Annotated in this window: 45 protein-coding genes, 1 other RNA gene and 1 pseudogene; 18 read left to right on the plus strand and 29 right to left on the minus strand. The window is 68.5% G+C overall.

What is annotated here, in order from left to right; all coding sequences use genetic code 11:
• Positions 1–124: 124 nt before the first annotated feature.
• Entirely contained in the window at positions 125–5,392 is a 5,268-nt protein-coding gene (locus VK92_RS33080; RefSeq protein WP_048024132.1) for an autotransporter outer membrane beta-barrel domain-containing protein, read from the minus strand.
• Positions 5,393–5,973: 581 nt separating this feature from the next.
• Positions 5,974–6,885 carry a class II glutamine amidotransferase gene (locus VK92_RS33085; RefSeq protein ID WP_048024133.1) on the minus strand — a complete coding sequence of 304 codons (912 nt, stop codon included), beginning with the start codon at positions 6,883–6,885 and terminating at the stop codon, positions 5,974–5,976.
• Between the two features lie 205 nt (positions 6,886–7,090).
• Between VK92_RS33085 and pyrC the strand changes: the two genes are divergently transcribed.
• The 3 genes from pyrC to rnpB all read left to right on the plus strand — a co-directional run bounded on the left by pyrC (position 7,091) and on the right by rnpB (position 9,466).
• Positions 7,091–8,155: a dihydroorotase gene (pyrC, locus tag VK92_RS33090; RefSeq protein WP_027788369.1), complete on the plus strand. Its 1,065-nt coding sequence runs from the start codon at positions 7,091–7,093 to the stop codon at positions 8,153–8,155.
• Positions 8,152–9,042, plus strand: coding sequence for a DUF3025 domain-containing protein (locus VK92_RS33095; protein WP_048024135.1), 891 nt, complete (start codon positions 8,152–8,154; stop codon positions 9,040–9,042). Before pyrC ends, VK92_RS33095 begins: the two co-directional genes overlap by 4 nt.
• A 12-nt stretch (positions 9,043–9,054) precedes the next feature.
• Positions 9,055–9,466: RNase P RNA component class A (gene rnpB / locus VK92_RS39130), an RNA gene on the plus strand.
• 70 nt (positions 9,467–9,536) lie between these two features.
• On the opposite strand, the gene VK92_RS33100 is transcribed toward rnpB, so the two are convergent.
• On the minus strand, positions 9,537–10,001 hold the full coding sequence (locus VK92_RS33100) for an OsmC family protein (RefSeq protein WP_027788367.1): 465 nt from the start codon (positions 9,999–10,001) through the stop codon (positions 9,537–9,539).
• A gap of 410 nt (positions 10,002–10,411) precedes the next feature.
• Positions 10,412–10,717 (minus strand): DUF1090 family protein, encoded by a 306-nt coding sequence (locus VK92_RS33105; RefSeq protein WP_048024137.1) that lies wholly within the window; start codon positions 10,715–10,717, stop codon positions 10,412–10,414.
• A gap of 311 nt (positions 10,718–11,028) precedes the next feature.
• On the opposite strand from VK92_RS33105, the gene rplM reads away from it, so the two are divergent.
• The 3 genes from rplM to erpA all read left to right on the plus strand — a co-directional run bounded on the left by rplM (position 11,029) and on the right by erpA (position 12,450).
• Positions 11,029–11,457 (plus strand): 50S ribosomal protein L13, encoded by a 429-nt coding sequence (rplM, locus tag VK92_RS33110; RefSeq protein ID WP_009687896.1) that lies wholly within the window; start codon positions 11,029–11,031, stop codon positions 11,455–11,457.
• A gap of 10 nt (positions 11,458–11,467) precedes the next feature.
• Positions 11,468–11,860, plus strand: a complete 393-nt coding sequence (gene rpsI / locus VK92_RS33115; RefSeq protein WP_011883283.1) for a 30S ribosomal protein S9 — start codon at positions 11,468–11,470, stop codon at positions 11,858–11,860.
• 218 nt (positions 11,861–12,078) lie between these two features.
• Positions 12,079–12,450: an iron-sulfur cluster insertion protein ErpA gene (gene erpA / locus VK92_RS33120; protein WP_006751888.1), complete on the plus strand. Its 372-nt coding sequence runs from the start codon at positions 12,079–12,081 to the stop codon at positions 12,448–12,450.
• A 122-nt stretch (positions 12,451–12,572) separates the two neighbouring features.
• Here erpA and VK92_RS33125 read toward each other — a convergent pair whose 3' ends face one another.
• Positions 12,573–13,721 (minus strand): anhydro-N-acetylmuramic acid kinase, encoded by a 1,149-nt coding sequence (locus VK92_RS33125; protein ID WP_048024141.1) that lies wholly within the window; start codon positions 13,719–13,721, stop codon positions 12,573–12,575.
• Between the two features lie 142 nt (positions 13,722–13,863).
• Here VK92_RS33125 and tyrS point away from each other — a divergent pair, with 142 nt between their 5' ends.
• From tyrS to VK92_RS33140, 3 genes are read left to right on the plus strand one after another with little or no spacing between them, the layout of a single operon-like run.
• Positions 13,864–15,105: a tyrosine--tRNA ligase gene (gene tyrS, locus VK92_RS33130; RefSeq protein WP_021163702.1), complete on the plus strand. Its 1,242-nt coding sequence runs from the start codon at positions 13,864–13,866 to the stop codon at positions 15,103–15,105.
• A complete protein-coding gene (dtd, locus tag VK92_RS33135) occupies positions 15,102–15,560 on the plus strand; it encodes a D-aminoacyl-tRNA deacylase (protein ID WP_048024143.1) in 459 nt (152 codons plus the stop codon). Before tyrS ends, dtd begins: the two co-directional genes overlap by 4 nt.
• A 23-nt stretch (positions 15,561–15,583) precedes the next feature.
• Positions 15,584–16,246: a histidine phosphatase family protein gene (locus VK92_RS33140; RefSeq protein WP_048024145.1), complete on the plus strand. Its 663-nt coding sequence runs from the start codon at positions 15,584–15,586 to the stop codon at positions 16,244–16,246.
• A 60-nt stretch (positions 16,247–16,306) separates the two neighbouring features.
• Here VK92_RS33140 and VK92_RS33145 read toward each other — a convergent pair whose 3' ends face one another.
• The 10 genes from VK92_RS33145 to VK92_RS33190 form a co-directional block, all read right to left on the minus strand.
• Entirely contained in the window at positions 16,307–17,434 is a 1,128-nt protein-coding gene (locus VK92_RS33145; protein ID WP_048024171.1) for a ParB/Srx family N-terminal domain-containing protein, read from the minus strand.
• 152 nt (positions 17,435–17,586) lie between these two features.
• On the minus strand, positions 17,587–18,540 hold the full coding sequence (locus VK92_RS33150) for an oxygenase MpaB family protein (protein WP_048024147.1): 954 nt from the start codon (positions 18,538–18,540) through the stop codon (positions 17,587–17,589).
• A gap of 24 nt (positions 18,541–18,564) precedes the next feature.
• Entirely contained in the window at positions 18,565–19,635 is a 1,071-nt protein-coding gene (ruvB, locus tag VK92_RS33155; protein WP_021162489.1) for a Holliday junction branch migration DNA helicase RuvB, read from the minus strand.
• A gap of 108 nt (positions 19,636–19,743) precedes the next feature.
• Positions 19,744–20,325 carry a Holliday junction branch migration protein RuvA gene (ruvA, locus tag VK92_RS33160; protein ID WP_031402135.1) on the minus strand — a complete coding sequence of 194 codons (582 nt, stop codon included), beginning with the start codon at positions 20,323–20,325 and terminating at the stop codon, positions 19,744–19,746.
• Positions 20,326–20,516: 191 nt separating this feature from the next.
• Complete coding sequence (ruvC, locus tag VK92_RS33165) at positions 20,517–21,059, minus strand: crossover junction endodeoxyribonuclease RuvC (protein WP_021162491.1); 543 nt, start codon at positions 21,057–21,059, stop codon at positions 20,517–20,519.
• A 154-nt stretch (positions 21,060–21,213) separates the two neighbouring features.
• Positions 21,214–22,779, minus strand: coding sequence for a bifunctional phosphoribosylaminoimidazolecarboxamide formyltransferase/IMP cyclohydrolase (gene purH / locus VK92_RS33170; RefSeq protein WP_021162493.1), 1,566 nt, complete (start codon positions 22,777–22,779; stop codon positions 21,214–21,216).
• Positions 22,780–22,823: 44 nt separating this feature from the next.
• Entirely contained in the window at positions 22,824–23,057 is a 234-nt protein-coding gene (locus VK92_RS33175) for a Fis family transcriptional regulator (protein WP_006476892.1), read from the minus strand.
• Entirely contained in the window at positions 23,054–24,121 is a 1,068-nt protein-coding gene (dusB, locus tag VK92_RS33180) for a tRNA dihydrouridine synthase DusB (protein WP_042977079.1), read from the minus strand. The genes VK92_RS33175 and dusB overlap by 4 nt, the downstream gene beginning before the upstream one ends.
• 124 nt (positions 24,122–24,245) lie before the next feature.
• Positions 24,246–25,433 (minus strand): UbiH/UbiF/VisC/COQ6 family ubiquinone biosynthesis hydroxylase, encoded by a 1,188-nt coding sequence (locus tag VK92_RS33185; RefSeq protein WP_048024153.1) that lies wholly within the window; start codon positions 25,431–25,433, stop codon positions 24,246–24,248.
• A 40-nt stretch (positions 25,434–25,473) separates the two neighbouring features.
• Positions 25,474–26,859: an aminopeptidase P N-terminal domain-containing protein gene (locus tag VK92_RS33190; RefSeq protein ID WP_048024155.1), complete on the minus strand. Its 1,386-nt coding sequence runs from the start codon at positions 26,857–26,859 to the stop codon at positions 25,474–25,476.
• A gap of 187 nt (positions 26,860–27,046) precedes the next feature.
• Between VK92_RS33190 and VK92_RS33195 the strand changes: the two genes are divergently transcribed.
• Positions 27,047–27,658 carry a glutathione S-transferase family protein gene (locus tag VK92_RS33195; RefSeq protein WP_021162497.1) on the plus strand — a complete coding sequence of 204 codons (612 nt, stop codon included), beginning with the start codon at positions 27,047–27,049 and terminating at the stop codon, positions 27,656–27,658.
• Between the two features lie 119 nt (positions 27,659–27,777).
• Here the strand turns inward: VK92_RS33195 and VK92_RS33200 are convergent, their stop codons facing one another.
• Together VK92_RS33200 and VK92_RS33205 are read right to left on the minus strand one after the other, a co-directional pair.
• Complete coding sequence (locus VK92_RS33200; protein ID WP_021162498.1) at positions 27,778–29,397, minus strand: FMN-binding glutamate synthase family protein; 1,620 nt, start codon at positions 29,395–29,397, stop codon at positions 27,778–27,780.
• 197 nt (positions 29,398–29,594) lie between these two features.
• The gene (locus VK92_RS33205) at positions 29,595–30,359 is read right to left on the minus strand and encodes an NAD(P)H-dependent oxidoreductase (protein ID WP_048024158.1); all 765 of its coding nucleotides are present in this window, start codon (positions 30,357–30,359) and stop codon (positions 29,595–29,597) included.
• A gap of 74 nt (positions 30,360–30,433) precedes the next feature.
• Between VK92_RS33205 and VK92_RS33210 the strand changes: the two genes are divergently transcribed.
• A complete protein-coding gene (locus VK92_RS33210) occupies positions 30,434–30,808 on the plus strand; it encodes a winged helix-turn-helix transcriptional regulator (RefSeq protein WP_027788355.1) in 375 nt (124 codons plus the stop codon).
• Between the two features lie 64 nt (positions 30,809–30,872).
• Here the strand turns inward: VK92_RS33210 and mnmA are convergent, their stop codons facing one another.
• On the minus strand, positions 30,873–32,021 hold the full coding sequence (gene mnmA / locus VK92_RS33215; protein WP_048024161.1) for a tRNA 2-thiouridine(34) synthase MnmA: 1,149 nt from the start codon (positions 32,019–32,021) through the stop codon (positions 30,873–30,875).
• Positions 32,018–32,527 carry an NUDIX hydrolase gene (locus VK92_RS33220; RefSeq protein WP_021164203.1) on the minus strand — a complete coding sequence of 170 codons (510 nt, stop codon included), beginning with the start codon at positions 32,525–32,527 and terminating at the stop codon, positions 32,018–32,020. The genes mnmA and VK92_RS33220 overlap by 4 nt, the downstream gene beginning before the upstream one ends.
• A gap of 78 nt (positions 32,528–32,605) precedes the next feature.
• On the opposite strand from VK92_RS33220, the gene VK92_RS42185 reads away from it, so the two are divergent.
• Positions 32,606–32,743: a hypothetical protein gene (locus VK92_RS42185; RefSeq protein ID WP_155631080.1), complete on the plus strand. Its 138-nt coding sequence runs from the start codon at positions 32,606–32,608 to the stop codon at positions 32,741–32,743.
• A gap of 88 nt (positions 32,744–32,831) precedes the next feature.
• Here VK92_RS42185 and VK92_RS33225 read toward each other — a convergent pair whose 3' ends face one another.
• Positions 32,832–33,752 (minus strand): LysR family transcriptional regulator, encoded by a 921-nt coding sequence (locus tag VK92_RS33225; RefSeq protein WP_048024162.1) that lies wholly within the window; start codon positions 33,750–33,752, stop codon positions 32,832–32,834.
• An 80-nt stretch (positions 33,753–33,832) separates the two neighbouring features.
• Here VK92_RS33225 and VK92_RS33230 point away from each other — a divergent pair, with 80 nt between their 5' ends.
• Complete coding sequence (locus tag VK92_RS33230) at positions 33,833–34,756, plus strand: carbon-nitrogen hydrolase family protein (RefSeq protein ID WP_021164200.1); 924 nt, start codon at positions 33,833–33,835, stop codon at positions 34,754–34,756.
• Positions 34,757–34,836: 80 nt separating this feature from the next.
• Here VK92_RS33230 and VK92_RS33235 read toward each other — a convergent pair whose 3' ends face one another.
• Together VK92_RS33235 and VK92_RS33240 are read right to left on the minus strand one after the other, a co-directional pair.
• Positions 34,837–35,523, minus strand: coding sequence for a helix-turn-helix transcriptional regulator (locus VK92_RS33235; RefSeq protein ID WP_021164199.1), 687 nt, complete (start codon positions 35,521–35,523; stop codon positions 34,837–34,839).
• Between the two features lie 73 nt (positions 35,524–35,596).
• Positions 35,597–36,007 (minus strand): VOC family protein, encoded by a 411-nt coding sequence (locus VK92_RS33240; RefSeq protein WP_021164198.1) that lies wholly within the window; start codon positions 36,005–36,007, stop codon positions 35,597–35,599.
• Between the two features lie 182 nt (positions 36,008–36,189).
• Between VK92_RS33240 and VK92_RS42190 the strand changes: the two genes are divergently transcribed.
• Complete coding sequence (locus VK92_RS42190; protein WP_081082838.1) at positions 36,190–36,384, plus strand: toxin-antitoxin system, toxin component; 195 nt, start codon at positions 36,190–36,192, stop codon at positions 36,382–36,384.
• A 96-nt stretch (positions 36,385–36,480) separates the two neighbouring features.
• On the opposite strand, the gene VK92_RS33250 is transcribed toward VK92_RS42190, so the two are convergent.
• From VK92_RS33250 to VK92_RS33275, 6 genes are all read right to left on the minus strand, one after another.
• Complete coding sequence (locus VK92_RS33250) at positions 36,481–37,782, minus strand: THUMP domain-containing class I SAM-dependent RNA methyltransferase (RefSeq protein WP_021164196.1); 1,302 nt, start codon at positions 37,780–37,782, stop codon at positions 36,481–36,483.
• Positions 37,783–37,944: 162 nt separating this feature from the next.
• Entirely contained in the window at positions 37,945–40,059 is a 2,115-nt protein-coding gene (locus tag VK92_RS33255) for a site-specific recombinase (RefSeq protein ID WP_048024165.1), read from the minus strand.
• A 490-nt stretch (positions 40,060–40,549) separates the two neighbouring features.
• Complete coding sequence (locus VK92_RS33260; RefSeq protein WP_048024167.1) at positions 40,550–41,275, minus strand: PqiC family protein; 726 nt, start codon at positions 41,273–41,275, stop codon at positions 40,550–40,552.
• A complete protein-coding gene (locus tag VK92_RS33265) occupies positions 41,272–42,891 on the minus strand; it encodes a PqiB family protein (RefSeq protein ID WP_027788344.1) in 1,620 nt (539 codons plus the stop codon). The genes VK92_RS33260 and VK92_RS33265 overlap by 4 nt, the downstream gene beginning before the upstream one ends.
• The gene (locus VK92_RS33270) at positions 42,884–43,513 is read right to left on the minus strand and encodes a paraquat-inducible protein A (RefSeq protein ID WP_021156371.1); all 630 of its coding nucleotides are present in this window, start codon (positions 43,511–43,513) and stop codon (positions 42,884–42,886) included. Before VK92_RS33270 ends, VK92_RS33265 begins: the two co-directional genes overlap by 8 nt.
• A complete protein-coding gene (locus tag VK92_RS33275; RefSeq protein ID WP_021156370.1) occupies positions 43,510–44,172 on the minus strand; it encodes a paraquat-inducible protein A in 663 nt (220 codons plus the stop codon). The genes VK92_RS33270 and VK92_RS33275 overlap by 4 nt, the downstream gene beginning before the upstream one ends.
• Positions 44,173–44,430: 258 nt before the next feature.
• On the opposite strand from VK92_RS33275, the gene VK92_RS33280 reads away from it, so the two are divergent.
• From VK92_RS33280 to VK92_RS33295, 4 genes are all read left to right on the plus strand, one after another.
• Positions 44,431–44,991, plus strand: coding sequence for a cytochrome b (locus VK92_RS33280; RefSeq protein ID WP_021156369.1), 561 nt, complete (start codon positions 44,431–44,433; stop codon positions 44,989–44,991).
• An 8-nt stretch (positions 44,992–44,999) separates the two neighbouring features.
• Positions 45,000–45,560 carry a YceI family protein gene (locus tag VK92_RS33285; RefSeq protein WP_042972699.1) on the plus strand — a complete coding sequence of 187 codons (561 nt, stop codon included), beginning with the start codon at positions 45,000–45,002 and terminating at the stop codon, positions 45,558–45,560.
• A gap of 64 nt (positions 45,561–45,624) precedes the next feature.
• On the plus strand, positions 45,625–46,206 hold the full coding sequence (locus VK92_RS33290; RefSeq protein ID WP_021156367.1) for a YceI family protein: 582 nt from the start codon (positions 45,625–45,627) through the stop codon (positions 46,204–46,206).
• A 193-nt stretch (positions 46,207–46,399) separates the two neighbouring features.
• A complete protein-coding gene (locus VK92_RS33295; protein WP_048024169.1) occupies positions 46,400–47,677 on the plus strand; it encodes an MFS transporter in 1,278 nt (425 codons plus the stop codon).
• Between the two features lie 19 nt (positions 47,678–47,696).
• Here the strand turns inward: VK92_RS33295 and VK92_RS33300 are convergent.
• Positions 47,697–49,129: pseudogene (locus tag VK92_RS33300) on the minus strand (S41 family peptidase); the annotation flags it as partial.

Here is a 49,129-nt window from a genome sequence, read left to right on the forward strand (position 1 = left end):
TTCCTCGCGAAGATCCTGCACTGAGCGTTCACGCGGCTCACGCGCTTCACGCGCGTCGATGCGGACACCGCCCGGCCGAGCGCCGGGCGGTTTTTTTTCGTCCGCTGTCCGCCGCTCGCGGGCGTTACCAGCTGTAGCGGTAGCCGACCTGCCCGACGATGCCGCGGCGATAGTCGCCGCCGATGTTGCGCGCGATCTTCGCGTTCGCGTACAGCTCGCCCGACTTGCCGAAGCCCGCGGTCACGCCGACGCCGAGCTCGTACCACGTGCGGCCGAGATGCGTCGCGAACGGCGTGCCGCCGACGACGGTCTGGCCCGGCGACAGGAAGTCGTGGAGCACGTCGGCCGTGAAGTACGGCGTGGCAGCGCTGCCGCCCGAACCGGACTGCAGGTTCGGCCGGAAGATGCGCACCCCGACGCGGCCGCGCAGCGCGTTCGTCGTCGTACCCGATACCGCCGATACGTTGTCGTTGAACCCGTTCAGCTTCAGGTACTGGTACATCAGCTGCGCCTGCGGCTCGACCGCGACCGGCAGGTCGCCGATCGCGAAGGGTTTGCCGACTTCCTGCGACAGCGCGACGCCGAAGCCGTTTTGCGACGCCTCGTTGCCGTAGCTGTCGCGATAGCGGTTGCCGTAGTGCGTGACCTGCCCGACGCTGTCGAAGTACGTGCCGTCGGACAGGTACTTCGTCCAGTAGCCGCCGACGCTTTGCGCGTGCATCTCGACCGAGCCCGTCGACGTCGACAGGTTGGCCGTATCGGCGCGTGCCATGTCGCTGAAGCTCGCGTTCGACACGCCGATGCTGGCCGTCACGCCCGCATGCGTGCTGGCGCCGCCGTTCGGCGCCTGGTCGAGCGTCCAGTCCTTGCCGAACTGCGCGAAGAAGGTGCGCTCGTCGGCCGCGAAGCGGCCCGCGTTCGCGTCGAGGCTCTGGCCGCCGATGCGCCCCCACACGCCGTCGCGATTGCCGGGCTGCTGCTTGTCGAGGTTGGCGATGTCGCCGACGCGCTCGTGCAGCTTGCCGAGCGTCGAGAAGCCGTAGTCGGCGTTCAGCAGCGGCGTGAGCGCGTAGCCGGCGACACCGGGGCGATACGCGAGCGTGCCGCCGCTGCCGTTGCCGTTCCCGCCGCCGTCGCCGCCACCGGACGGGTGGATCGGGTCGCCCGGGTCCGACGGATCGAGTTGCGAGCGCAGGTACCAGCCGTTCGCGTCGCCTTGCCCGCCGCGATAGAGCCGGTATTCGTACGCGCCCGCCTGCACGGGCCCGGCGAGCTGGAATGCCGATGCGGTGGTCGTGCCGCCGTTGGTCGTGACGACCACCGGAATCCCGTCGCCCTTCGTCTGCGCGCCGGTGCCGGCCGTGTTGGCGATCTTCAGGCCCGTCGTGCCGCTCGCCGTGCCGCCGTTCACGATCACCCGGTCGGTCGGCGATGCGTCGGCGCCGAGGAACGTGTTGAGCGCGATCGTGCCGCCGTTGCCGACGTAGCTGCCGGTCGTGAGCGTCTTGTAGCTGCCCGCGAGCGTCGGCGAACCGCTCGGCGCGGCGAACGCGACCAGGCCCGCGTTGTTCAGGCTGCTCAGCACGGAGCTGCCCGTCATGCGCCACGTGCTGGTGGGGTCGACGGTCAGTGCGACCGGGTCGATCTTGCCGGTCAGTGTCGTGCCGTTCGCGAGGAGCACGTTGCCGGTGCTCGAGGCGTCCGAGACGATGTCGCCGGTCAGGTTCACGGCCGAGGCGGTGAAGGTGGCGGTGCTGCCGTTCGACAGGTCGAGCAGCGTACCGTTGCCGGCCGTCACGACCGTGCCGTTGCGCACCGCGATGTCGGCCGTGCCGCCGCGCGCGGCGAAGGCCGGGCCGGTCGCGGACGTCACGCTGCCGCCGTCGACGAGCACCGAACTCGTCGCGCCGTTTGCGAGCGTATCGGACGTCAGCACGCCGGCCGCCGCGCCCTTGAGCGTCGTGCCGGTCAGTGCGAGCACGCCGCCGCTGTCGGTGGTTGCGCCGTTGCCGGCGGCGCTGGCGATCGTCGAGCCCGTATCGCCGATGCGGCCGCCGTTGCGTGCGACGATGCCGTCGGCCAGGCTGCCCGATGCGGCGATCTTCGCGGCCGACAGCAGGGCCGTCGCGCCGCCATCCATGACGATCGCGTGTGCGCCGGCACCCGTCGTCGCGACGGTCGTGCCGGTCGCCGCGAGCGTCGAATCCGCGCCCGTCACGTGGATGCCGAGCGCGTTGCTGCCGGCGGTGCGCACGACCGTCGCCGCATCGGCCGCGATGCGCGCGCCACCGCCCGTCGACACGATGCCGTTCGCGCCGCCGCCGGTCGTCGTGACCTGTGTGCCGGACAGCGCGATCGTCGTATTCGTGCCGAGGTTGTGAATCCCGCTGCCCGAACCGCCGGCCGCGATCGACGTCGCACCGGCCGCGATTCCGCCGCCCGATACGGTCGAGTCGATCAGCATGCCGTCGGCGCTGCCGTTCGCGATCACGGTGCCGGTGCCCGACAGCGCGACCGATGCGCCGGCACCCGTCAGACGCACGCCCGCGACGCCGTCGTCGGCTTCGATCGAACCCGCGTTGGCCAGCGTGGCCGACGCGCCCTGCACGAGCGCACCGGTGCCGTTCGAGACGCGGATCGTCGACGCGTTGTTCACCGTGCCGAGCGTGCCGACCACGACGCCCGTCGAGCCGGCGCCCGTCAGCAGCACCGAGTCGCGGTTCTCGAGCGTGCCGAGGTTCTGCGCGACGAAGCCCGTCACGCCCGCGGTCGACGACGTAACGGCCGCGTCGTTGGTCAGCGTCGTCGCGACCGGCGCGCCGGCATTGGCGCCGGCGAGGTCGTGCGCCTGGCCGTCGACGACGCCTGCGATCGCGCCTGCGGCATTCAGATTGATTGTCGCGCCCGCGTCGATCGTGCCTTGCGCGCCGCCCTCGACTCCGATCGCGATCCCGTTCGCGCCGTTGACGTTGTAGATCGCGTTACCGGTCGACAGCACGGTGCCGGCGTCGGTCGCGAGCACGCCGTGCGCGCGCTGGCCGTTGACGTCGGTCGTCAGCGTTCCGGCTGCCGACGCGCCCGTGTAGGCAGCGCCGCCCGCGACTCGGAACAGCGTCGAATCGTCGGTGTCGACGCTCAGGTGCTGCGCGGCGACGTTGATCTTCGAGCCGGCGCCATACGCATAGAAGCCGATCTGGCTGGTGCCCGACATGAACGCCGGCACCGCGTTGGCGCCGACATCGATCGTTGCGCCCGAGCGCGCGTGCACGCCGATCGCGCCGGTGCCCGTCAGGTTGAGTGCGCCGTCGAGCGTGGCTTTCGCGTGCGGCCCCTCGGCCCACACGCCGTAGTTTCGTGTGCCCGATGCGGGATCGAGGCTGCCGGCCACGTTGATCGTGCCGGTCGAGGTCGCGGCCGTCGCGTTCGTGCCGGTCCCGACGACCATGATGCCGATGCCGTTTACGCCGTTCAGCGTGATGGTGCCGGTGTTGGTCACGGTCGCCGCCGTGTTGGCCGCGAGCATGCCGACGTCGGCGAGCGGCGTGCCGGGCGCCGCACCGTTGACGACGATCGAGCCCGCGTTGGTCAGCGTGCCCGACGACGAGTTGATGCTTGCCATGGCGGCGCCGTTCTGCGTCAGCGAACCGATCACGATCGTGCCGAGGTTGTTCGCGGTGCCCGACGGGCCGAGCAGGATGCCGTATGCGTGCGCGGACAGCGCGACGTCGTTCGCGGCCTCCGGCGTGCCGGCATCGTACTGGGCCGCGCGACCGAGATAGATCGTGCCGCCGGCTTCGTTCGTGAAGCTGCCGCCGGCGACGAGGCCGCCGATCACCTGGCTGTCGAGCGTCGTCGCGTTGACGCCGACGTTGATCGTGCCGGCGTTCGATGCGCTCGCACCGTCGGTCGCGGCGATCGCGTAGTTCTGCAGGTCGAGCCGGTTGTGGTCGAGATTCCACGCACCGACGTTCATCACGCCGTTGTTGACGAACGTGGTGCCCGTGCCGTTGGCATACACGCCGCTGCCTTCGACGTACGTATTGAGGCCGAAATTGTCGGGCGATGCAGTGCCGCCCGTGCCGACATTGTCGCCCGCCGTGTAACCGGACGAAATCACGCCGTTGTTGACGCCGCTCGCGCCGCTCAACAGGCGCACCAGGTTGAAGTCGCCCGACAGGCGCCCGTCGTTGACGAAGTGCGCGCCGTTTTCCGCGACGACGGCCGCGCTCGCGTCGATCGTATTGGCGCCGCGGAAGTCGATCTGCCCGTCCTTGCCGATGTGCAGCGTCGCGTTCGCGCCCGTCCCGTGCATCGCCGACGGATAGTTTCTGGGGAGCGCGTTCTTGTCGTCGGGCGACACGTTGTTCGCATACTCGAAGGTTTGCGTGGCGAACGTCACGGCCTGGCCGAACGCATTGTCGTAGGCTGCCTGCGAGCCGAGTGCGCCGTTCTGGACCGAACGCACGAGAAAGTTGTTGTACGCGGCGAGCGACGCAGCGTCGGTGACGGTCCACTTGCTGCCGTCGAACGCGGTGAAGGTGCCCGCGTAGGTCGGCACGTCGAGCTCGACGCGGCCGACGGGGCCGCCGCTTGCCAGATAGTCGCCGGTGATGAACCAGACCTGGTTCCGCGAATTCCAGTTGATGACGCTCGGTGTCGAGCCGGTGCCGTCCGCGTAGGTCAGGTCGGTCTGCTTGGCCGCGATCGTGATCGCGTTGCCGGTCGCTGCGGGCGCGTTCGCGGGATTGCCGATCGATACGTCGAGCGTGCCGCCCGAATTCGCGACCGTGCCGATGCGCGTGTTCACGTACTGGTCGCCGTTCACGTCGTGATAGACCTGCACGACGGTCGAGCCCGCGTTCGACGCGACGAACGCGGCCGAGTCGTAAGTGGCGACGGACGTATGGCCGCCCGTGATCGAGTCGGGGGTGCCGACGCTCTGCGTCTTGCCGCCGAGCGACACCAGCGGCTGATCCGGATTGCCGGAAATGATGGGCGTGTTGGCGAACGGCATCGGCGTGTAGCCCATGTCGCCGGTTGCGCCGGTCCATGCGCCCGTCAGGCCGACGCGGTCGCCGCCCGACACGGTCGTGGCGCCGGCGAGGTCGTCATTGACGGTCGGGCTGAAGCTGCCGAGCGCGCAGGTACCGCCGCTCGCGACGGCCGCGCCGCTGCCGCACGTCGATGCGTACGCGGAGCTTGCCGACAGCATGGCCAGCACGGCACCGAGTGCCGCGGCGCGAAGCGGCGTCCGGCGCGCTGCCGTGTGGGCGGCGCGCAGGCCTGCGCCGGATGGGCTGCCCGACCGCTTGCCGCGCGCCCGCGCCGTTTCCGCAACCGCGACCCAGCAGCCGGTGGTCTCGCTCCATATCGATCGAAATGAGTGATTCACGACAAGCCCCTCTCTCTTCTTTTGATGTGGTTTTCACCGCGGTGCGGTGAAATCGCAATCCGCGGTGAGGAATGGCGTGAATGGATGCGCGGCGGCCGTGGCCGTATCTCCGCCATTCGCGATTCGTTACACCGAGGATGAGCGGACTCTACTGATCGGGAAGAAGGTGAATTGTCGGGAAGCTAACAAATGCGGCAATAGTGCTGTTTTTGTTCTGTATTTCTTGATTGTGTGGCGAATCGAACTGAAAGCCTTGTGGGGTAAGGATTCTGCCGATTATTTACGTGCGGGTTCGTGATCGCCGGATCAGTGGGGTGGCGCACGGTTTGCATCAGGTTGGTGCGTTAAAATGCGGTTTCCGGATTGTCTGTATTCCGATTGGGTGATTTATTATTTTCTCGCCTGGGTCGTTTTATATTGAAACGAATCGAATCGGGCGAATGTCGTGTTGCTTCGCTTCGATATACGGGAATTTGGCCCGGATGAACCGGAATCGGCAGCCGGCGAGTGATATACCCCGGCGACGAGCCGTCGACTCGCCGGACAGTGGCTGACAGAGGAGGGGCGCCAGCGCGCCGGGCTCAGAAGTCGATCGCGTCGTCGGAATCGACGTCGGCGGCGGTGGCGAGCGCCTCGCTCGTGTCACGCGGCGCCGACGCCGATGCGTCGAGCGCCGGATTGCGCAGCTTCTCGAGCACGCGTTCGGGCACCGGGATCCGCATCCGCGCGGCGACGTCGCCGCACTGGAACATGATCAGTTCGCCCGGCTCGAACGCGGTCCAGACTTCGTTGTCGGTGAGCGGCTGCGTCGCGATCACCGCGACGCGATCCTCGGGCGTCGTGTATTTCGCGAAGTCGATCGACAGGTCTTCGTCGACGAGATGCGCGGTCGAGAACGGCCAGCGCCGCACGAGGTAGTGCAGCCGCGTCGAGCAGTGCGCGAACAGCGCCTGGCCGTTCGACATCAGGAAATTGAACACGCCGTGATCGGTGATGCCGCGTGTCAGCTCGCCGACGCGCTCGAACAGTTCGGGCAGCGGCGGCTGCGCGCCGGGAAACGTTTCGCGCAGCCCCTGCATCAGCACGCAGAACGCCTGTTCGCTGTCGGTCGTGCCGACCGGATGATAGACGCTGCCGTCCATGTCCGGTGCGTAGTCCTGGAGGTCGCCGTTATGCGCGAAGATCCAGTGCCGGCCCCACAGCTCGCGCATGAACGGATGGCTGTTCTCGAGCAGGATGTGACCCTGCGTCGCCTTGCGGATGTGCGCGATGGTGTTCTTGGACTTGATCGGGTAGCGCTTCACCATTTCGGCGATCGGCGACGTGGCCGATGCCTGGTGATCGATGAACAGGCGGCAGGCCTTGTCCTCGAAGAACGCGATGCCCCAGCCGTCGGCATGGTGATCGGTGAGCCCGCCCCGGGCCGCGAAACCTGTGAAGGAGAATGTGACGTCCGTCGGCGCGGCGCAGTTCATTCCTAAGAGTTGGCACATTTTACTTGGGGCAGCAGGCTGAGGCGGGGGGTAACGAACCGGGCGAACCCCGGTACAATGCGGCTTCTAGCATATCACCGAGCCCTGAGCGGTAAAAAGCGGATTCCGCTGGCCAAAGGCCCCGTGTTGCGGTTTGCCGTCAGTCGGCCCGCGCACGCGCGTTCCGGCCCCGCCGATGGCCCGGCCGTTCCTCACGACGCCTCCTATGACTGCCTCGAACGCTTCCTCCCCGGCGACGCTCTCGCTCGCCCGTCCCGACGACTGGCACCTGCACCTGCGAGACGGCGACATGCTGGCCGCCGTGCTGCCGCACACCGCGCGCCAGTTCGGCCGCGCGATCGTCATGCCGAACCTGAAGCCGCCGGTGACGACCACCGCGCAGGCGCAGGCCTATCGCGAGCGCATCCTCGCCGCGCTGCCGGCCGGGATGACGTTCGAACCGCTGATGACGCTGTACCTGACCGACAACACGCCGCCCGACGAGATCCGCCGCGCGCGCGAAAGCGGCTTCGTGCACGGCGTGAAGCTGTATCCGGCCGGTGCAACGACGAATTCCGACCACGGTGTCACCGATCTCGCGAAATGCGCGAAGACGCTCGAGGCGATGCAGGAAACCGGCATGCCGCTGCTCGTGCACGGCGAGGTGACCGATGCATCGATCGACCTGTTCGACCGCGAGAAGGTCTTCATCGACCGCGTGATGACGCCGCTGCGCCGCGATTTCCCGGGCCTGAAGGTCGTGTTCGAGCACATCACGACGAAGGACGCGGCCGACTACGTGCGCGACGCCGATGCGGCGCCCGGCCTGCTCGGCGCGACGATCACCGCGCATCACCTGCTGTACAACCGCAATGCGCTGTTCGTCGGCGGGATTCGCCCGCATTACTACTGCCTGCCGGTGCTGAAGCGCGAGACGCATCGCGTCGCGCTGGTCGAGGCCGCGACGTCGGGCAACCCGCGCTTCTTCCTCGGTACCGACAGCGCGCCGCATGCGCGCGACGCGAAGGAAACCGCGTGCGGCTGCGCGGGCTGCTATACGGCGCTGCATGCGCTCGAACTGTATGCGGAAGCGTTCGACCACGCCGGTGCGCTCGACAAGCTGGAAGGCTTCGCGAGCTTCTTCGGCGCCGATTTCTACGGGCTGCCGCGCAGCGCCGAGACGGTCACGCTGCGTCGCGAGGCATGGGAGTTGCCGCGCGAGATCTTCGCGGGCGATACGCCCGTCGTGCCGCTGCGCGGCGGCGAGACGATCGGCTGGAAACTGGCGTGACCTTCGCGCCGCCGCGCGAAACTGGCCAGACGGCCGGTAGCGGGGCGGCGGATTTTGCGCGGATCGACTGGTCCGTGCCGTGGCTCGCGCCTTACGCGGGCCCCGGCCGCGTCGTACAGGCGGCCGCAAGGGCGGGCGAGGCCGCGTTGCTCGACGCGCTGAACGGCGCCCCGAGCGATACCGGGCCAGACGGCCCGCGCATCAGCGGCCGTGGCCGGCCGCTGCGGTTCGTGCCGCAGGCCGCATTGCCGCCCGGCGTCGCGTACGAGACCCATATCGCGGAGACGGGCGGTGTCCCGACCCGCCCCAATCTGCACGACTTCTTCAACGCGCTCGTCTGGTTCGCGTATCCGCGCATCAAGGCCGCACTGAACGCGCGCCAGGCCGCGGCGATCGACGCGGCGGGCGGGGTCGGCCCCGTGCGCGGCACGTTGCGCGACGCGCTCACGCTGTTCGACGAGAACGCCGCGTTGTTCGTGACGGCCGACCGTGCGCTCGCCGACGCGCTGCGCGGGTTCGACTGGCCGCGGCTGCTGGTCGCCGCGCGCGAGGCGTGGGGCACGCGCTGCGAGGCGCGGCTGGTCGGCCATGCGCTGCTCGAGAAACTCGTCGCGCCTTACAAATCCTGCACCGCGCACACGTGGATCGTCGAAGTGGGCGCCGACTATTTTTCGTGGCCCGACGCGCAACGCATCGCGCATGTCGACGCCCGTGTCGCCGCGGAACTCGCGACGCGCGCGCTGACGAGCCGCGATTTCGCGCCGCTCCCGGTGCTCGGCGTGCCGGGCTGGTGCGATGCGAATGCCGAGCCCGCGTTCTACGACGATCCGGCCGTGTTTCGCAGCGGCCGCCGCTCGCGCACTGCCGGCGGCGGCGCGCAGTGCTAGAATGCGCGTCGCAAAGCAGGCTAGGCAGTCGCGGCCTCGCCGCCTTCGGGCGCGCGGGGGCGAGGAAAGTCCGGACTCCACAGGGCAGGGTGATGGCTAACGGCCATCCGTGGCGACACGCGGAACAGGGCAACAGAAAGCAAACCGCCGATGGCCCGGCGCAAGCCGGGATCAGGTAAGGGTGAAACGGTGCGGTAAGAGCGCACCGCGGCGACGGCGACGTTCGCCGGCACGGTAACCTCCACCCGGAGCAATTCCAAGTAGGCAGGCGCGCATCTTCGGATGCAGGACGGGGCCCCCGTCTCGTCTGCGGGTAGGAAGCTTGAGCGCGTCAGCAATGGCGCGCCTAGAGGAATGGCTGCCACGCGTTGCGTGCTTCGGCGCGCAGCGTGCACAGAATCCGGCTTATCGGCCTGCTTTGCCGTTCGAATGCGAAAGGGCCGGCGTCTCCCAACGGAGCGCCGGCCCTTTTTTCATGTGCGCTCGCCGTGCGTTCAGCCGGCGACGATGTCGAACGAATGCGTGAGTTCGGCCGTCTTCGCGATCATGATCGACGCGGAGCAATACTTGTCGTGCGACAGGTTGATCGCGCGTTCGACCGTGGCCGGGTTCAGGTTGCGGCCGGTGACCGTGAAGTGGAAGTGCACTTTCGTGAACACCTTCGGGTCTTCGCTCGCGCGTTCGGCCTTCAGCGTGACCGAGCAGCCGCTGACTTCCTGGCGGCTCTTCTTCAGGATCAGCACGACGTCATAGGCCGTGCAGCCGCCGGTGCCGAGCAGCACCATCTCCATCGGGCGCGGCGCGAGGTTGTGACCGCCGCCTTCGGGCGCGCCGTCCATCGCGACGAGGTGGCCGCTGCCGGTCTCGGCGGAAAACGCCATGCCGTCCTGGCCCATCCAGCTTACTTTGCATTCCATGCTTGCACTCCAGCGTTGCCTGATTCGGATTCGATCCGGCATTGTAGCCCGCGGCGCAACGGTCGGCTGATGCGGTGCACGACGCGCAACGCGGGCGCCGCCCGAGCGGCGCCCCGGACATTCAATTCCCCACCGGACTTAGGGGTTTTGCTCTAGACGAGGGCGGCTCCTGGTCGTGCCTTCCGGAATCAGGTCATTGATTTAAAAGAGAAAAGCAGTGATTCAAACGCGCCGCATTAAATTTCATATTGTGGCGTTTGATTTCGCAATGCAAATTTTCTTGTGGAGTCGACGACGCGTTCGTATAATGAGCCTCATTGGTTGTCGCGCTGCGGCAACCTCCGAATGTCTCCTCCACCCTCCTCCTATGGTGGATTAAGCCCGAACCAGCCGTTCGGGCTTTTTTTCGTCCCATGCAAACATCGGCGCGCGGTTTGCGCGCTCCGGCAAGGTTACGCGGGCTGCCTGGCGGCAGGCTGCGAGGTCGCGTCGGGCGGCGTGCCGCGCGGGCGCGCATCGGGCGCCGGCGCGTGGACGGCCGACGCATGGCCGTGAGCGCGTGCGCAGAAGTGGCGGACGCGTTCGCGCACCGCGCGCAGGCGGGCGAAGCGATCCTCGGCATGCGCGGCACGGGCTTCGGCAAGGCGTGTATCGAGGGCTTCGAGCTTGGCTTCGCAGTCCGCGCGGGCGGCGACGGCAGGTGCCGCGGCGGCCAGCATCACGACCGCGAGGAAGGGTGTAAGTCGTTGATTCATCATGCTTGTTTGTTGTTTTCCGTGTTCGGCCGGTCTGGCGCGGCAAGGTCATGTGCCGCGCTTCGATGGGTGCCTCCCCGGGCGCTCGGTTCGCCCGGCTTGTCGGGGCACGACCGGATTTTGGCCCATTTCGGCCGCCGTGGACACGGTGAGCGGATTCCCTTTGACCGCGTTGCGGTATTTCCTTTATAATTCAGGGCTTTTCCGCATTCATGCCCACGGAAAAAGAACAGGGAGAGCCTGCACCGCGCCTCGAAGCGCACACAGACAAGCAGGAAGAACACATCGGGCAAAGCAATTTTTTTGGATCGATCATGAAGACGTTTTCCGCAAAAGCCCATGAGGTGACGCGCGAATGGTACGTGATTGACGCGACGGATAAGGTTCTCGGCCGTGTTGCCAGCGAAGTGGCACGCCGTCTGCGCGGCAAGCACAAGCCTGAGTTCACCCCGCACGTCGACACTGGTGATTTCATCATCATCATCAACGCGAGCAAGTTGAAGGTCACGGGCAACAAGACTCTGGACAAGAAGTACTACCGTCACTCGGGCTACCCGGGCGGTATCTATGAAACGACGTTCGGCAAGATGCAGGAACGCTTCCCGGGCCGCGCGCTCGAGAAGGCGGTCAAGGGCATGCTGCCGAAGGGCCCGCTCGGTTACGCGATGATCAAGAAGCTGAAGGTCTACGCAGAAGCGACGCATCCGCACTCGGCTCAACAGCCGAAGGCGCTCGAGATCTAAGGGGACCCACATGATCGGTAACTGGAACTACGGTACGGGCCGCCGCAAGAGCGCAGTCGCACGTGTCTTCATCAAGGCTGGCAAGGGCGACATCATCGTCAACGGCAAGCCCATCGCTGACTACTTCTCGCGCGAAACGTCGCTGATGATCGTGCGTCAACCGCTGGAACTCACGAACCACGGCCAGACGTTCGACATCAAGGTGAACGTGAACGGCGGCGGCGAAACGGGTCAGGCAGGTGCAGTGCGCCACGGCATCACCCGTGCACTGATCGACTACGATGCGACGCTGAAGCCGTCGCTGTCGAACGCAGGCTTCGTCACGCGCGATGCACGTGAAGTCGAGCGTAAGAAGGTCGGTCTGCGCAAGGCACGCCGCGCCAAGCAGTTCTCGAAGCGTTAATTCCGCTTCATGGCCGCGCCGCTCCCGGGCGGCGTCCGCCGGAAAAACCGCCAGCTTTCGCGCTGGCGGTTTTTTTATGTCCGCTTCCAGGCGCGTGCTGCCGCGGCCTGCGCATGCGTGTTTGATGAAATCGACAAGAACCTATTGATTTCATGGACATCAGCACGATCTTCTGATCGGCCCTACAATAGCGGCTAAAGCTTTTTGGAGAGTTCGCAATGAACGCTGTTACCGAATCCGCAGCAACGACGGCCGAAATGCCGGTTCCGTTCGTCTTCACCGACGCCGCAGCCGACAAGGTCAAGCAACTGATCGACGAAGAGGGCAATCCCGACCTGAAGCTGCGCGTGTTCGTGCAGGGCGGCGGCTGCTCCGGCTTCCAGTATGGCTTCACGTTCGACGAGGAAGTCAACGAGGACGACACCGTGATGAACAAGAACGGCGTCCAGCTCCTGATCGACTCGATGAGCTACCAGTACCTGGTCGGCGCCGAGATCGACTACAAGGACGACCTCAACGGCGCCCAGTTCGTGATCAAGAACCCGAACGCGACCACCACCTGCGGGTGCGGCTCGTCGTTCTCGGTCTGAGCGCACGACAGATCCACGCCGGTTCGCCGGAATGAAAAACGGGGCATCATGCCCCGTTTTTTGTGCCCGTTTTCCGTGCGGCGCTCGCCGCGCGGGCGGCATTGCATCAGCGCGGCCTTGCGTCAGCGCGGATAGAGCGCGCCGAGCACGCGGTTGCCGGCCGCGCCAGTAACCGTCGCGAGATTGCCGGGCTGGCGCGCGGTGAAACGGTACGCGAGCCACGCGAACGCGAGTGCCTCGACCTGCTGAGGCGGCACGCCGAGTGCCGCTGTCGTATCGACCGTGGCCGGCACGCCGGCCTCGCGCAGCGCGTGCCGGAGCGCATCGAGCAGCACCGGATTGCGTGCGCCGCCGCCGCATACGAACACGGCCTTGCAGCCCGCTGCATGCTGTGCGATCTCGCGCGCGACCGAAACGGCCGTGAGCGCGGTGAGGGTGGCCTGCACGTCCTGCGACGCGACGTGTGAGAACGCGGCGAGCTTCGCGTCGAGCCACGCGGGATTGAACAGGTCGCGCCCGGTGCTTTTCGGCGGCGGCGCGGCGAAATAGGGCTCGTCGAGCAGCGCGTCGAGCAGCGCTGCATGGACGGTGCCGCGCGCCGCGAACTTGCCGCCGTCATCGTACGGCTTGCCCAGATGGCGGGTCGCCCATTCGTCGAGCAGCGCATTCGCGGGGCCGCAGTCGAAACCGCGCACGTCGCCGCCTTCGCCGGGCAGGATCGTGATGTTGCTGATTCCGCCGAGATTGCAGACGACGCGCGTCTCGCCCGCTGCGCCGAACACCGTTGCGTGGAAGCCCGGCGCGAGCGGCGCCCCGTGGCCGCCTGCCGCGACGTCGCGGCTGCGGAAATCGGCGATCACGTCGACCTGGGTCAGTTCGGCGAGCAGTGCCGGGTTGTTGATCTGCCGCGTATAACCGCGCTCGGGGCGATGGCGCACGGTCTGGCCGTGCACGCCGATCGCGCGGATCTCGTCGCGCGACAGCCCGGCCGTGCGCTGCAATTCGTGGCAGCACACCGCATAGCGCGCGACCAGCGCGTTTGCGGCGAGCGATTCGCGGTCGATCTCGTCGTCGCCGGGCTGCTGCAGCGCGAACAGCGCGTCGCGCAGCGATTGCGCGAAGCCGACGAACGCTTCCGCGAGCACGACCGGCGCCTTTCCGGCCTCGAAACGCACGGCGACGCCATCGACGCCGTCCATGCTGGTTCCCGACATCAGCCCGAAGTAGATGCCGTCGGCCGGATGGGCGTTTTGCGGCTGTCGTTGCGGCACGTTGGGTTCTCCTGGATCGTGCGGCGCGGGCCGGTGCCGCGCGCCTTGCGCCCGATTATCCGCGCAACGCGGCGCGCCGTTAAGCGATGGGCGCGCAAGTTATGGGAAAATCCCTGTTTTTGCGACATTCTTCCTGGCACCGATGAGCACCGAACCCAGTTCCAAGCCTGTTTTCCCGATCACCGACGAAGTCCGGCATGCGCTCGCCGTCACGAAGCGCGGCGTCGACGAGCTGCTGATCGAGGAAGAGTTCGCGCAGAAGCTCGCGCGCAGCGCGGCCACGGGCACGCCGCTTCGCATCAAGCTCGGCCTCGACCCGACCGCACCCGACATCCACATCGGCCACACCGTCGTGCTGAACAAGATGCGTCAGCTGCAGGACCTCGGCCACACGGTGATCTTCCTGATCGGCGATTTCACGTCGCTGATCGGCGATCCGTCGGGCCGCAACGCGACGCGCCCGCCGCTCACGCGCGAGCAGATCGAGTCGAACGCGAAGACCTATTTCGAGCAGGCCGCGCTCGTGCTCGATCGCGCGAAGACCGAGATCCGCTACAACAGCGAATGGTCGATGCCGCTCGGCGCGGACGGGATGATCAAGCTCGCGTCGCGCTACACGGTTGCGCGGATCCTCGAACGCGAGGATTTCACGAAGCGCTTCCAGGGCGGCGTGCCGATCTCGATCCACGAATTCCTGTATCCGCTGATGCAGGGCTACGATTCGGTCGCGCTGAACGCCGATCTCGAGCTGGGCGGCACCGACCAGAAGTTCAACCTGCTGGTCGGCCGCGAGCTGCAGAAGCAGTACGGCCAGGAACAGCAGTGCATTCTCACGATGCCGCTGCTCGAAGGCCTCGACGGCGTCGAGAAGATGTCGAAGTCGAAGGGCAACTACGTCGGCATCAGCGAGAAGCCGACCGACATGTTCGGCAAGCTGATGAGCATCTCGGACACGCTGATGTGGCGTTACTTCGAACTGCTGTCGTTCCGCGGCCTCGACGAGATCGCCGGCTTCAAGCGCGAGGCCGAAGGCGGCCGCAACCCGCGCGACTTCAAGGTGCTGCTCGCGCAGGAAATCGTCGCGCGGTTCCACTCGCAGGCCGACGCCGAACGTGCGCTCGAGGACTTCAACCACCGCGCGAAGGGCGGCGTGCCGGACGACATCCCGTCGGTCACGCTCGCGGGCGCACCGCTCGCGATCGGCCAGCTGCTGAAGCAGGCGGGCCTCGTGCCGTCGACGAGCGAAGCGCTGCGCAATATCGAGCAGGGCGGCGTGAAGATCGATGGCGCGACCGTGTCGGACAAGGGCCTGAAGGTCGAAGCCGGCGAGTTCGTCGTCCAGGTCGGCAAGCGCCGCTTCGCGCGCGTCACGCTGACCGCATGATCGCGCTGATCCAGCGCGTGAAGCGCGCCGACGTGCGCGTCGGCGACCGCACGACGGGCGAGATCGGCGCGGGCCTGCTCGCGCTCGTCTGCGCGGAGCGCGGCGATACCGAGGCGGCGGCCGACAAGCTGCTCGCGAAGCTGCTCGGCTACCGCGTGTTCAGCGACGCAGCCGGCAAGATGAACCTGCCGGTGTCGAATATCGACGGCGAGGGCCGCGCAGGCGGCCTGCTGCTCGTGTCGCAGTTCACGCTCGCGGCCGATACCAACAGCGGGCTGCGTCCGAGCTTCACGCCGGCCGCGCCGCCCGACGAAGGCGCGCGGCTCTTCGACTATTTCGTCGCGGCCGCGCGTGCGCGCCATCCGGTCGTCGAGACGGGCGAGTTCGGCGCCGACATGCAGGTGTCGCTCGTCAACGACGGCCCCGTGACATTCTGGCTGCAAGTTCGGCCCTGATTCTTCCCGGGAGATGCCTCGCGATGGCCACCACGCAGATTCTTTTCATCCGCCACGGCGAGACGGCCTGGAATCGCATCAAGCGCATCCAGGGCCATATCGACATCCCGCTGGCCGACACGGGGCTCGCGCAGGCCCAAAAGCTGGCCGCGCGGCTCGCACGCGACGCGCGTGACGGTGCACGGATCGACGCGGTTTATTCGAGCGACCTGATGCGCGCGCAACAGACCGCGCAGCCCTTCGCCGATGCGCTCGGGTTGCCGCTGCTGCTGCGGGAAGGGCTGCGGGAACGCTCGTACGGCGCATTCCAGGGGCACGACAGCACCGAGATCGAGGCGCTGTTTCCGGACGCATACGCGGCGTGGCAGACGCGCGATCCGGGTTTCGCGCCGGAAGGCGGCGAGTCGCAGCGTGAGTTCTATCACCGCGTGCTGCACGCGCTCGAGCCGATCGTGGCCGCGCACCCGGGCGGCCGGATCGCGTGTGTCGCGCACGGCGGCGTGCTCGACAGCGTGTACCGGTTTGCGAACGGCATCGAACTGTCGGCGCCGCGCAGTTATCCGCTGCTCAACACGAGCATCAACGTCGTCGATTACGTGGATGGCCGTGCGCAGGTCGTGCAGTGGGCCGACGTGTCGCACCTCGACGCCGCAAGCGACGACGACGGGTACCGCAAGGTGCTCTGAACCGGCAGGCCCCGTCCGCCATGGCCGGCCGGGGCTTCCTTCCCGCGTGGCACTCGCCGCTTACTGCGGCAGTGCGTGGCGGGTCTTGTAGTCGAGCGCGTACGCGACCTTGCCGGGCTTGTCCGCCGCGATCGGCTGGCGCAGCTTGTCGAATTCCCCCTTGTTGTATTTCTTCCCGCCGTTGATCGCGTCCGCGCGCCCGAGGTCGGCGCCCGTCTTGCCGTCGATCACGGGATCCGTGGCCGCGACCATGCGCGCCGACGCATTCCAGACCGCGTTCAGGTACCCCGTGTCGGCCTTTGCCGGATCGGGATCGGTTGCGCCGGCGCGCGTCAGGTCGTAGCCGGCAAGCGAGAACGTGCCCGGTTGCGCGCGCAGCCAGTCGGCCCAGTAGAACTCGAGGTAGTCGGTGGCCTGTGCGGGCTTGCTGTAGGCGATGTCGCGCGTGAAATAGACGAGCGAGCGGTAGCGGTCGTTCGTCATCCCGAGTTTCAGGCCGAGCCCGGTCGGCAGTTGGGCGGTCGTGATCGGCTTGCCTTCCCCGTTCTTGAGGCGCAGATAACCGCGGCTCTGCATCTGCTGCCAGAACGCGTCGCCCGAGTAGTCGCTGAGGTTGTCCTTGACGACGACGTGCACGTGCAGCGCCGGGCCGCCGTCGGGCGTCTCGTAGTAGGTGGACAGGCCGTGGTGGCCGTCGGTCAGGTACAGCGCATCGCCGTTCGGGCCGATCACGACCGGGTTCAGCACCGACCGGTCGCGGGCGTTCGCGTCGGTCGTCGTGCATGCGTAGCTGGCGGGATCGCGCAGCACCGACCTGGCCGTGTAGCCCGCCGAAGCGACACCGCCGAGGCCTTCGTCCGCACAGAAGTCGTCGAATTTCTTGTCGGGCTGCAGTTCGTAGCGGCCGAGCTTGTAGTAGATCTGGTCGTAACCGATTGCACCCTGCGTCGGATGGAGGTCGCCGAGCGTCACGTCGATCAGGTCGCCCGCACGGGCGGCCTTCCACTTGCCCGGTTGCGGCGTGACGGTGGCGGGCGGCGCCGGGGCAGGCGCGGTCGGGGTGCCGCCGGACGGCGTTTGCGCGTCCGAACGCGCGACGGCGGCGACATCGTCGCCTCCACAGGCGCCGAGGGCGAGGACGGCGGACAGGCTGGCGGCGAGGGCGAAACGGATCGGCAGGTGTGGCATCGCGGTCATCGGGTGTCGGTCGGGTTGGCGGAGCACCGCGCGGGTCACGGACAGGCGGGACGGACGGCGCGTGCGACCGTGCGCGGGTGCAAGCCCGTCAGCTTGTCACAGGTATTTGACAGCAAATTGAAATGAAAGGAAGAGGCGGATCGTCAGGCGGGCGGGGTGCCGTCGGGCGGTGCTGCCGTCGCGCGGCGGCGCGCACGCTTTGACGCGCCGTTCACGAGCGCCCAGCGCAGCACGGGCGCGACGACCCGTATGCCGGGCCGGACCACCGCGCGCCGTAGCGGCGCGAACGTCGACACGCCGAGCATGCGCTGCGCCCACGGCGGCAGCAGGTCGATTCCGGCATGCATCACCAGTGATGCGGCCGGCCGCAGCGCAGGCTTCGCGACCGGCACGTTCAGCAGGATGGAGATCACGTCGAACGTACGCGGCCCGGCCTCGAGTTCGGGCTGCATGCGCGCGAGATACGCGGCCACCTCGGCACGCGAACGGGGAACCTCGTGTGCGCCGAGCAGTTCGGCGACCCGTGCCGTCTCGGCGTAGTAGCGATCCTGCAATTCGCCCGGCAGGGCCGGATTCACGTAGCGCAGATGCGCGGCGAGGAAACTCGATACTTCCGCGACGTGCACCCAGGTCAGCAATGCAGGATCGTCGGCGCGATACGGCCGTCCGTCCGGTGCGGTGCCCGATATGTGCGTGTGGATCGATTTCACGCGCTCGATCAGTGCGAGTGCGTCCGCGCGACTGCCGAAGGTCGTACCGGTGATGAACGTGGCGGTGCGCCGCAAGCGACCCAGGATGTCGGTGCGAAACGACGAGTGATCCCAGACGCCCGCGAGGGCGAGCGGATGGAGCGCCTGCAGCAGCAGTGCAGCGATGCCGCCCGTCATCATCGACGTGAAGTCGGCATGAACGCGCCAGCAGACGGCGTCGGGGCCGAACAGCCCCGGATCTCCGGGCGGGGAGGAGAGGTCGAGCGACGGGCCGCCGCCGCCCGCCGTCAGGTGCGTGACGCCGGCCACGAGCCGCTTGCGGATCGGCTCGGCCCAGCGCGGGCCCGGTGCGGGTGCGGCGGGGTGGCGGCTGGGCGGCGTCGTCATGGCGGGTGCGGCTCGGGCGACGGGTTACTTCCCGTCGGGGGTATCCCACTCGCCGCGTTCGGTGCGGCCGGCGTCGGGCACGGAAAGCCCGAAGTGGCGATACGTGAGCAGCGTCGCGACGCGCCCGCGCGGCGTGCGCTGCAGGAAGCCCTGCTGGATCAGGTAGGGCTCGAGTACGTCCTCGATCGTGTCGCGCTCTTCTCCGATCGCCGCCGCGAGGTTGTCGATACCGACCGGGCCGCCGTCGAACTTGTACAGGATCGCCTCGAGCAGCTTGCGGTCCATCAGGTCGAAGCCGACCGGATCGACGTCGAGCATCGCGAGCGCGGCATCGGCGACGGCCGCGGTGATCTGGCCGTCGGCCTTCACTTCCGCGAAGTCGCGCACGCGGCGCAGCAGCCGGTTCGCAATCCGCGGCGTGCCGCGCGAGCGCTTCGCGATTTCCAGCGCACCGTTCGGATCGATCTGCGCGTTCAGCAGCGATGCCGAGCGCCGCACGATGCGCGACAGTTGATCGGCGTCGTAGAACTCGAGGCGCGCGACGATCCCGAAACGGTCGCGCAGCGGGTTGGTCAGCATCCCGGCGCGGGTGGTGGCGCCGACCAGCGTGAACGGCTGCAGGTCGAGCTTCACGCTGCGCGCGGCCGGGCCTTCGCCGATCATGATGTCGATCTGGTAATCCTCGAGTGCCGGATACAGGATTTCCTCGACGACCGGCGACAGCCGGTGGATTTCGTCGATGAACAGCACGTCGTTCGCCTCGAGGTTCGTCAGCAGCGCGGCGAGATCGCCCGCGCGCTCGAGCACGGGGCCCGACGTCTGGCGCAGGTTCACGCCCATCTCCCGCGCGATGATGTGCGCGAGCGTCGTCTTGCCGAGGCCCGGCGGCCCGAACAGCAGCACGTGGTCGAGCGGCTCGGAGCGGCGCTTGGCGGCTTCGATGAAGATCTCGAGCTGGCCGCGCACCTTTTCCTGGCCGACGTAGTCGTCGAGCTGGCGCGGCCGCAGCGCACGTTCGAACACCTCCTCGTGCGACGAGGCGGGCGTGGCGGCGATGATCCGCTGCTCGGTGGCGAGTTTGTCTGTTTCAATCATGCGGCCATTGTACCGCGCGCCGCACTCCGGCCAACCTGGCCGAACGGCCGACTGGCGCGCAATGGCGCGCCGCGCGACACTGGTTTCGACGGCCGGATTGAACGCGCGTTACGCCTTCGACAGCGCCTTCAGTGCGAGCTTGATGCCTTCGGATACACCGGTGCCGGCCGGCACGTTCTTGATTGCGGCCAGGCCTTCCTTTTCGGAATAGCCGAGCGCAAGCAGCGCGTTGAGGATGTCGGTTGCGTGGTCGGACGGCGACGCGGCGCCGGCGAGCGCGCCGAGATCGGCGCCGAGCTTGCCCTTCAGTTCGAGCAGCAGGCGTTCGGCCGTCTTCTTGCCGATGCCGGGCAGGCGCGTGAGGCGTGCGGCGTCCTGCATCGTCACGGCCTGCGCGAGTTCCTGCACGCTCATGCCGGACAGCACGGCGAGCGCCATGCGCGCGCCGATGCCGGTGATCTTCAGCAGTTCGCGGAAGGTCGTGCGCTCTTGGGGCGTGAGGAAGCCGTACAGCAGGTGCGCGTCCTCGCGGACGATCTGCTGCGTGAGCAGCACAATGCGCTCACCCGTTTGCGGCAGGTTGTAGAAGGTGCTCATCGGCACGTCGATTTCGTAGCCGACGCCGTTGCAGTCGACGAGCAGGTGAGGCGGGTTCTTTTCGAGCAGGATGCCGGCGATGCGACCGATCATGGAGGGCGGGATGCGAGGAATAAAGCGCGAGTGTAGCGCACGTGCGGCGCAATGCCGACGGGATCGGCCGTCAGGCCGGGGCAACGGGTGTCGTGGGTGTGCCGCGTGCGGTCGAAATGGTCGAAACGGTCGACACGGTCGACACGGTCGACACGGTCGATCCGGCAGGCCGCACGCTGGCAAGCGCGATGTCAGCCGACCAGCCGCCCGCGCCGTACGCGCAGCCCTTTTTTCGCAAGCGCCGGCGCGAGGCCGCCGAGCGTGCTGAGCGTGTCGCCGCCGTGCGCGTGGCAGATCGCCATGCCGAGCGCGTCGGCCGCGTCGGAGCCCGGCTGTCCGGAGAGATTGAGCAGCCGCGTGACCATCTCCTGCATCTGCGTCTTGGTCGCGCGGCCGTAGCCGACCACGGCCTGCTTGAGCTGCAGCGCCGTGTATTCGGCGACGGGCAGGCCGCCCGCGACGAGGCCGCAGATCGCGGCGCCGCGCGCCTGGCCGAGCAGCAGCGTCGACTGCGGGTTCACGTTGACGAACACCTTTTCGATCGCGGCCTGGTCGGGTGCGTGCTCGCGCACGATGGTCGAGACGCCCTGGAAGATCGTGCCGAGCCGGGTCGCCAGGTCGGCGGTCGGCGTGCGGATCACGCCGCTCGCGACATAGGCGAGCCGGTGGCCGCTGACGTCGATGATGCCGAAACCGGTGACGCGCAGGCCGGGGTCGATGCCGAGAATTCGCATGAGTGAGGAGAAAAATCTGATGCAGCGATACTACAACGAATGGTGCGCGGCGCCGGCCGCACGGTTGCGTGCGCCGGCGCAACGCAATAAAAAACCCGGCGGGTGCAATGCCGCCGGGTTGTCGTGCAGCGGCCACGCGGGCCGCATGCCGCGATCAGTGACGGAAGTGACGCACGCCCGTCAGGATCATCGCGATGCCGTGCTCGTCGGCTGCCGCGATCACTTCGTCGTCGCGCATCGAGCCGCCCGGCTGGATCACGCAGGTCGCGCCGGCCGCCACGACGACGTCGAGGCCGTCGCGGAACGGGAAGAACGCATCCGACGCGACGGCCGAACCGGCCAGCGTCAGGCCCGCGTTCTGCGCCTTGATGCTCGCGATGCGCGCGGAATCGACGCGGCTCATCTGGCCGGCGCCGACGCCGAGCGTCATGCCGTTGCCGCAGAACACGATCGCGTTCGACTTCACGTACTTCGCGACGCGCCATGCGAACAGCAGGTCGTCCATTTCCTTCGCGGTCGGCTGACGCTTCGTGACGACGCGCAACTCGCTCGGCTGCACGTTCTTCGAATCGAGCGACTGCACGAGCAGGCCGCCGCCCACGCGCTTCAGGTCGAATGCGTTGTGGCCGTCGCCCAGCGCGATCTCGAGCAGGCGCACGTTCTGCTTCGCGGCGAACACCTGCTTCGCGGCGTCGGAGAACGACGGGGCGATCAGCACTTCGACGAACTGCTTCGCGACGGCCTGGGCGGCCGCTTCGTCGACTTCGCGGTTGAACGCGATGATGCCGCCGAATGCGGAAGTCGGATCCGTCTGGAACGCCTTCGCGTACGCGTCGGCCGAATCGTTGCCCACTGCCACGCCGCACGGGTTCGCGTGCTTGATGATCACGCAGGCCGGTGCGTCGAACGTCTTCACGCATTCCCACGCCGCGTCCGAATCCGCGATGTTGTTGTACGACAGTTCCTTGCCCTGCAGCTGGCGGTAGTTCGCCAGCGCGCCGGCCGGCGTCGCGAGGTCGCGGTAGAACGCGGCGCTCTGGTGCGGGTTCTCGCCGTAGCGCAGGTCCTGCACCTTGTCGAACGCCAGGTTCAGTGTGGCCGGGTACGTGCTGCGCGACGCGTGCTTCAGCTCGTCGGTCAGGCTCGTCAGGTAGTTCGTGATCGCGCCGTCGTATTGCGCGGTGTGCGCGAACACCTTCGTCGCGAGGCGGAAGTTGGTCGCGTAGCCCACCGCGTTGCCGTTCGCCTTCATTTCATCGAGCACGACCGCGTAGTCGGCCGGATCGACGACGACCGTCACGTCGCGGTGGTTCTTCGCGGCCGAGCGCAGCATCGTCGGGCCGCCGATGTCGATGTTCTCGATCGCGTCGGCGAGCGTGCAGTCGTCCTTCGCGATCGTCGCGACGAACGGATACAGGTTCACGACGAGCAGGTCGATCGTCGGGATGCCGTGCTGTTCCAGCGCCTGCATGTGCTCGGGCAGGTCGCGGCGGGCCAGGATGCCGCCGTGCACCTTCGGGTGGAGCGTCTTCACGCGCCCATCGAGCATCTCCGGGAAGCCCGTGTAATCAGCCACTTCGGTCACGGGCAGGCCGGCGTCGGCGAGGAGTTTCGCGGTGCCGCCCGTCGACAGCAGCTTGACGCCGAGGTCGGACAGCGACTTCGCGAAGTCGACAATGCCGGTCTTGTCGGAAACGGAAATGAGCGCTTGCTTGATCATGATGGAACCACCAATAGCCAGGGAAACGGGGACGGGACGGCCGCCTACAGCAGGCCGTGCTGCTGCAGCTTCTTGCGCAGCGTATTGCGATTGATGCCGAGGTACTCCGCGGCGAGCGACTGGTTGCCGCCTGCCTGTACGAGCACGACCTCGAGCATCGGCTTTTCGACGCAGGACATCACCATTTCATAGACGTCGTGCGGATTGGAGCCGTCTAGATCCCGGAAATACACGTCCAGGCTCTCGCGGACACATTGTTCGATGTTGTGCTTGCTCATGCTGCTAACTGGTTATGGTCGTCCGACTCGCCCTGGCCGTTTTCCTCTTCGTCGTCGACGTAGACGAGGTGGTCCGACAGCGCCTTTTGCGCCTCGAAGAATGCATTGACGGCGGCGAGCTGCTCGCGGGTGGAATCGAGCGTGTTCATCCTGTGCCGGAACCCGTTGGCACCGGAAAGGCCGCGAGTGTACCAGCCGATGTGCTTGCGCGCAGTACGGACTCCCGTGAATTCACCATAGAACGCGTAGTGGTCTTCCAGGTGTTCGTTCATCACGTGCTGGATCTCGTCGATCCGCGGCGGGGGCAGCAGCTCGCCGGTTTGCAGGAAATGATCGATTTCGCGGAACAACCATGGCCGGCCTTGCGCGGCGCGACCGATCATCAGGGCATCGGCGCCGGTCGCGTCGAGCACGGCCTTCGCCTTCGCGGGCGACGTGATGTCGCCGTTCGCGACCACCGGAATCCGCACCGCCGCCTTCACGGCCGCGATGGTGTCGTATTCGGCGTCGCCGCGGTACAGGTCGGCGCGCGTGCGGCCGTGCACGGTGAGCATCGAGATGCCGGCGGCTTCGGCCAGGCGCGCGACCGTGATCGCGTTCTTGTGCTCGCGATCCCAGCCGGTGCGGATCTTCAGCGTGACGGGCACCGCATCGGGCCCCGTGCCGACCGCCGCGACGACCGCCTCGACGATGCGCTGCACGAGCGGCTCGTTCTGCAGCAGCGCGGAGCCGGCCGCGACGTTGCAGACCTTCTTCGCCGGGCAGCCCATGTTGATGTCGATGATCTGCGCGCCGTTGTCGACGTTGTAGCGGGCCGCTTCGGCCATCATCGCCGGATCGGCGCCCGCGATCTGAACCGCGATCGGCTCCACCTCGCCTTCGTGGTTCGCGCGCCGCATCGTCTTCGCGCTTTTCCACAGCTGCGCGTTGGACGCGACCATCTCGGACACGGCGTAACCGGCCCCCATCCGCTTGCAGAGCTGGCGGAACGGACGATCCGTCACGCCGGCCATCGGGGCGACGAACAGGTTGTTACGCAATACGTGAGAGCCGATAACGGGCATCGCAATGGCACCGCCCGCGGCGGGCGCGGGCATGAAAAGGGCAGACGGAAACGCGCATTTTACCGTATTCCCATGCCCCGCCGATTTGACCCGGTTTGAGTGGCGCGACTGTGCGCGCCGGGTGTCAGTTGCGCTGGCCGAACATCATCTGGCGCGCGATCACCTTCTTGAGCGGCGGCACGAACTCGAGCGCGGTCAGCGCGGCACCGCGCAGCAGCGGGAGCGGCCCCGAGTCGATCGTGAACAGGCGTGCCAGCGTGTCGGTCGCGCCGATCGTGAAACGCCGGTCGAGTGCGCGGCGCGCGTTGAAGGTGGCGAGTGCGGTCGATTCGAAGCCTTGCGTGGACAGCGTGTCGACGAGCGTATGCGCATCGCGCAGCCCGAGGTTGAGCCCCTGGCCCGCGACGGGGTGAAGGGTTTGCGCGGCATTGCCGACGATCGCGACGCGGCCGTTGACGAGCGTCTGCGCGGCGCTCAGGCCGAGCGGGAAAGACGCGCGGCCCGCGATCGCGACGAAGTCGCCCATGCGCGCGCCGAACGCGCTGCCGAGCTCGCGCAGGAATGCGTCGTCGGGCAGCGCGGCGCGGCGCGCCGCTTCGTCGGGCGTGCAGCACCACACGAGCGAATATTCGGCCTGGCGCGGGCCACCGAGCGGCAGCAGCGCGAGCGGGCCTTCGTGCGTGAAGCGTTCCCACGCGACGTTCGGGCGCGGCGCCGATACCGTGACCGTGCCGACGATCGCGGTCTGGCCGTAGTCGCGGCGGTGCTTGCCGGTATCGGCCCGCTGTTCGTGGAACAGCCCGCCTTCGGCGTTGATGACGATGCGTGCGCGCAGCGTGCGCTCGCCTTGCGGGCCATCGAGCGTCAGCGTGACGCCGTCGGCATCCTGCTGCGGCGCGCGCGCGGTGGTCGACGTGAGCCAGTCGACGCGGGTGCCGCGCACGGCGCCCGCGAGCGCCTGCACGAGCGAGCCGAAGCGCACGACATAACCGAGCGCCGCGACGTCGTGTTCGTCGCGGTCGATCAGCGTGCGGCCGAAATGGCCGCGCTGCGATACGTGGATGTGTTCGATCGGCGTCGCGTCGGCGGGCCACGCGAGCGTGTCGAGCAGCACGCGGCTGCCGTGCGACACGGCGATCGCGCGCGGATCGTTTGCGCTCGCGGCCGGTTCACGCGCATCGATCAGCGCGATCGATGCGTGCTGCGTGGCGCTGCGGCGCGCAAGCCAGCCGGCGAGCGCGAGCCCGACGGGGCCCGCGCCGACGATGGCGAGGTCGTAGTCCGGCGTGGCCGGGGAGGAGGCGGTCGTCATCTTGATTCGTGAAACGGAGGTAACGGTCGGCGGCAGCCGGTCATGCGAGTGCGCGCATCAGCGCTTCGATCTCGTCCGCCGCGACGGGCACGCCGCGCGTGATCAGCTCGCAGCCCTGCTCGCGCACGATCGCGTCGTCCTCGATGCGGATGCCGATGTTCCAGTACTCGGGCGGCACGTCGTCGGCGGCGCGCACATACAGGCCGGGTTCGACCGTCAGCGTCATGCCGGCCTTCAGCGTGCGCCATGGCAGTGCGCCGTTGCCGTCGCGCTCGGCGAGCCGCTCGCGGTAGTCGCCGCAATCGTGCACGTCCATGCCGATCCAGTGGCCGGTGCGGTGCATGTAGAAGCGCGTGTACGCACGCTCGGCGATCACGTCGTCGACGTTCGAGAAGCGCGTTTTCGGGATGATGCCGGTGTCGAGCAGCCCCTGCGCGAGCACGCGCACGGCGGCGTCGTGCGGTGCTTCGAACGGCACGCCGGCGCGCGTCGCGTCGATCGCGGCCTGCTGGGCGGCGAGCACGATGTCGTACAGCGTGCGTTGCGCGGGCGAGAAGCGCCCGTTGGCCGGGAACGTGCGCGTGATGTCCGACGCGTAGCCGTCGAGTTCGCACGCGGCGTCGATCAGGATCAGGTCGCCGTCCTTCGCGGCTGCGTTGCCGGCCGGGTAGTGCAGCACGCACGCGTTCGCGCCGGCCGCGACGATCGAGCCGTACGCGGGCGACTGCGCGCCGTGCTTGCGGAACACATACAGCAGCTCCGCTTCGAGTTCGTATTCGCGGATGCCGGGGCGGCATGCCTGCATCGCGCGGCGGTGCGCGAGCGCGGAGATGTGCGCGGCGCGCATCATGATCGCGAGCTCGTGCTCGTCCTTCACGAGCCGCATGTCGTCGAGGAGCGGCGTGAGGTCGAGCATCGCGTCCGGTGCGGCGACGCCCGTGCGCGCCAGCGCGCGTACCGCGTCGATCCAGCCCGCGAGCCGGCGGTCGAAGTCGGCCGATGCGCCGAACCGGTAGTGCACGGTGCCGGAGTCGGCGAGCAGGCGCGGCATCTCCGTATCGATCACGTCGACCGCGAACGCCGCGTCGAAGCCGAACGCATCGCGCGCGGCTTCGGGCCCGTAATGGAAGCCTTCCCAGATCTCGCGGTCGGCATTCTTGCCGCGGCAGAACAGGATCGACTCCGGCGCGCCGTGCGGCGCGGCCGCGTTCAGCACGAGCACCGCATCCGGCTCGGTGAAGCCCGTCAGGTAATGGAAGTAGCTGTCGTACCGGTACGGGTAGGCCGTATCGCGGTTGCGCAGCAGTTCCGGCGCGGTGGGGACGATGGCGACGCCGCCGCCGGCGGCACGCAGTGCGGCAAGCACGCGTTCACGGCGCTGGCGGTAGACGTCGACGGCGATGGCGGTATCGAGGGGCGCGTTCATTCGTGCGATTGTAGCGCCGCGTGACGCCGCGCGTGAGAGAGGGGGCGGGAAGCCGCGCCGGGCGGCCCGCGTGACGGTTGTTGCAAACCATCCACAGGCCGGTCGGGCGATTTTCTGTCGCGCGACGCCGGCCGGTTATGATCGGCGACAACGTATACTCTCGGCGGTTCCCTTAAAAAGGCAGATGATGAAATTAATCGGTTCGCTCAGCAGCCCGTACGTCCGCAAGGCGCGGATCGTGCTGGCTGAAAAGAAGATCGACTACAAGCTGGAGCTCGAGAACGTGTGGGCGCCGGAGACGGATATTCATGCTTCGAATCCGCTCGGCAAGGTCCCGTGCCTCGTGATGGAGGATGGTGCCGCGGTGTTCGATTCCCGCGTGATCTGCGAATACGTCGACACGCTGTCGCCGGTCGGCAAGCTGATTCCGCCGTCGGGGCGCGAGCGCGTCGAAGTGCGTTGCTGGGAAGCGCTGGGCGACGGCGTGCTCGACGCGGCCGTGGCGATTCGTCTCGAATACACGCTGCGGGACGAAGCCCAGCGCAGCGCGAGCTGGATCGCGCGCCAGCAGCGCAAGATCGACGACGCGCTCGTCGCGATGTCGCAAGGGCTCGGCGGCAAGACGTGGTGCGTCGGTAATCATTACACGCTCGCCGACATCGCACTCGGCTGCGCGCTCGGCTATCTCGACTTCCGGATGCCCGAGCTCAACTGGCGCGACCGCCACCCGAACCTCGACAAGCACTTCGTGAAGCTGCTGCAGCGCCAGTCGTTCGCCGACACGCTGCCGCAGAACTGATCCGCGCGCGACGCGTACACGCTTTGCGCATTCACGCATTCGGCAGACGAAAGAAAAGCGCCCCGCGGGGCGCTTTTCTTTTTGCCGGGCCGCCCCCGCGGCGGGGGCGCTCGCCTGCGTCATTCGATCGACGCGTAGACGGCCTCGCCGAGCGTGAACGAATCGCTGCGCGAAATCGGCCACCACTTGTCGTACAGCGTAAAGCCGCAGGTGTTGCCGTCGAGCAGCGCGCCGGGCTTCAGGTACTTCAGCAGCTGCGACATCAGCCGGACCTCGTGCGGCGCGATGCGCTGCACGATGTGATGCGCGCGCAGCTCCGACGGATGCGCGAGGCCGGCCGCCTGCACGAGCTCCTGCAGCGCGTGCAGCGTGTTGCGGTGGAAGTTGTACACGCGGTCGGCCTTGTCGGGCACGACGAGCGCGCGCTGGCGCACCGGGTCCTGCGTCGCGACGCCGGTCGGGCAGCGGCCCGTGTGGCAGGTCTGCGCCTGGATGCAGCCGACCGCGAACATGAAGCCGCGCGCCGAGTTCACCCAGTCCGCGCCGATCGCGAGCGTGCGGGCGACGTCGAACGCGGTGATGATCTTGCCGCTCGCGCCGATCTTCACGCGGTCGCGCACGCCGATCCCGACGAGCGTGTTGTGCACGAGCAGCAGCCCTTCCTGCAGCGGCACGCCGACGTGGTCGGTGAATTCGAGCGGCGCCGCGCCCGTGCCGCCTTCCGCGCCGTCGACGACGATGAAGTCCGGCACGATGCCGGTCTCGAGCATCGCCTTCGCGATCCCGAAGAATTCCCACGGATGGCCGACGCACAGCTTGAAGCCGGTCGGCTTGCCGCCCGACAGCGTGCGCAGCCGTTCGACGAATTCGAGCAGCCCCCGCGGGGTCGAGAATTCCGAGTGCGTCGCGGGCGAGATGCAGTCCTTGCCCATCGGCACGCCGCGCGTCTCGGCGATCTCCGGCGTGATCTTCGCGGCCGGCAGCACGCCGCCGTGGCCGGGCTTCGCGCCCTGCGACAGCTTGACCTCGATCATCTTGACCTGCGGATCGGCGGCCTGCTTCGCGAACTTGTCGGGGTTGAAGGTGCCGTCGTCGTTGCGGCAGCCGAAGTAGCCGGACGCGATTTCCCAGATGATGTCGCCGCCGTTCTCGCGGTGGTACTTCGACAGCGAGCCTTCGCCCGTGTCGTGCGCGAAACCGCCTTTCTTCGCGCCGAGGTTCAGCGAGCGGATCGCGTTCGCGGACAGCGAGCCGAAGCTCATCGCCGAGATGTTGAAGATCGAAATGTCGTACGGTTGCGCGCGATTCGCGCCGACGCGGACGCGGAAATCGTGGTTCGGAAGCTTCGTCGGCGCGAGCGAGTGGCTGATCCATTCGTGCGCGACGGCCTTCACGTTCAGCTCGGTGCCGTACGGCCGGTTGTCGGCGACGTTCTTCGCGCGCTGGTAGACGAGGCTGCGCTGCGCGCGCGAGAACGGTTTCTCGTCGGTGTCGTCCTCGACGAAATACTGGCGGATTTCAGGTCGGATGAATTCGAACAGGAAGCGGAAGTGGCCCCAGAGCGGGTAGTTGCGCAGGATCGCGTGGCGGTCCTGCTTCAGGTCGTACAGGCCGAGCGCGACGAGGGCGGCGGGAATCAGGATCCACAGCCACGCGATCGCGTGCCGCGCGGCGAGTGCCGCGACGGCCACGAACAGCAGGACCGCGCACCACATCGCGAGATAGCGTCGGGAAAACATGGGGACTCCGTCGTAATTATCTGGATGGCCATCGCTCGCGAGCGGTCGCGCGGCGGCCGGCAGGTCGGCGCCCTCGGCGTTGCGCCGGGCCGGCGGGCAGGGTGCCCGAGCCGTGCCTGGCCGCCGCCGGCGCCCACAATGGTCGAGAGTCTACTACGGGTCCCATGAAGCTCGCGTTGCCGAGCCGGCCCGCCGCGTCAGGTGCCCGCGTGACGGATGAACGGGCCGTATGCGGGCGCGTCGGGCTTCAGCCTGACGCCGGCTTCGAAGTCCGTGTCGCGGTTGAACGGCACCCGCGGCCACGTGTGCCAGGCGCGCAGTCGCGCGCGGTAGTCCGCGAGCGCTTGCGCGAGGCGCGCGTCGTCGAGCCGCGCGTTGTCGCCGGCCGGATCGCTGCGAACCGCGTGGATCAGGTGCGGTTCGAGCACGTCGAAGCCGACGTAGCGCAGCGCATGCATGAGCGGCCACAGCAGCAGGCGCGTGTCGCCCTCGCGGCCGTCGGGCGCGCAGGCGGCGGCCGACGATCCGGTCGTCACGCTCAGCAGCGCGCGGCGCCCGTGCAACACGCCGCTGTCATGGCGCCGGCGGCTGCTGTAGAGGCCGCCGTAGACGAACACGCGATCCATCCAGCCCTTCAGGATCGCCGGTGCGCCGAACCACCACAGCGGGAACTGCAGGATCAGCGCGTCGGCCTGTTGCAGCAGCCCGGCGTGATGCCCGACCTCCGGCGCGAGCGTGCCGCGCTCCCAGTGGTGGCGCTGCTCGCGTTGCGCGTCGAAGCGCGCCGTGTCGAGCCGATCGGCGTAATGGCGCGGCGCCTCGCACGGGTCGAAGCCGTCGGCGTACAGGTCCGCGACGGTCGCGGTATGGCCGGCGGCGCGCCACGCATCGGCCGCCGCATGGGAGAGGGCCGCGTTGAACGACTGCGGTTCAGGATGGGCGACGACGATCAGCGCATGCATGGCGGGCTCCGTGAGTGTGCGACGATGATGGCCGGCGGCAGTGGGGCCGCGCAATCACGCACCCGGAGGTAACCATGGCATTTCCCGGCGACGTCTATGCGGCGGACTGTTCGGCGCGCGATGCGCTCGCGCTGATCGCCGGCAAATGGACGCTGCTGATCCTGCCGGCGCTGGCCGAGCGGCCGCTGCGCAACGGCGAGCTGCTGCGGCGCATCGGCGGCATCTCGCAGAAGGTGCTCACGCAGACGCTGCGCGAGCTGGAGCGCAACGGGCTGATCGAACGGATCGCGATCGCCGCGCGGCGATCGCATGTCGAATACCGGCTGACGCCGGTGGCGGAATCGCTGGTGGACACGCTCGTGGCGCTCGATCGCTGGGCCGAGCGCCATTTCCCGGTGCTCGACGCGGCGCGCGAGCGCTACGACGCGGCCGTGCAGCACATGCGTTGAACAGGCGGGCGGCCGCGGGCGCGACCGCTTTCGGCGGCACCGCCCGCGCGGCGCCGGCGGCGCGTCAGCGCGCGGCCGCGAGCGCCGGCGCGTCGAGCGCCTGCCGGTCGCTAATTGCCGCGCTTTCGATGATGCCGCCGCCGAGACAGATCTCGCCGTCGTACAGCACGGCCGACTGGCCGGGCGTGACGGCCCACTGCGCATCGTCGAACGCGAGCGAGAAGCGTGCTTCGCCTGCCGGGCCGGGCACGGCGGCGCCGAAGGCGCATGCCGCGTCGGCCTGCCGGTAGCGCGTCTTCGCGCCGCACGCGAAGCCCTCGGCCGGCGGCTCGCCGGCGACCCAGCTCACGTTGCCGGCGACGAGCTCGCGCGACAGCAGCCACGGATGATCGTGGCCCTGCACGACGTACAGCGTGTTCGACGCGATGTCCTTCGCGGCGACGAACCACGGTTCGCCGCTGCCGCTCTTGCTGCCGCCCAGGCCGATGCCCTTGCGCTGGCCGAACGTGTAGAACGCGAGGCCGATGTGCTCGCCGACGACCTTGCCGTCCGGCGTCTTCATCGGGCCGGGTTTGGTCGGCAGATAGCGGTTCAGGAAATCGCGGAACGGCCGTTCGCCGATGAAGCAGATGCCGGTCGAATCCTTCTTCTTCGCGTTCGGCAGCCCGATCTGCGCGGCGATCTCGCGCACCTTCGTCTTCGGGATCTCGCCGAGCGGGAACATCGTCTTCGACAGTTGCGCCTGGTTCAGCCGGTGCAGGAAGTACGACTGGTCTTTCGTATGGTCGAAGGCCTTCAGCAGCTCGAAACGCCCGTCGCGCTCGCGCACGCGCGCATAGTGGCCCGTCGCGATCATTTCCGCGTCGAGCGACATCGCGTGATCGAGGAACGCCTTGAACTTGATTTCGGCGTTGCACAGCACGTCGGGGTTCGGCGTGCGGCCGGCCGAGTATTCGCGCAGGAACTCGGCGAACACGCGATCCTTGTATTCCGCCGCGAAGTTGACGGCTTCCACGTCGATGCCGATCAGGTCGGCCACCGACACGACGTCGATCCAGTCCTGGCGCGTCGAGCAGTATTCGCCGTCGTCGTCGTCTTCCCAGTTCTTCATGAACAGGCCGACCACGTCGTAACCCTGTTCCTTCAGCAGCCACGCGGTCACCGACGAATCGACGCCGCCCGACATGCCCACCACTACACGGCGCTTGCTCATTTGTTGACCGCCTGACGTTCGAATGCTTCGGGGCGCGGCGCGACCGAATGCGTATGCACGAAATCGAGCGGAATGCGCCGCCCGGCGAGGTAATCGTCGACGCAGCGCATCACCGCGGGCGAGCGATGGCGCTCGCTGCACGCGCGCAGTTCGTCGGCGGTCATCCACAGCGTGCGGACGATGCCGTCGTCGAGCGCGTGGCCCGCGACCGGCTCGCCGGCCGTGCCGCAGAACGTGAAGCGCAGGTAGGTCGCGCCGGCGGTGCCGGGGCGGTCGTAGTGCGCCAGATAGACGCCGACGAGCGCGTCGGGTGTGAACGGGTGCGCGGTTTCCTCGAGCGTCTCTCGGATCACGGCGTCGGCCAGCGTTTCGCCGGCTTCGAGATGGCCTGCCGGCTGGTTGATGCGCAGGCCCGACGAGGTTTCTTCCTCGATCACGAGAAAGCGGCCGGCATGCTCGACGAGCGCCGCGACCGTCACATGCGGGGTCCAGATTTCGGGTTTCATGGTTCGGCATTTTACCGGTTGCGCCCGAACACTGCCCGGCGTTCGGTCAGACGAATCCGACCCTCGTAATCGTCCGTCGTGCCGAGGCGCGGCCACGCCGGCCAGGCTCACGCGCCGATCTCGCGCGATCGTGCGCAAAGCTACATGGACAAGACGATGATGGTGTTCGGCGATGCGAAGAAGGTCATCGAGGACATGGTGAAGGCGGTCGACTGACCCATGCGCCGGCAACGCAGGCTGCCTGCCTCGATTCACGGGCGGCCCCAAGGGACAGGCCCGACCGGCGCAAGCCGGCCGGGCCGTTTCATGGTGCGACGAGGTTCGCGATGCACGCGGCGATCGTGTCGCGTACGCGCACGATCGCCGGGTCGCGCTGCGTGCTCGTGCGCCAGCCGATTTCGACCGGGTAGTGCGGCAAGTCGACCGGGCAGGCGAGCGCGCGCAGCGGCGTGGATCGCGCGATCGCGCGCGCCGCGTGCGAGGGAATCGTCGCCACCGCGTCGGAGCCGGCGAGCAGGTACGGCAACGCGGCGAAATGCGTGGTCGACGCCGCGACGCGCCGCTTGTGGCCGAGCGTGGCCAGCGCCTCGTCGACGATCCCGATCACGCCGCCCGACGACACGAGCAGGTGGTCGCGCTGCAGGAAATCGGCGAGCGTGAGCGTGCGCGGCGGCCGGGGGCGGGCGGCCGGGTCGATCAGGCACGCGTAGCCGCCCGTCGCGACCGCACGCCGGCTGAGCCCGTTCGCCGAGAAGCCGCCCGATGCGATCGCGAGGTCGACGCCGTGGCGCAGCAGCGCGTCGCCGGCGATGCCGCTGTGCGTCTGCCGGAAGATCAGCCGGATGCCGGCGGCTTCCCGTGCAACGGCGTCGATCAGCGCGCGGCCGAGCGCGATCTCGAAGTCGTCCGACAGCCCGATCGAGATCGTGCGGCCGAGGCGGTCGCCGCCGTCGGCCGCGATCGCGAGGCTTTCGCGGCAACGGTCGAGCGCGTCGGACAGGATCGGTTTCAGTTCGTCCGCGCGCGGCGTCGGCGCGAGCCCGCGGCCGGTGCGCACGAACAGCGGATCGGCATAGATCACGCGCAGCCGCGCGAGCGCCGCGCTCACCGCCGACTGCGTGAGGCCGAGCCGCAGCGCCGCCCGGCTCGCGCCGCCTTCCTCGTACAGCGCCTCGAACACTTTCAGCAGGTTCAGGTCGAGGCTGGCGATATCATCCACATTCATGTCACTTATCGTTCTATCGATTTGATCGATGACATCATATCGATAAAGATGGCGTTACCCCATTTACCGGAGACGCCTTCATGTCCACGTCAGTCATCGCCGCGCTGCAGATCGGCGCATCGCCCGCCGGCACGCGCGCCACGCTCGACACGATCCTCGGCTACGAAACCGCGATCCGCGACAGCGGCGCGTCGCTCGTCGTGCTGCCCGAGGCCGTGCTCGGCGGCTATCCGAAAGGCGAGATCTTCGGCACGCGGCTCGGCTACCGGCTGCCCGAGGGCCGCGACGCGTATGCGCGCTATGCCGCGCAGGCGATCGACGTGCCGGGGCCGGAAACCGACGAGCTGGCCGCGCTGTCGCAGCGCACGGGCGCGAGCCTCGTGGTCGGCGTGATCGAACGCGGCGGCAGTACGCTGTACTGCACGGCGCTGTTCTTCGATCCGCGCGACGGGCTCGTCGCGAAGCACCGCAAGCTGATGCCGACCGGCACCGAGCGGCTGATCTGGGGGCAGGGCGACGGCTCGACGCTGCCCGTCGTCGACACGGCCGCGGGCCGCGCGGGCGCCGCGGTCTGCTGGGAGAACCACATGCCGCTGCTGCGCTGCGCGATGTATGCGAAAGGCGTGCAGATCTGGTGCGCGCCGACCGTCGACGAGCGCGACGTGTGGCAGAGCTCGATGCGGCATATCGCGCACGAGGGGCGCTGCTTCGTCGTCAGCGCGTGCCAGGTGCAGCCGTCGCCGCGCGCGCTCGGGATCGACGTGCCGGGCTGGGATCCGGAGCGGCCGCTGATCCGCGGCGGCAGCGTGATCGTCGGGCCGCTCGGCGACCTGCTGACGGAGCCGCTGATCGGCACGGCCGGGCTCGTGACCGCGCGTATCGATACCGACGAACTCGTGCGGGCGCGTTACGACTTCGACGTGGTCGGGCATTACGCGCGGCCCGATGTGTTCTCGCTGCACGTCGACGAGCGACCGAAGCGCACGGTGGTGTTCGGCGCGTAGGGAAAGGCGGGCCGGGCGCCGCACGGCGGCCCGGAACGTGAACGGCGGCGGTGCGCCCGCCGCCGTGCCGTATCGGCGCGTCAGCGCATCGGCGCTTCCGCGATCCGCATGTAATCGGCGATCCGCCGTCCTTCCATGTCCGGAAACTGCTCGTGCACGACGATGTCGCCCATCCGCGCGATGTCGAAGGTGCGGAAATCGCCGCGCAGCTCGCACCACGCGCCGATCGTCCAGCGCCCGCCCCAGTAGACGAGCCCGAGCGGCCACACGCGGCGTTGCGAATGCGCGCCGAGCCGGTCGCGGTAGTCGAAGCTGACGACGTGGCGCGTATCGATGGCCTGGTGGATCGCATCGACCTTCGCGCAAAACGTCTCGTCGATATGGAACGACGGCGCGAACACGGGCAGGCGGTCGAGCGCCGTGCGCTTGTCGGCCGGCATCGCCGACGCGATCTTCGCGAGCGCCGAGCGTGCGCCGCTCGCGAAGCGCGCACCGCCCCAGGTTTCGAGCATGCGTGCGCCGGTGGCGAGTGCCGCGAGCTCCTCGGCCGTGAACGTGAGCGGCGGCAGGCTCGCGTTGCGGTTCAGCCGGTAGCCGATGCCGGCTTCACCTTCGATCGGCACCCCTGACAGTTGCAGGTCGCGCACGTCGCGATAGACCGTGCGCGGCGACACCGACAGCCAGTCGGCCAGCTGCTGTGCGGTCGTGAGACGACGCCCGCGCAGCAGCTCGGCGATCTGGAACAGGCGGTCGGCACGGCGCGTCATGACGGCACCTCGGCTCCAACGGCAATGGGGACTTCGCGATGATAGCGCCGCGCGCGCCCGATGGCCGCTGCGCTCAGTGGCATTTCGGCGCGTGCAGGCCGACGCGGTTGCCTTCGGTGTCGATCAGGTAGCCGACGTAGCCGTAGTTGTTCGGCAGCTCGACGACGGAGCCCTGCACGACGCCGCCCGCGCGCTTCGCGCGTTCGAGCGCCGCGACGACCGATTCGCCGGCGTTCAGGTAGACGAGCACGCCGTTCGCGCTCGGCTTGATCTGCTGCGGATCGAACACGATGCTGCCGCCCGTGCTCGATGCGTCGCGGTCGAACGTGGCCATCGGCACGCCGCCGATGACTTCGCGCTGCAGCGTCGTTTGCAGCACGGTTTCGTAGAAGCGGATCGCCCGGTCGAAATCGAGGGACGGAATGTCGAACCACGCGATCGCGCGCTCGGGGGTGGCAGTGGCGGTGGCAGTTGCGGACGTCATGACGCGCTCCTTGTTGCGTTGTTGTTCGGGTTCGGTGCGGAAACCAGCGTTGCATTGCGCCGGGATTGCAGTGTGATCGCAGCCTGCTGACACCGTATTGTCAGTAGAGGTCGGGAACGATCCGCCAGCGCCGCCTGATCGTCACGTGGCGCACGCCGTCGAGGGAGAGTGGGGAATCGCGCGTGACCAGCGTCGTCGAGCCGCGCGAGGGCGTCGTGAAGCCGGCCGTCACGCACGACGGGCTGGTGCCGGGCTTGGAGATGGATCGCGGGATTCGCGGCGGGTGGCCGCTCGTGCTGTCGAGCGGCAAGACGCTGCTCGAGACGGGGCAGGCGCTGCCGTTCACGACGGGGCGCCGGGAGAAGTCGAAGCATTGAAACGGAACGCCGCCGTTGCCGCGGATGCGGTAACGGCGGCGTTCCGGTTGCCGCGCAGGGGCCGTATCGGCGGCCCCGTCGCGACCATGATGCGGATTACGCGTCGCCTTCCGGCGTGGCCGGGCGCGCCTTCACGCTGCCGGCGATCAGGTCGAAGCGGAACAGCCGGCATTCGAGCGCGCCATTGAACAGCGGCGTCTTGGCCGATTCGCGCAACCGCAACTGGCCCGGCAGCGAACGGTCGGACGTCAGCAGGAACGCCTGCCAGCCGGTGAAGCGCTGCTTCAATGCATCGCCGAGCGCGTTGAAGAACTCGCTGTCCGGCGCGTCGGTGTGGGTGCGGCGGAACGCGTCGTCGTTGCCGCGGTTGCGGCCCGTCTCGCGCACCTCGCCGCGCGCGCTGCGGCCGCGCACCTCGATCCGCTCGCCGTACGGCGGGTTCGCGAGGATGATGCCCGGGCCGTCGCACGGCGGCGTCATCCCGCGCGCGTCGACCTGCTTGAGCCACACCGACGGCACGCCCGCGCGCTCGAGGTTCGCGCGTGCCTTCTCGAGCATGTCGCCGGAGATGTCGCTGCCGTACACGCCGAGCGCTTCGCCGCGTTTGCCGCGCGCCGCGCGCTTCGCGTCCAGCGCCGGGACCTTCAGCCCCTGCCATGCGGTGATGTCGTATTGCTTGAGTTTCTCGAAGCCGAACCGGCGCTCGACGCCGGGTGCGACGCCGAGCGCGATCTGCGCGGCTTCCGCGAGGAACGTGCCGCTGCCGCACATCGGGTCGTACAGCGCCGTGCCGGGCGTCCAGCCCGTCAGGCGCAGGATGCCGGCCGCGAGGTTCTCGCGCAGCGGCGCCGCGCCCTTGTCGAGACGCCAGCCGCGCTTGAACAGCGGCTCGCCCGACGTGTCGAGGTACAGCGTGCACTCGTTGGCCGTCAGGAACGCGAACACGCGCACGTCGGGCGCACCGGTATCGATGCTCGGGCGCGCGCCGGTCTTCTCGCGCATCCGGTCGCAGATCGCGTCCTTCACGCGCAACGTCGCGAATTCGAGGCTCTTCAGCGGCGACTTGATCGCGGTGATGTCGACGCGCAGCGTCTGCGTCGCCGCGAACCAGCGCTCCCACGGCTGCTCGAGCGCGAGCGCGTAGACGTCCTGCTCGTTGCGGTAGGCGCGGTGCGCGATCTTCAGCAGGACCCGGCTCGCGATCCGCGAATGGAGGTTCGCGGCCATGCCGGCGGCCCAGCCGCCGCTGAAGTGGACGCCGCCCGGCACCTGCGCGCCCGCGGTGAACGGCGCGCCGTTCAGGTGGCGGCCGGCGATTTCGGCCAGCTCGGCGGCAAGCGCCGCTTCGAGGCCGCGCGGGCAGGGGGCGAAGAATTCGTACAGGGTGGGCGAGGACATAAGGCGGGTGAGGACGTGCAAAAGTCCACTATTGTACGCGGCGCGGGCGGCCGGGGCCGGCGTTGCGTCGCGTTTCGGTGCCGCGGCGCGGGCCCGGGCGCCGCCCATGCATGCCGGGGGCGGCCCGGCGGCGCCCGGGCGGGCACCGCCAGGCCCGTGGGCTCAGTGCGAGCCCGGCTGGCCGGCGCGGGCGGCCGGGCTGCTGCCCGGCCAGAACAGCGCGAGCGGATTCGACAGCACCGTGCGGACGATCGCGGCGACGAGCGCGCGCACCTTGGTCGGGCGCAGGCTGCGCGAGCGCACGGCCATCGTGAACGCGAGCGCGAAGCTCACGAGCACGTTGAGGATCGCCATGCTGAGCACGCCGGCGCCGGCCCACCACAGCTCGGGGGTGCCCAGCGCGTCCTTGCCCAGCACGCCGAGCGCGATCCCGATCGAACCTGCCGACAGCGTCACGTGCCGCACCTCGAACGGGAACATGAACACGGTGACGATCGCCGGGATGAGGCCGAGCATCAGGCCGAGGCCGACGTTCGCGACCACGCCGGCCACGTTCGACCGGCAGAAATGCGCGAGCTTCGCGGCGCCGGCCGCGCCGAGCGTGAGGCGCAGCCGGCGGTTGTACGTGAGCGCGTCGCCGACCCGGTGCAGCACGAACCAGTTGTCGGCCCAGCCCGCGAGCAGGCTCGACGCCCACAGCAGCACGCCGGTCAGCGCCGCATAGAGCGGCGTCGGGCCGAGCAGCGAGAACGAGTGCAGCGTCGCGTGCGCCTTCTCCGGCGAGATCAGGTTCGCATGCAGCAGGTTGCCGGCGAACAGCTGCACCAGCAGGCACACGGGCAGCACGACGAGCACGTTGCCCGAAATCGCGGCGGCCTGCGTGCGGATCAGCGCGATCACCGATGCCACGAACGCCTTCACGCCTTCGTCGTGGCCCGTGTCGTCCAGCTCGCGCGCGAGCGTCGGCGCGGTCATCGCAGGCTGCTTGGTCGCGAGCGTGAAGTGCAGGAAGTGCATCAGCATGAAGCTGGCCGCGTAGTTGATGCCCGCGAGCAGCCCTTCGAGCATCGACTGCAGGTGCGCGCCCGTGATCGCGAACTTCACGCATACCGTCACGACGGTGACGAGGCCGCCGCCCGCGGCCATCCGCAGCATCTTCAGGTACTCGGCGCGGCCGCGCGAGATGTAGTGCTCGCCGGTGTCCGCGTTGGTTTCGACGAGCTTGCGCGCGAACAGCGAGAAGTTGCTGCGCACGAGGTGCGACACGCTCTGGCTGTTGTGGTTCGCGTCGACGAGCTCGGCCGTCAGGTGCGCCATCCCGTGCAGGTCGTCGCGCGCCATCCACGCGTTGAGCAGCATCTCGGCGCGCAGGATGCGCATGCGCATCCGCTCGACCTGGAACACGATGTCGACCGACACGCCGTTGCGGTACAGGTGCGAGAACACCTCGTCGACGGCGATCCGGCATTCGTCGAGCAGCACGCGCAGGTAGTTGACCTCGTGCAGCAGCTTGCTCGGGTCGCCGCCGTCCTCGACGGCCGCGTGCGCGGTCTCGACCGCGAGCATCGCGCGCGTGAGGCGGTAGAACGGCTGCGTTTCCAGCGGCTTGCGCGCGTCGTCGTCGGAGAGCCGGCTGCGCACCGTCTGCGACAGGCCGGTCGAGCTGATCTGGCAGGTCAGGTTGTGCAGCGCGGCCAGCAGGTCGCGCGAGAACGAGCCCGGCTCGTGGCGCTCTTCGTCGGTGACGTCGAACGAGAACAGGTCGGCGAGGCGCGTGAGGAGATCGTCGGGCAGCGCGTCGATCCATTGCGCGTCTTCCGGCGTCGGGAACATCAGCGTGAAGAGTGCCGACAGCTCGCGGCGGTTCGGCGCCGGCGGGATCAGCGACGAGTCGATCCGCTCGAACAGCGCGCCGAAGAAGCCCGAGTGCACGGGCATGCCGGCGTCGCACAGGAGCGAGATGCCGTCGCACTCGCGCAGGATGCCGCGCAGGATGCGCGCGGCGTGTGCCTTCCATGCGGGGTTGCGGTCGAGCACGTGGAACAGGTAGCGCAACCGCGCGTGGGCCGGATACGCGCGCGCATCGGCGTCGCGATCGGCCGGCGCGTCCTGCATCGTGCCGGTGCGGCGCAGCCAGTGCGCGAGCTCGATCAGCCATTCGCTGCGCTCGGCGTACGACGCGTCGGCGTCGGCGTGCGCGAGCAGCGCATCGAGCTGGTGACCGGCATTGCGCGACGCGCGCCACTTCTTGATCAGGGTCGTCAGGGAACGAAACATAAACGGAATAACGAAAGCCCTCGGCGGGCGGGTTCGGGATGCCGGCCGGGAAACGGCGCGGCGCCGGGGAGAACGGGTGAGACGGGGCAGGTTGCCGGACGATGCGAGGCGACCCGCGATGCGGCTGCCCTGCTCGGTGCACGGTGCGGGCGCCGGGCGGCACGGCGGTCGGGCCGAACGCGGCCCGGCGCCGCTGGCTGGCGCGCACGACGAGCGGCGCGGGCCTGAAAGTGCGTAGGATCGTCAATCGGGCCGGAAAACGCAAGCCGACCGCGTTGCACGAAGCCGGTTCCGGCCGACTTTGACAAACAATGTCATGGCCGTCCGGCCGGGGAGCGCGATGCGGGGCCGGGGCCGGCCGCGGCAGCGCATCGCCGGTGGCGGCCGGCGGTCGCTATCGGACGCGCCGCGCTGGACGAAGCCGCGCAGGTGTGTACGCCGTCGAGCGTTCGCCCGCGCGCCGCCCGCCCGTCGCCCGCCCGCCGCCCGCTTATGCGCCGGACTTGCCCGTCGCGCCGGCGCCGCCGCCCGGCGCCGGATTGGCCGGGCACGGCACGACCGGCGCGGCGGCCGTCTTGCCGCCGGCCGCGGGTGCCGTGGCAGCCGAAGCGCCACGGCGCGCGGCCATGGCACGCACGCCGGCCGCGGCTTGCGTGGCGATCACGTCGAGCGCGCGCCGGTGGCCGGCGACGAGTGCGTCGTAGCCGTCGGCGACCGGTTCGGCGACGCTCGTGCGGCAGGTCATCACGGCCTGCGTGGCGAGCGAGCGCACGCTCCACACCGCGTCGACCGCCGCGCGCTTGCCGGGCCACGACTCGAAGCGCTGCACGTTCACGCTGATGCGGTACACGGGCACGCCGGGCGGAGTCGCGGAATTCGCGACGTCGATCGTGCCGAGCTGCGCGGCGAGATCGTCCGACAGCGCGCGGCGGATCTCGTCGGCGGGCGGCGATGCCCAGCGTTCCTGCTCGAGCACGTCAACCTGCGCGGCGTTCTTCTGCACGACCAGCTGGTTTTTCGCGACCTGCTCGGGCACGCCGACGGACGGCACCTCGATCAGGAACGCCGGGTTGGCCGGCGCGGTGCGCACGGGCGCAGCGGCATCGGCCGGGCTGAGCGTGTAGAACCGCGCGGGCGGCGAGCTGCACGCGGCGAGCGCGAGGGCGGCGGCAACCGCCGCAGCACCGCTCGCGAAACCGTTCACGCGTGTCGTCATGGTTGATCTCCTGGCTTGCCCTTGAGCAGCGATTCGGGGTGACGCTCGAGGTAGTCGGCGAGCGCGTTCAGCGATTGCAGCGTGCGCGTGAGTTCCTTCAGCGCGCCGCGCACGTCGGACTGCAGCGGCGAATCCTGCTGCAGCGTCGCTTCGGCGGTCGAGAAGGTCTGCTTCGCCGCCGACAGCGTGTCGCGCGCTTCCGGCGCGACCTGCGTGTCGAGCTGCTTGAACAGCTTGTCGGCGTTCGCGAGCGCGCTGTTCAGGTTCGCGCCGATCTGGTCGAACGGCACCTTGTCGAGCTTCTTCGCGATGTCGGCGACCTGCAGCTGCAGCTCGTCGAGCGTGTTCGGCACGGTCGGCAGCTCGAGCGGCTGGCGTGCCGTGTCGATCTTCACGGCCGGTGCCTTCGGGAAGAAGTCGAGCGCGACGTACAGCTGGCTCGTCAGCAGGTTGCCCGTGCGCAACTGGCCGCGCAGCCCGTGCTGGACGAGCCGCTCGACGATCTCGCGGCGGGCCGGTTCGCCCTTGCTCTCGATCGTTTCGCGGAAGCGCCGGCCGAGGCGTTCCGGATAGATGTTCATCGTCACCGGCATCAGGAAGTTCTTCGTCTTCGGATCGAAGTCGATACCGATGTTCGTCACTTCGCCGAGCACGATGCCGCGGAAGTCGACCGTCGCGCCGACGGCGAGCCCGCGCAGCGACTGGTTGAAGTTCATCACGACCTGCAGCGGCTGGCCGTCCGGGTCGCGCATCGCGTCGCCCTCGTCGGACGCAAGGCGGAACGTCGTGTTGTTCGGCGCCGTCGTGCCGGAGCCCTGGTTCGGCGGCGTCTGGAACGCGATGCCGCCGAGGATCACCGTCGCGAGCGACTGCGTGTTCAGCTTCAGGCCGCTCGAATCGAGCCGCAGATCGACGCCGCTCGCCTGCCACCAGCGCGAGTTGATGCCGACGTACTGGTCGTACGGCGCGTTGACGAACACGTTGAACGTGACGCCCGTGCCGTCCTTGTCGAGCGAGAAGCCGACCACCTGGCCGACCTGCACGCGGCGGTAGTAGACCGGCGAGCCGATGTCGACCGAGCCGAGCGAATCGCCGCGCAGCACGTACTGCGTGCCTTTCTGGTCGCCCGTGACGGCCGGCGGCGTCTCGAGGCCCGTGAAATCGGTCAGCGTGTCCTGGCCGCGGCCGGCGTCGACGCCGATGTACGCGCCCGACAGCAGCGTACCGAGCCCCGACACGCCGGTCGCGCCGACGCGCGGCCGCACGATCCAGAAGCGCGAGCCCTTGACCGCGAAGTCCTCGGCTTCCTTCTTGAGCTGCACCTGGACGAGCACGCGCGACAGGTCTTTCGACAGCTTGATCGTCTTGACCATGCCGATCTCGACGTCCTTGTACTTGACCTGGGTCTTGCCGGGCTCGAGCCCTTCGGCGCTGTGGAAGCTGATCGTGATTTCCGGGCCGCGTTCGCGCACGGACTTGATCACGAGGCCGATGCCGATCAGCGCGGCGATCAGCGGCACGAGCCAGACGAGCGACGGCAGCCAGCCGCTTTTCGTCGAGATCGTCGGATCGGGCGGCCGGGGCGCGTCGTGCTGCGGGCCTTGTGGACTATTCATGGTGATTCCCTGAGGTTTCGACTGGATCCCAGATCAGGCGGGGATCGAACTGCATCGACGCGAGCATCGTCAGGATCACGACCGAACCGAACGCGAGCGCGCCGGGGCCGGCCGTGATGACGGCGAGCGAACGGAAATGGACGAGCGCGACGGTCAGCGTCACGACGAAGATGTCGAGCATCGACCAGCGGCCGATGCGCTCGACGATCCGGAACAGCCGCGTGCGCTGCTGCGGCCGCCACGCGGTGCGGCGCTGCGCGCTGATCACGAGGATCAGCAGCACGCCGAGCTTGAGCATCGGCACGAGGATGCTCGCGACGAACACGACGACGGCGAGCGGCCAGTCGCCCGACACCCAGAAATAGATGACGCCGCTCATGATCGTGTCTTCCTGCGAGCCGACGATCGACGCGGTGCGCATGATCGGCAGCAGGTTCGCCGGAATGTACAGGATCGCGGCCGCGAGCAGCAGCGCCCACGTGCGCATCAGGCTGTTCGGCGTGCGGAAATGGAGCGCGCTGCCGCAGCGCGCGCAATGCGCGTGCGGATGGTCGAGCGTCTGCACGAGCCCGCACGTGTGGCAGCTGACGTAGCCCTCGCGGGCGGCGGTCGGGATCGTCATCGGCGGGCGGCTTCCGGCAGCGGGGCGGCGTCGGGCTGCCCGGGCGAGCGCCCGGCGCGCAGGTCGTCGGCGATGTCCCACAGCGTGCGCGGATCGAACATCAGCACCACGGCGATCATCAGCGTGAGCGCGGCGAACGCGAACAGCGCGGCGTCGGGCACGACGCGCGCGAGGCTCACCATCTTGACGATCGTGACGAGGATCCCGAGCATGAACACCTCGATCATCCCCCACGGCCGCACCAGCTCGATCGCGCGCAGCACGAGGTTGAAACCGGGCGGCACGACGCCGCGGCGGATCGGCAGCAGCAGGTACAGCAGCGCGGACATCTCGACGAGCGGGAACAGCACGGTCGAGCAGAACACCATCACGCCGACGATCGCCATGTCCTGGCGCCACAGCGAGTCGATCGCGCCGATCAGCGTGGTCTGCACGCGGTTGCCGTTCACGTCCATTTCGAGGATCGGGAACGCCTGGGCAATCGTGAACGTGATCAGTGCCGCGAGCGCGAGCGCGCAGATCCGCTCGATCTGCGCCGCGCTGTTGCGATAAAGCAGCGCGTCGCAGCGCGGGCAACGCGCGATTTCGCGGCCGCTCAGGCGCGGTTTGTGCAACAGTGCGTCGCACTCGTGACAGGCAATCAGGTCGTATCGTTGCATGGAAAAGGCAGTTGTGCGACGGCCGGGGACACGCGTCGACGGGGCCGGAACCCGCGCCAATCTTACCAAAAGGGCCTTTTCGGCGTGTCAAGGATCGTGCGGTTTGTGACCGGCCGGTAACATGACGGGAAGCTGTCGGCCGGCTGACATGCCTGTCCTCAGAGTCCGCGCGCGTCAAAAGGTTGCGGTAGCATGGCGCCCTTGACAAGCGTCGGAAGAATGGCCGGCGCGGCTGTTCGCTGAACTGAGGAATCCAGGATGGTATCGAAATCGCCGCCGGCCGTGCCGGCACGTTATGCGCATACCGCGATCGCGCTGCACTGGCTGATCGCGCTGCTGATCATCTGCGGCTTCGCGCTCGGCTGGGTGATGACCGACATCCCCGGCTTCACGCCGACCAAGCTGAAGTACTTCTCGTGGCACAAGTGGATCGGCGTGACGGTGTTCGCGCTGGCGGTCATCCGCGTGCTGTGGCGGGCGACGCACGTGCCGCCGCCGCTGCCGGCCGACACGCCGGCGTGGCAGCGCGCGGTATCGCACGGCGTGCACATGCTGCTGTACGTGCTGATGATCGTGATCCCCGTGACGGGCTACCTGTACAGCTCGGCCTCGAACATCCCGGTCGTCTACCTCGGCATCGTGCCGCTGCCGCGCCTGATCGACCCCGATCCGGTGCTGAAGGAAACCTTCAAGACGCTCCACGTGTCGTTGAATTACATTCTGCTTGCGCTCGTCGCGATGCACGTGCTCGCGGCGCTCAAGCACCAGTTGTTGGACCGCGACGGCCTGCTGTCGCGGATGCTTCCCTCCGCCAAATGAAGGATCCCATGAAAGTGTCTTTCTCCCGCTCCATGCTGACCGCGTTCGCCGCGGTGTCACTTGTCGCGTCGGGCGCGGCGCACGCCGATGTCGATCTCGCGAAGAGCAAGGTGTCCGCCGTGTCGAAGCAGATGAACGTGCCGACCGAAGGCGCGTTCAAGAAGTTTTCCGCGCAGGTGAAGTTCGATCCGGCGAAGGCCGCGCAGGGCAGCGCCCAGATGACGATCGACGTCGCGAGTTATGACCTCGGCGACAAGATGTACAACGACCAGGTCGCCGGCAAGGACTGGTTCGACGCGAAGGCTTTCCCGCAGGCGACGTTCGTGTCGTCGGCGATCGCACCGGCCGGCGGCAACAAGTACAACGTGACCGGCAAGCTGACGATCAAGGGCAAGGCCGAAACCGTCACGGTGCCCGTCACGGTCACGCAGAACGGCGCGACGCAGACGTTCGACGGCGTGCTGCCGATCAAGCGTTCGGCCTTCAACGTCGGCACCGGCGAATGGAAGGACACGTCGGTCGTCGCGGACGAAGTGCAGATCAAGTTCCATCTCGTCGCCACGAAGTAAGCGGCGAACCATCGCATCACCCGAATGCCGCGCGAGGGCGCGGCGCCGTTCCAAGGAGAAAGAGTTGAAAAAGCATCTGATGATCGCCGCGGGCGCACTGGCTGCCACGCTGTCGTTCTCGGCATTCGCCGACAGCGCAACCTACCAGTTCGATCCGTCCCACACGTACCCGAGCTTCGAGGCCGACCACTTCGGCGGCCTGTCGGTCTGGCGCGGCAAGTTCGACAAGTCGAGCGGCACCGTGACGCTCGATCGCGCGGCGAAGACGGGTACGGTCGACGTGACGACCGACATCGCGTCGATCCACACCGGCAGCGCGAAGCTCGACGAGCATCTGCAGACGAACGAATTCTTCGACGTCGCGAAGTTCCCGCAGGCGAACTACAAGGGCACGATCAAGTTCGACGGCGACAAGCCGGTGTCGGTGGTCGGCAACCTGACGCTGCATGGCGTCACGAAGCCGGTGACGCTGAAGATCGACTCGTTCAAGTGCATGCCGCATCCGATGCTCAAGCGTGAAGTGTGCGGCGTCGACGCGGTCGGCGAATTCAGCCGCGACGATTTCGGCCTCGACTACGGCAAGCAGTACGGCTTCAAGATGAAGACGAAGCTGCTGATCACGGCCGAAGCCGTCAAGCAGCAGTAACCCCGCCAGCCGGGCCGGCCGCCGCGCCGGCCCGGTGTGCGCCGACCGCCGCGTTCCCGTTCCACGGGCGCGGCGGTTTTTTTTGCGCGCCTATAATCGCCCGAGCGCCGCTTGCGGCGCCCGGGCGGCGCCGACGGCGCGCGCGTGGCCGCGGCCGCCTCGAACAGAACGTACAACGACAAGGAGATCGCCGATGCATGCCGTCACGCAGTCCCGTCCCATTGCCTCGTCGCCGCGCGTGTGGCGCGCGGTGGTCGCCGCGTCGATCGGCAATGCGCTCGAGTGGTTCGATCTCGTCGTCTACGGTTTTTTCGCGGTGACGATCTCGAAGCTGTTCTTCCCGGCCGGCAACGACACCGTGTCGCTGCTGCTCACGCTCGGCACGTTCGGCGTGTCGTTCTTCATGCGCCCGCTCGGCGCGATCGTGCTCGGCGCGTACGCCGACCGCGCAGGCCGCAAGGCCGCGCTCACGCTGTCGATCCTGCTGATGATGGCCGGCACGCTGATCATCGCGGTGCTGCCGACCTACGGGGCGATCGGCGTCGCGGCGCCGGTGATCCTCGTCGCCGCGCGGCTGATGCAGGGCTTCTCGGCCGGCGGCGAATTCGGCAGCGCGACCGCGTTCCTCGCCGAACACGTGCCGGGCCGGCGCGGCTTCTTCGCGAGCTGGCAGGTCGCGAGCCAGGGGCTCACGACGCTGCTCGCCGCCGGCTTCGGCACCGTGCTGAACGCGCAGCTCTCGGCCGCGCAGATGGCGTCGTGGGGCTGGCGCGTGCCGTTCTTCTTCGGCCTGCTGCTCGGGCCCGTCGCTTACTACATCCGCACGAAGGTCGACGAGACGCCCGAATTCCTCGCGGCGGAAGGCACCGCGAACCCGCTGCGGGACACGTTCGCGTCGCACAAGGCGCGTCTCGTCGCCGCGATGGGCGTCGTCGTGCTCGGCACCGTCGCGACCTATCTCGTGCTGTTCATGCCGACCTACGGCGTGAAGCAGCTCGGCCTCGCGCCGTCGGCCGCGTTCGCGGCGATCCTCGTCGTCGGCGTGATCCAGATGGTGTTCGCACCGCTCGTCGGCCACTGGTCGGATACTTACGGCCGCGTGCGCGTGATGATCGCGCCGGCGGTCGGCATCCTCGTGCTGATCTATCCGGCATTCGCGTACCTGGTCGCCCATCCGGGCTTCGGCACGCTGATCGCGCTGCAGGTGCTGCTCGCATTCCTGATGACGGGTTACTTCGCGGCGCTGCCGGGTTTGTTGTCCGAAGTGTTCCCGGTGCAGACGCGCACGACTGGGATGTCGCTCGCCTATAACGTCGCGGTGACGATCTTCGGCGGCTTCGGGCCGTTCATCATCGCGTGGCTGATCAAGGCGACCGGGATGAAGACGGCACCGAGCTTCTACCTGATGTTCGCGGCCGTGCTGAGCCTCGCGGCGCTGGTCGTGCTGCGCCGGCGGTTCGGCTTCCGGTAACAGGGGCACGCGGCGCGCGTCAGTTGCCGGCGCGCTCGCACACGGGTTGCGCGGGCATCAGTTGCGGCCTGGCGTCGACCGTTCGCACGGGGCGCCCCGCGAGCGCGGCAAGGGCTTGCCCGAGTTGCCAGTCGGACGCCGTGCCGAACTCGCGCTGCGGCAGCGCCGCGCTCTTCGCCGAGTCGATCTTTGCAAGCGCACGCTGCTCGCGCAGCTTCTGCCGTTCCTTGCGCACCTTCGCGAACGGGTCGGGCGCCAGCCGGTCCGCATACGACGCGCGCGGGAGATCGGCTTCGCGGTACCACAGCAGCACGCCGTCGACGTCCGAGTCGCGGCGCGGCGGCACCAGCCAGTCGGGCACGACGCCGTAGCCGTCCATCGGGCAGCCGTTCGGCCGCAGGTTGCGCGCGAACGTGAAATTCAGGCGCGTACCGTCGATCAGGTCGACGCCCGTCTGCGCGAGCCCCTTTCCGTAGGTCGGCATGCCGAGCAGCTTCGCGCGGCCGAGATCCTTCAGCGCCGCCGCGGTCGCTTCGGCGGCCGACGCGCTCTGTCCGTCGACGAGCACGACGAGCGGCACGGTGCGCCACCAGTCGTCGGCCTGCAACGGCGCGAGCGGATCCTGTCCGTGCATGACCGGCAACGCGTAGTCGGGCCAGTTGGTCGTGTAGCGGCGACGGTTGGCGTCGCCGCGCTCGACCGTCACCATCGCGGTGCGATCGCGGCCCGCGTACAGCGCGGTGATGCCGATCGCCGCATTGAGCGCGCCGCCGCCGTTGATGCGCAGGTCGAGAATCACGCCTTTCACGGGCGGCCCCGCGCGGCGTGCGGCCTGCACCGCGTCGATGTAGGCGCCGACCGCGGGCTCCGGAAAGCTCGACAGGCGCGTGTACAGGACGTCGCCGGCGAGCCGTTTCGCGGTCGCAGGGTGCGGCTTGAGGATCGTCCGCACGGGCGCGAAACTCAGCATCGCGTGCGACGGGCCGCGCTGTACCGTGAGCTTCAGCGGCACACCCGCGTCGCCCTTGGCGAGCTTGGTCAGGTCGGCGGCGTCGATGCCGACGACGCTCGTATCGTTCATCGCGACGACGAGATCGTCGGGGCGCACGCCGGCCTGTTCCGCGGGCGCGTCGGGAATCACGTCGACGATGTGCAGCCCGTCGGGCCGCGTCTCGAAGACGATGCCGATGCCGGGCGTGCCGTCGCGCGCCCGCCGTTCGTCTTCGCTCCGCTCCTGCTCCTCCTTCGCATCGAAGAACCGCGCGTACGGGGCAGTGTCTTGATTCCCGCGTGGGTCGTGGCGTCGAGCAGCGCGCCGATGTCGACGTCGGTCAGGTGCTGCCGCTTCAGCACTTCCACCGCCGCCTTGAGCTCGCAGATCTGCGGCTCCCAGTCGGGCGGGCAGGGTGAAGGCGGCCGGGCGGTGGCGGGTGAGGTGGGGGACGAGGATAA

Origin of the sequence: Burkholderia sp. LK4 (assembly GCF_001043615.1) — a bacterium.
In the GTDB taxonomy this organism is placed as follows: Bacteria; Pseudomonadota; Gammaproteobacteria; order Burkholderiales; family Burkholderiaceae; genus Burkholderia; species Burkholderia cepacia.

Coding starts and splice junctions, on each gene's coding strand:
- VK92_RS33085 (WP_048024133.1), bottom strand. CDS start 6,885: ATGTGCCAACTCTTAGGAATGAACTGCGCCGCGCCGACGGACGTCACA.
- pyrC (WP_027788369.1), top strand. CDS start 7,091: ATGACTGCCTCGAACGCTTCCTCCCCGGCGACGCTCTCGCTCGCCCGT.
- VK92_RS33100 (WP_027788367.1), bottom strand. CDS start 10,001: ATGCCGGATCGAATCCGAATCAGGCAACGCTGGAGTGCAAGCATGGAA.
- VK92_RS33105 (WP_048024137.1), bottom strand. CDS start 10,717: ATGATGAATCAACGACTTACACCCTTCCTCGCGGTCGTGATGCTGGCC.
- rplM (WP_009687896.1), top strand. CDS start 11,029: ATGAAGACGTTTTCCGCAAAAGCCCATGAGGTGACGCGCGAATGGTAC.
- rpsI (WP_011883283.1), top strand. CDS start 11,468: ATGATCGGTAACTGGAACTACGGTACGGGCCGCCGCAAGAGCGCAGTC.
- erpA (WP_006751888.1), top strand. CDS start 12,079: ATGAACGCTGTTACCGAATCCGCAGCAACGACGGCCGAAATGCCGGTT.
- tyrS (WP_021163702.1), top strand. CDS start 13,864: ATGAGCACCGAACCCAGTTCCAAGCCTGTTTTCCCGATCACCGACGAA.
- dtd (WP_048024143.1), top strand. CDS start 15,102: ATGATCGCGCTGATCCAGCGCGTGAAGCGCGCCGACGTGCGCGTCGGC.
- VK92_RS33140 (WP_048024145.1), top strand. CDS start 15,584: ATGGCCACCACGCAGATTCTTTTCATCCGCCACGGCGAGACGGCCTGG.
- VK92_RS33145 (WP_048024171.1), bottom strand. CDS start 17,434: ATGCCACACCTGCCGATCCGTTTCGCCCTCGCCGCCAGCCTGTCCGCC.
- VK92_RS33150 (WP_048024147.1), bottom strand. CDS start 18,540: ATGACGACGCCGCCCAGCCGCCACCCCGCCGCACCCGCACCGGGCCCG.
- ruvB (WP_021162489.1), bottom strand. CDS start 19,635: ATGATTGAAACAGACAAACTCGCCACCGAGCAGCGGATCATCGCCGCC.
- ruvA (WP_031402135.1), bottom strand. CDS start 20,325: ATGATCGGTCGCATCGCCGGCATCCTGCTCGAAAAGAACCCGCCTCAC.
- ruvC (WP_021162491.1), bottom strand. CDS start 21,059: ATGCGAATTCTCGGCATCGACCCCGGCCTGCGCGTCACCGGTTTCGGC.
- purH (WP_021162493.1), bottom strand. CDS start 22,779: ATGATCAAGCAAGCGCTCATTTCCGTTTCCGACAAGACCGGCATTGTC.
- VK92_RS33175 (WP_006476892.1), bottom strand. CDS start 23,057: ATGAGCAAGCACAACATCGAACAATGTGTCCGCGAGAGCCTGGACGTG.
- dusB (WP_042977079.1), bottom strand. CDS start 24,121: ATGCCCGTTATCGGCTCTCACGTATTGCGTAACAACCTGTTCGTCGCC.
- VK92_RS33185 (WP_048024153.1), bottom strand. CDS start 25,433: ATGACGACCGCCTCCTCCCCGGCCACGCCGGACTACGACCTCGCCATC.
- VK92_RS33190 (WP_048024155.1), bottom strand. CDS start 26,859: ATGAACGCGCCCCTCGATACCGCCATCGCCGTCGACGTCTACCGCCAG.
- VK92_RS33195 (WP_021162497.1), top strand. CDS start 27,047: ATGAAATTAATCGGTTCGCTCAGCAGCCCGTACGTCCGCAAGGCGCGG.
- VK92_RS33200 (WP_021162498.1), bottom strand. CDS start 29,397: ATGTTTTCCCGACGCTATCTCGCGATGTGGTGCGCGGTCCTGCTGTTC.
- VK92_RS33205 (WP_048024158.1), bottom strand. CDS start 30,359: ATGCATGCGCTGATCGTCGTCGCCCATCCTGAACCGCAGTCGTTCAAC.
- VK92_RS33210 (WP_027788355.1), top strand. CDS start 30,434: ATGGCATTTCCCGGCGACGTCTATGCGGCGGACTGTTCGGCGCGCGAT.
- mnmA (WP_048024161.1), bottom strand. CDS start 32,021: ATGAGCAAGCGCCGTGTAGTGGTGGGCATGTCGGGCGGCGTCGATTCG.
- VK92_RS33220 (WP_021164203.1), bottom strand. CDS start 32,527: ATGAAACCCGAAATCTGGACCCCGCATGTGACGGTCGCGGCGCTCGTC.
- VK92_RS33225 (WP_048024162.1), bottom strand. CDS start 33,752: ATGAATGTGGATGATATCGCCAGCCTCGACCTGAACCTGCTGAAAGTG.
- VK92_RS33230 (WP_021164200.1), top strand. CDS start 33,833: ATGTCCACGTCAGTCATCGCCGCGCTGCAGATCGGCGCATCGCCCGCC.
- VK92_RS33235 (WP_021164199.1), bottom strand. CDS start 35,523: ATGACGCGCCGTGCCGACCGCCTGTTCCAGATCGCCGAGCTGCTGCGC.
- VK92_RS33240 (WP_021164198.1), bottom strand. CDS start 36,007: ATGACGTCCGCAACTGCCACCGCCACTGCCACCCCCGAGCGCGCGATC.
- VK92_RS33250 (WP_021164196.1), bottom strand. CDS start 37,782: ATGTCCTCGCCCACCCTGTACGAATTCTTCGCCCCCTGCCCGCGCGGC.
- VK92_RS33255 (WP_048024165.1), bottom strand. CDS start 40,059: ATGTTTCGTTCCCTGACGACCCTGATCAAGAAGTGGCGCGCGTCGCGC.
- VK92_RS33260 (WP_048024167.1), bottom strand. CDS start 41,275: ATGACGACACGCGTGAACGGTTTCGCGAGCGGTGCTGCGGCGGTTGCC.
- VK92_RS33265 (WP_027788344.1), bottom strand. CDS start 42,891: ATGAATAGTCCACAAGGCCCGCAGCACGACGCGCCCCGGCCGCCCGAT.
- VK92_RS33270 (WP_021156371.1), bottom strand. CDS start 43,513: ATGACGATCCCGACCGCCGCCCGCGAGGGCTACGTCAGCTGCCACACG.
- VK92_RS33275 (WP_021156370.1), bottom strand. CDS start 44,172: ATGCAACGATACGACCTGATTGCCTGTCACGAGTGCGACGCACTGTTG.
- VK92_RS33280 (WP_021156369.1), top strand. CDS start 44,431: ATGGTATCGAAATCGCCGCCGGCCGTGCCGGCACGTTATGCGCATACC.
- VK92_RS33285 (WP_042972699.1), top strand. CDS start 45,000: ATGAAAGTGTCTTTCTCCCGCTCCATGCTGACCGCGTTCGCCGCGGTG.
- VK92_RS33295 (WP_048024169.1), top strand. CDS start 46,400: ATGCATGCCGTCACGCAGTCCCGTCCCATTGCCTCGTCGCCGCGCGTG.